Origin of the sequence: Lysinibacillus sp. RC46, from assembly GCF_041262385.1 — a bacterium.
Taxonomy (GTDB): domain Bacteria; phylum Bacillota; class Bacilli; order Bacillales_A; family Planococcaceae; genus Lysinibacillus.
In genome coordinates, this window is record NZ_JBGCCF010000035.1 from 1 (window position 1) to 52,997 (window position 52,997).

Genomic DNA, 52,997 nt, shown 5'->3' on the forward strand with positions numbered 1-52,997 from the left:
TTCCGTCACTTTGGCTCTTCTTTCCATCACTCTGTCGGGGCTATCCATGATTTTGGCTGTTCTATCCACGACTTTGGCGGGGCTATCCACGATTTCGGCTGTTCTATCCACGACTTTGACGATTCTTTCCGTCGCTTTGGCCCTTCTTTCCGTCACTCTGTCGGGGCTATCCATGATTTTGGCTGTTCTATCCACGACTTTGGCAGGGCTATCCATGATTTTGGCTGTTCTATCCACGACTTTGACGGTTCTTTCCGTCGCTCTGTCTTCTATCCGTCTCTTCAGGGTAGCTTTCCGTCGCTTTGACGTTTCTTTCCGTCACTTTGGCTCTTCTTTCCGTCACTTCGGCCTTTCTATCCGTCACTCTGTCTTGTATCCGTCTCTTCGAGGGTGCTTTCCGTCGCTTTGACGTTTCTTTCCGTCGCTTTGACGTTTCTTTCCGTCGCTTTGGCTCTTCTTTCCGTCGCTTTGGCTCTTCTTTCCGTCACTTCGGCCTTTCTATCCGTCGCTCTGTCTTGTATCCGTCACTTCGAGGGTGCTTTCCGTCGCTTTGACGTTTCTTTCCGTCACTTCGGCCTTTCTATCCGTCGCTCTGTCTTGTATCCGTCTCTTCGGGGGTGCTTTCCGTCGCTTTGACGTTTCTTTCCGTCGCTTTGGCTCTTCTTTCCGTCACTTCGGCCTTTCTATCCGTCACTCTGTCTTATATCCGTCACTTCGAGGGTGCTTTCCGTCGCTTTGACGTTTCTTTCCGTCGCTTTGGCTCTTCTTTCCGTCGCTTTGGCTCTTCTTTCCGTCTCTTCGACTCTTCTTTCCATCACTCTGTAGGGGCTATCCACGATTTTGACGTTTCTATCCACGATTTCGGCTGCTTTATCCACGACTTTGACGATTCTATCCGTCGCTTTGACCATTCTTTCGATCACTTCGCCGGTGCTTTCCGTCACTTTGGCCCTTCTATCCGTCACTTCGATGGTTCTTTCCGTCGCTCTGTCTTCTACCTGTCACTTTGGAGGGCGCTTTCCGTCGCTTTGATCACCTTGGCTCTTCTTTCCGTCGCCCCAATCTTCTATCCGTCGCTCCATCTTCTATCCATCACTTCGACCTTTCTATCCGTCTGAATCTAAAAAAGGGCTACCTCACAATTGAGGCAGCCCCATTTCTTATTGAATAACGCCTAGCTCACGACCGACTTTTTCATAGATTGCTAGAGCGTCGTCCAGCATTTCTTTTGTATGTGCCGCTGTAGGCATGTTACGAACACGTCCTGTGCCTTTTGGAACCGTTGGGAAAACGATTGATTTAGCGTAGACGCCCTCTTCAAATAGGCGACGTGAAAATTCCTGCGTAAGCTTTTCATCACCAATAATACATGGTGTAATTGGTGTTTCAGATGCACCGATATTAAAGCCTAGCTTAGCAAGACCCGCTTTTAAATAATCGCCATTTTTCCACAACTTATCGTGAAGCTCTGTTGAGTCAATCAGCATTTGTACTGCTGCTGTAATTGCTGCTACATCACCTGGTGGTAATGCTGTTGAGAATAAAAATGGACGAGAACGTACTTTTAGCCAGTCAATTAAATTTTTCTTACCTGCTACATATCCACCAACAACACCAATTGCTTTAGAAAGTGTACCAATTTGGAAGTCAATTTCTTTTTCTAAACCGAAATGCTTCACAGTACCCTTTCCTTTACCTGTTACGCCTGATCCGTGTGCATCATCGACGTATGTTATTAAATCAAACTCTTTCGCAATCTCAACGATTTCTGGTAATTTTGCAATATCACCGTCCATTGAGAATACACCATCAGTAATGACCATGACTTTATTGTATAAGCCTGATTCTTTTGCTTCCTTTGCCTTCGCACGTAAATCGTCCATATCTGAGTGATTAAAGGCAATGATTTTCGCACGTGATAAACGACAGCCATCAATAATCGATGCATGGTTTAATTGGTCTGAAAGAATCGCATCATTTTTATCCATAACAGCTGAAATAGCTGCCATATTACAGTTAAAACCTGATTGGTAAGAGATCGCTGCTTCTGTACCTTTAAATTCAGCAAGCTTTTCCTCTAATTTTACATGTAAATCAAGTGTGCCATTAATTGTACGAACTGCTCCAGCTCCTACACCGTATGTCTCAATTGTTTCTTTAGCAATACGCTTTAACTCTGCATTCGTTGCTAAGCCAAGATAGTTGTTTGATGATAGATTAATTAGATTTTTGCTACGTACCTGAATAATTGGTCCGTTTGCTCCCTCTACTGGATCAATTTCATTATATAAGCCTTGATCGTGTAAGGCTTTTAGGTTTTCATCTAAAAATGCATTCAATACTTTTGACAAGCGTATCATCCTTTCCTAGGAACACTATTCTAGTTCCTAGTGTAGCACAAGCATACTATTAGAAAAATTACTTTGTTAATCTTTCGAATAGTGGGGCAGTTTTTTCTCGCCAAAGGGATGATGATATACAATTATCTAATAATCGACGGACAGTATACTCCGCTTCTGCGTAACGCTTCGAATAACCCATTGCATCCTGCATCGCCTCTTTATACTTTGCCCGAATATCTTCAATTCGAACTTCTGCTTCCTGTGAAATTGCGCAATGTTTCCCTATATCGAAAATTTCATCCCCTAGTCTTCCGTCCTGTGGGTCAAAGATATGAGGCTCTGTACTATCAAAAATACAGAAATTCAATTCCGGGATAATAACCATGTCAACCGAGTTTGAATCCAAGCCACACCAAATAATTTGTGCATCGAGTCCTCTTGCATTTGCTTCGTCTGCTAAACCTTTCATTAAAGAAGATTTACCTGTACCTGGCTTCCCTTTGATCATCAATCTTTTAGATACATTTTTTGTTATGCTATCTACTGTATTTTCGGCGCCTCTCGGTGTTAATGTTCCGAGTAAGCGATGGGTGCGCATTCCTGTTTTGTTTAAGACGATTGATTGGAAAACATCTGTCTTTAAATTTTCAACCTGATCATTCAACGCCTGCCAGTTCATACAACTCTGAGTGACTACTTCCCAATCATCATGGATCTTTATAGCATTATTAAGCTTCGAAATACACTTCTCACACCATGACTCTCGTTCCGTCATTGCATCAGCGAGCTGTTCGCCGACCCTTTCAAGCTGAATTTCTTCTAAGCAATCATAAAATGACATCACCCGATGCTTTGTTCCAAGGAAAACCGGTTCAATCCCCCACCCCGATGACCATACAAATAGTCGATTACATCCTTGAACATACACTGCCTCAACAATATCCTCCAGCAAAGCATGCTTGAACCACTCCACTGCAAAGCCTTGCTTCACATAAAAATACCCAAGCTCTTTAAGAAGCTCTGATCCTTTAAACGTCGGTGCACCCTGCAAAATATAAACTAATTCAGCCTCATCCATCATTTCTTTATATAAATGTTTAATTCCTTGCCCAGTCAGTGCGTGTCCATAATAGTAGGTCACATTTCCGTTCAATTTCGATCCCCCTTTATCTTATGCCTTGCATTATATGAAGGAACCTTAAAAAAAATGAAGAGCTACTTTTATTTTTTACAAATAAAAGTAGCTTCTTATTTAATAGAATGGCTTCATGCCCTCTATATTACCAATACACTTCATCAATACCTTTCGACAATAAGGTAACGAATATTGCACAATATAGCCTGATGTTAAAGCAATCATCACAGTGCCAACGCCAACAGGACCTCCGAGTAACCAGCCAAGAATTGTTACAAGCACCTCGATACCCATTCGTGCTGTTTTAATCGTTCCTCCAAATTTTTCAACAAGAATCATCATTAATGTATCCCGAGGACCTGCCCCCATATTCGGAGCAATATACATACCACAGCCAAAACTTAAAACAAATAAACCTACCACAAAATAAGTTATCTGTATGCCATAAATATTTGTTGACGGCAATAGCCAATTAAAAACATCTATAAAAGATCCGATAAGTAGCATATTGAGCCATGTCCCGATTTTTGGCCATTCTCTTAAAACAATTGAAGTTGAAATAACAATTAAAAGCCCTGTTAAAATAGACCATGTACCAATTGATAAACCCAAATTCTGAAATAAACCCACATGCAACACATCCCAAGGGCTCGTTCCTACGATTTTCCCTTTAATGGACATTGTAATTCCAAGCGACATCACTATTAAGCCACCAATAAAAAACGTCCAACGCCACCCCGTAATTTTCCTCATTTCATATCCTTCTCTCTATGTATGATATTGCTCTAACAGCACCCTATTTTCTACAAAAATCCTACTCTTACTTCCTGACAACTTAAATAAAAAAACTACCCAGCATATCATTCTTGGGTAGTGATAATTGGTGCGAGCTTTGCCTTTGTTGCAGCGACTAAATCATCTAGTTGTACATGGATTTGCATGCCGATTTTCCCGGCACTTACAATAATACTTCCTTGCTCTTGAGCCGACGCGTCGATGACAGTTGGATAAAGCTTTTTCATCCCGATTGGAGAGCATCCGCCTCGTACATAGCCTGTATAGCTGAGCAACTCCTTGACAGGGAGCATGTCGATTTTCTTCTCGCCTACAACCTTTGCAGCAGCTTTTAAATCAAGCTCATCTGCTACAGGGATAACAAATACAAAAAGCTTTTGTGCACTTGCCTTTGCTACTAATGTTTTGAAAACGCGAGAAACTGGGTGACCAATTTTTTCAGCAACCGAAATTCCGTCAACTTGGCCGTCACCAGTCTCATATTCAATTACTTCGAACTGTATTTTTTGTTGCTCCAACAATCTTATAGCATTCGTTTTTGCATGCTTTGCCTTAGCCATGTTAAAAAACTCCCATCTGCAGCATTAGGCTATCATGGAGAACATAGAGTCACTTCCTGGTGGATAGCCATCTTTCGCCATTTGTATATGAGTAGCATATTTTTCAGAAGCGTATTTAAATGTTCGCGCCTTATATGCCTCTGCATAACTCTTACCGAAAATTGTATCTGCAAATGGATCCAATTTCAATTCCTTCGAAAAACGTTCTGGTACTTTAACTTCAATTACTTCACGTACAAAAGTAGGCTCATCTAGATCACTTTCATCTAGCTCTTGGCCATTTAATTGTGCTTGCATTTGTTGTATTTGAGCATTTGCACTTGCCGCTACACGAAAATCTTGTGGTGATGGCTGCGCGGGTGCTAGCGCTGTATTCCTCACCTGATCTAAAATTTGTAACGTCTCCTCATCTACATGCTCTAACTGTGAATTTTCAAGAGCTTCAGGCTTTTGCGTTTGCTCATGAGCGAGCACATTCTTTTTCGTTTGTTGCAAATCTTGAATGATTGCTTGCTGTTGAGGCGTGACTTCGTTTGCTTCCTCTTTTTGTTGCTCATAGAGTTCTTGATCTGTATGCCCTAAAAGTAAATTTTCTAGCTCAAGCAATAACGGATTTTTCTTTGGCTGAAAATACAGTGAGTTTTTTCGATATGCATCACCCGCTTGTTTTCGCTGTAAAATCTTTTTACGATTATACTGTGATGTAATTCTTTCTTGTTCTATTAAACTTGATAGTTTCATATAAATTCACCTCGGCTTTCTTATTTAATATGCAAGTTAAATAATAGATATGATAATCTCTTCTCTAATAGTTTCTGTACACTAATTATCGGAATTTTCTTTACCAAATTCAAGAACAAATTAATACTAAGCTCCTAAAGGAATAATCCATTTTCGATAAAACAAGCACAAAGACCTATCATCAAATTCGTTTTTTCGTTCATTTATTACTGTAATATATAATTTCAATAAAAATTATTACTGTTACCACTTTATAAATGGTGTTAATTCACCACTAAAAAAACAGCCCCTCAGCAAGGACTGTTTGTTTCTATCTATCTTTTTTAGGTTTAATAAGTATACTTTTATAGGCTAAGTAACCAAGCCATGCTCCGAGTGTATTTAAAATTAAATCATCAATATCTGCCGACCCAACTGTAAAAATAAACTGGATAGTTTCTACCGCTAGACTAGAGAAAAAGCCTGCCCAAATAACTGTCCGAGCTTTACGAAACTTTTTTGATAATAACGGAAGTAAAAAGCCCATTGGGGTAAATATTAATAAATTGCCTAGTAAATTAATAATAATGATATCCAAATTAAAATACTGAGAGTAATTTATATAGCGAAGAATTGTATCAAAGGGAATAAAATTTGTGGTTAAACGCCAGTCACTATAATCAAACAGCCCTAATTCATTTAGGGAATATTCGCCATTTAATAAAATAATGATTACATTCACAAGACGATCAATGACCAGTTTATAAAAAGCTATAACGGAATAAATACAAAAAAATATCCAACCTGTTACCTTGATTGGTAAATAATATGTATCTATCAATGAACGATAAGGTAATGGTAGCTTGGCACTACCCTGTATATTATTTTTTGTCATGCCTATACCACCTACTTCCCTATATCCTCTCATCATTTTAATATGCTCCACTTCCCCAAGCAAGTGGTAATAATAAGATGGGTAAAGCGTTTTAAAGCATACTAGCATATTAGGAGTACTTTTTCCCCCTATACTATACGTTTGTCCAGGTTCAATTAGAAAGACAAATAAACAAATTTTAACAAAATACCCCCTCAGATGAACAAAAAAAGCTGCCTCAATTTAACTGAGACAGCATTCTTTCAGACTTTATACTGGATTTACTCCGTGCTTACGTTCTGAGAATAATAAGTACTTCGACATATACAGCTCTAAACGTGATTCAAGTGCTTTTCTTAAATCATTTGGCTCAATAACATCGTCAATGATTAGCTCTGAAGCTAGACGATAAACATCGATTTCCTCTTGATATTCCTTGCGTTTCTCTGCAATAAAGCTCGCTTGCTCCTCTTTTGGAAGTTCAGCAATTTTATTTGCATATACTGCGTTGACCGCTGCCTCCGGGCCCATTACAGCAATTTGTGCGTTGGAAAGCGCAATACAGCAGTCTGGCTCAAAAGCCGGACCTGCCATTGCATACAGCCCTGCACCATATGCCTTACGAACAATGACCGTTAATTTAGGGACAGTCGCCTCACTCATGGCAAAAATCATTTTCGCACCATGGCGTATAATCCCAGCTTTTTCAACTTGCGTACCAATCATAAAGCCTGGTACATCTGCAAGGAAAAGAAGCGGAATATTGAAAGCATCACAAAGAGAAATGAACTTTGCTGCTTTATCAGCTGAATCATGGAACAAAACGCCACCCTTTACGCGCGGTTGATTGGCGATAATTCCAACGGATTGCCCATTAATGCGCCCTAATCCAGTAATTAATTCTGGAGCGAATAATTTTTTCACTTCACAAAACGAATCTTCATCAATAATACGTTCAATTAGTTTATACATATCAAAAGGAACGTTTTGATTTTTTGGTATTAGCTCTTCAATCGATTTATCAAATGAAGCTGGTGGCTTTGGAGCCTCTACCTTACCGCGCTCTGCATAATTATTCGGGAAGTAGCTCAAATATTTACGAGCATAGGCAATTGCTTCCTGCTCGCTTTTAGCAAGTACATCTCCGCAACCGGAAACAGAACAGTGCATTTTCGCTCCACCCATCGTTTCCAAATCTACCTTCTCACCAATAACCATTTCCGCCATACGCGGGGATCCTAAATACATCGATGCATTGCCCTCTACCATGACCACAATATCGCAGAATGCAGGGATATAGGCACCTCCTGCTGCAGAAGGTCCAAACAGTAAACATATTTGAGGGATTTTACCTGAAAGCTTTACCTGATTATAGAAAATGCGTCCTGCTCCTCTTCGACCAGGAAACATTTCTAATTGGTCAGTAATACGTGCACCTGCCGAATCGACTAGATACAGTAATGGGCAATTTAGCTTTTCGGCTGTTTCTTGAATACGAATCATTTTTTCTACTGTACGTTTACCCCAAGAGCCAGCTTTAATCGTCGAATCGTTTGCTAATACACAAACAGTACGGCCATGGATTTTACCGATTCCTGTTACAACGCCATCTGCCGGTAAGTCACCAGCTAAGCAGTTTGCGTACAAGCCATCCTCTGATTGCAGCCCATCATCTAATAATAATTCGAGTCGTTCACGTACAAATAGTTTTCCTTGCTGCGCATTTTTATCGTGATATTTTGGTAGACCACCTGCTAAAATTTGTTCCTTCATTGTTTTAGTCGTATTTTCTGTCGGTACATTGCTCATATTTAATTCCTCCTTTTGCCCATTCGGTTACGCCTTAACATAATTGCGATAGCACTTCGTATAACTTCTTCCTTACATTACAATAATCGGTTCATCACCCTAGCGTGGGGTTGATTTCCGTTACGGCTGGACGCTTTCCTGGGGGCGTCCGATGAGCCGCTTCACTCGCGGGGCTCGCTCCAGGGTCTCATCTGTGACGTTGATCCCCAAGGAGTCGCCAGCCTCCACTCCAATCAACTTATACATGTGGCATACTTTTAAAAAATATATCCACAACTTTTTGATGATGAGCATAGATTTTATTGTTTTTAAAATCCTACTTTAAAACCATTCAAAATCCTTCATCAGAGTCTTTACTTCCCTAAGTATTGCGGTGTTCGCTTTTCTTGGAAAGCGAGTAAGCCCTCTAATCGATCTTCAGTAGGAATCAGAGCATTATATGCAAGTGATTCGATTTTTAAACCCGTAGCTAAATCTACTTCAACCCCTTGATTCATGGCGATTTTCGCCTGAACTAAAGAAAGTGGAGCATTCTTTGCCATTTCGAGTGCAAGCTGCTGCGCCTTTTCAAGTACTTCATGCCCCTCATGAACATACTCCACAATACCGTAGCTTCTCGCTTCCTCTGCATTTAATCGACGTGCTGTATAAATTAATTCCTTCGCTTTTCCAATGCCAATTAGTCGTGGAAGTCGTTGCGTGCCTCCTGCCCCTGGGATGATGCCGAGAGATGTTTCCGTAAGGCCAATCTTTGCATGTGCAGCTGCAAGACGTAAATCACAGGCTAACGCTAGTTCGAGTCCGCCACCAAAAGCAACACCATTTAGTACGGCGATAACTGGTTGAGCGAGTGCTTCTACCTTTGCTACCGTCGCCCCGATTAATTGCACAATCTGCTTTACTTGTCGGTCTGGCATCCCTTTACGCTCTTTTAAATCTGCTCCTGCGCAAAAAGCTTTTTCCCCTGCTCCTGTTAGTAAGACAACTCGCACGGCCGGGTCACCGTTTATGTTGTCGAGAGTCGTGCTAAGTTCTTGGAGAAGTTGTACTGACATTGCATTCGCAGCTTCAGGTCTTGAAAGTGTAATAAGCCCAATGCAACCATCTAATAATTCAAAACGAACGAGTTGCGTCATAATTGACTTGCACTCCTTTCATTACGGGCAATCGCCATTTGTTTAGAGGCAACTGCTTTCCCTAGTTTCTGTTCAATAAATAGCGCAGCCTCTAGCACTTTATTCAGCTCTACACCCGTTTTAATACCCATTTCATCTAATAAATACAGTAAATCTTCCGTAGCTACATTACCTGATGCTCCTTTGGCATACGGACAGCCACCAAGTCCACCAAGCGCACTATCAAACTTCGTAATTCCCATTTTTAAAGATTGAACAATATTCGCTAGTGCTGTGCCACGTGTATCATGAAAATGCATCGCGAAATTTTCCGCAGGGTATCTTTTTAGCAATTCTTCTAAAAGACTTTCCACCTGTGTCGGTACACCAACACCAATCGTGTCACCCAGCGAAATTTCATCGACACCCATTTCTAATAATTTTTCTGTTACTCGTAAAACCTTTTCTGGTTGTATGTAGCCTTCATACGGGCACCCAATTACCGTTGAGATATAGCCTCGTACATTTTTATGCGCTGCCTTTGCCCCTACCACAACTTCCTGTAATATCGGAAATGTTTCATTAATCGATTTATTAATATTACTTTGATTATGGCTTTCACTTGCCGACATAAACACGCTCACTTCATCTACTTCAGCCTGCAATGCACGTTCTAATCCACGCATGTTCGGTACTAGTGCCGCATACGTGATATCTTTTTGGCGTTTAATGGCTTGAAGCACCTCCACTGCATCAGCCAGCTGTGGAATCCACTTCGGATGCACAAAAGAAGTTACCTCGATATAATTCAATCCAGTTTGACTAAGTAAATTCACTAACTGTACTTTATCGGCAGTTGCAAGATGCGTTTTCTCATTTTGCAAACCGTCACGAGGACCCACTTCCTTTAACGTGACATGCTTTGGTAGCTGCATAAAGAAACCTCCTTATTCGATTTCTAAAATATCATCATCAACGTTAATGAAATCCCCTTCGTTCGCAATGATTTTTGTGACCACGCCATCTTCTTCTGCTGCAATAGGAATCTCCATTTTCATCGACTCTAAAATTGCCACATCTTGTCCTGCTGTCACTTTCTCGCCCTCTGCTACAACGATTTTCCATACTGTTCCTGCCATGCTCGCTTTAACTGTTGCCATTGTAAATCCCTCCAAATGTATGAATGTACGTCTAGCGCATTCGCACTAATATTTAAGTGCGAATGCTTTAATTTATTTTGTCTCTGCTAATTGCGGTAGATAATATTCTTCTACAAATTTAGTTGTTGTATAGCCCTTTAAAAATTGTTCATGTGTGACTGTTTTCAGTAGCATTGGAATATTTGTTTGAATTCCTTCTACTTTATACGCTTTAAGCGCCTCGATAAGTCGTTCACACGCAATTGCTCGTGTTTCTCCCCACACTACTAATTTGCTAATCATCGGATCGTAAAAAGGTGTTACCGAAGTGCCAGCCTCTACGCCACATTCATGGCGAATACCTTCACCTGTTGGTAATTCAAAAGCCGTGATTGTGCCTGGAGAAGGGAAAAAGGTCGAAGGATTTTCGGCGTAGATGCGTACTTCAATCGCATGCCCTTTTCTTTGAATACTATCGCGCGTAAATGCTAATGGTTGTTTTGCCGCAATCTTTAATTGCTCCTCTACAAGATCCAGTTTCGTAATTTCCTCAGTCACCGGATGTTCCACTTGTAAGCGTGTATTCATCTCTAAAAAATAAAAGTTTTGCTCCGCATCTACTAAATACTCAATCGTTCCAGCATTCACATATCCAATATGCTGAACTGCCTTGACTGAAGCATCTAACATACTTTTTCTTGTTGCTTCAGAAATGAAAGGAGATGGTGCTTCCTCAACTACTTTTTGATTTCTACGTTGAATCGAGCACTCCCGTTCAAATAGTGGTACGACATTGCCATCATGATCCGCAATAATTTGTACCTCGACGTGATGAGGATTAGCAATAAATCGTTCCATATACATCGTGCCATCACCAAAGAATGACTGTGCACGCTTTTGATTTCCTTCAAAGGCTTTTGCCAATTCTTCTGCATTTTCTACGAGCTGCATTCCGATACCCCCGCCGCCAGCAGAAGCTTTTAACATAATCGGATAGCCTAGACGGGCAGCAATTTCAATAGCTTCTGTTACATCTTTCACCGGTGTCTCTACGCCTTCAACAATTGGTACACCTGCTGCCTTCATTGTTTTTCGGGCTTCTAATTTACTCCCCATCGAAGCAATCACGTCCGCGCTTGGCCCAATAAAAACTAAGCCCGCCTCTGTACAACGTTTAGCAAACTCAGCGTTTTCTGATAATAAGCCATAGCCTGGATGAACAGCTTCAGCACCGCTTTCCTTCGCTACTTCAAGAATACGATCAATATTTAAATAACTTTGTGCAACAGGTGGTTTTCCGATACAGAACGCCTCATCCGCTTCCTTAACATGTAAGCTTTCAGCGTCTGCCTCGGAATACACCGCAACTGTTAGGACATTTAGTCGTTTGCATGTTCTAATAACACGCCTTGCTATCTCCCCACGATTTGCAATTAAAACCTTTTTGAACATAACACCGGCCCCCTTCTTACTTCACTGCTGGAACAAAACTCTCTCGTAATCTATACTTTTGAACTTTTCCTGATGCAGTCATCGGATAGTCGTCGATAAAGAAAATATGTCGTGGTATTTTATGTCTAGAGATTTTATCCCGACAATAATCTCGAATTTCTTCCTCTGTTGCCTGCTCTTCTTCACGCAAAATGATCCAAGCTGCCGCTTCCTCTCCATAAACAGGATCAGGAACACCTGCAACCTGTACATCTGCAATTTTCGGGTGTGTGTAAAGGAATTCTTCAATTTCTCGAGGAGATATATTTTCACCGCCGCGAATAATCATATCTTTTAAACGCCCTGTTACACGTACATAGCCCGCCTCATCCATCGTTGCCAAATCCCCGGTATGCAGCCAACCAGCCCCATCAATTGCAAGAAGCGTTTCTTCTTGGTTTTTATAGTAGCCTTTCATGACGTGGTAGCCTCTCGTACATAGCTCCCCTTGCTCATTTTGCGCAGCTTCTTCGTCTGTACCAGGAACGACGATTTTAACTTCCAGATTCGGCAATGCACGGCCAACAGTTTCTACCTTTAACAATAGCGGGTCATCTGCTCTCGTTTGTGTAATAACAGGTGAGGATTCTGTTTGTCCGTAACAGATCGTAACATCCTTCATTCCCATTTTGTCGATCACGGCTTTCATCACCTCAATAGGACAATTAGAGCCTGCCATTACTCCAGTGCGTAACGTTGATAGATCGAAAGACGAAAAATTCGGTAAATTAAGTTCGCTAATGAACATCGTTGGTACACCATGTAACGCTGTACATTTCTCTTTTTCAACTGTTTGTAGCACTTCAGTAGGTGAAAATTCCTGCACTGGTACCATCGTCCCGCCACTAGTCGTAATCGCTAATGTGCCAATTACACAGCCAAAGCAATGGAAGAATGGAACAGGGATGCATAAGCGATCTTCGTATGTTAAACCCATACATTCTGCAATATTAATCGCATTATTAACTAAGTTATAATGCGTTAACATAACACCTTTTGGAAAACCTGTTGTTCCCGAAGTATATTGAACATTAATAACATCATCATAATGAAGCTCTTGCTGCCTTTGATCTAATTGCTCCTCCGTTATTTGCTTTGCAGCCGATAACACATCAGACCAGTTTAGCACTCCGGGGTATTTTGTCTCGCCAATTAAAATAACATTTTTCAATAAAGGCAGTCGCTTTGATTGCAAATTACCCGGTTCACAATGTTCAAGCTCTGGACATAACTCTTGCAGTGTATTCATAAAAGAATGGTCTCGATAATTTTCAATTAAAATAATCGTTTTTGCATCGGATTGCTTCAATAAATATTCCAACTCGCTTGAGCGATAATTCGTGTTGACAGTGACGATTGGAGCACCCATTTTACCTGTACCAAATTGCAGCTGTACCCATTCCGGGACATTGGTCGTCCATACTGCAATATGCTCGCCCTTCTCTATTCCAAGAGCCATTAACCCTCTAGCTACTAAACGACTTTGCCGATTGAGCTCCTCGTAGGTCATTCGTAAATTCCTGTCTGCATACACTAATGCTTCCCGCTGTGGATATTTTTCCGATTGTTCGTCTAGCAATTGACCAATAGTTTGATACACAAGTTCTGCCATGAAAATCCTCCTTTTATGCTATTTAAGAAATTAACAGCCAATTAAACGAGAAATAACGAGACGTTGAATTTCAGACGTTCCCTCACCGATTTCCATTAACTTAATGTCACGCAGATGACGCTCTACGTCGTATTCTTTCATATAACCTGAACCGCCATGAATTTGAATGGCTTGATTACAAGTCCGGAAGCCCATTTCAGAAGCAAATAATTTTGCCATTGCCGCTTCCTTACCGAACGGTTTCTTTTGATCTTTAAGCCATGCCGCCTTATGTACTAACGTACGTGCAAGCTCTATCTCCATTGCCATATCGGCCAATTTAAATTGTATTGCCTGTAGTTTTGAAATGGGTGCACCAAATTGTTCACGTTCTTTTGCGTATTTTAATGATTTCTCATAAGCTGCCTGTGCAATTCCTACAGATAATGCAGCAATGGAAATACGCCCTCCGTCTAAAGTATTTAAAAATTGGCTAAATCCGCGTTTTTCATCCCCTAAAAGATTAGCCCTTGGTACACGAACATTTTGCAAAATAATCTCACATGTATTGGAACCACGTACGCCCATTTTGTCGTAATTGCAGTTGATCGTTACGCCAGGAGTATTAGTTGGCACAATGATAGCTGAGATAATTTTTTTACCATCTTCACGTTTACCTGTCACTGCAGTCACAATAATTTGACGTGCATGGCCAGCATTTGTGATCCAGCATTTTTCACCATTAATGATGTAATCATCACCATCAATTACGGCTGTTGTACGTGTCCCACCAGCATCTGAACCTGCATTGGGCTCTGTTAGACCAAACGAACCTAATGTTTCTCCCTTCGCTAACGGAACAAGCCATTCCTGCTTTTGCTCCTCTGTACCGAAATTATAAATAGGCGAAGCACCTAGGCTAACTGCTGCTGCATAGCTTAATCCTGTGCCGCCACACGCACGACCGATTTCTTCAACAGCAAGTGCGTAAGAAACAGTATCTCCGCCTGAACCGCCATACTCTTCAGGAAACGGAATACCTAATAAGCCTAGCTCTGCCATCTTTTCAAAGCTCTCTATTCTCATCGTCGATGTCTCGTCAACCTCACGAGCATACGGTTTAATTTCATTTTCAGCAAAATCACGTACCATGTCTCGAATCATTGCTTGCTCTTTCGTTAGTTCAAAGTTCATCCCCAGTCCCCCTAATGTTTAATGTGCCATAGCGGATTTCGTTCAGATGTCAGTTGCAATAAATAAATACCGACTAGTCGGTTTGTTTTAAATATTAATAAAACCAGTCTCTTCCTTCGCTGCTGGCTTCTCCTTAACCATAAATTGAACTGCTTCTTCCATTGCTTGTTCAGTGACAATCGCACGCAATACCATATCCGTAAAGACTTCTGTAATTTCCTCCATTGTTAATGGACCTGATTGCTTAAACCATTTGTATGTCCAGTTAATCATCCCAACAATAGCCATCGTTACAATAGTACAAGGTAGTTCTGTACGAAAATCCTTTGTTTGCTGGCCTTCCTCTATGACTTTTTGTAAAATATCCCGATATTGATCTCGTTTTTTATGAATAATTTCACTATATTCCTCTGGCAATGAACGGCTTTCCTCATAAAAAACAGTAATATGTGCTTGATACACATCAAATACTTGGGTCAGTGTTTGTAGCATCGCACATAAACGTGTAATCGGTGTATCGTATTTGTCATATGCCTCCTGCGACTGTTTAATAACATACGAAATAAATACATCGTGAATTTCATACAACAATTCATCTTTCGATTTAAAATTATGATAAAATCCACCCTTTGATGCACCGATGTATTCAACAATGCGATCAACAGTTACATTGTGATAGCCATCTTGCTGAAATAGCACTACAGAAGCGTCAACAATGCGTTGTTTTAACGTTTTCTTTACCATAGGCATCTATCATCCTTCTTTATAACTCTTTACTCCATCACTCTTTATAATTAGAAAAAGTTTTGGGTCATCACCATAATGTGTGGTTGATTTCCGTTCCTGCTGGGCGCTTTGTAGCTGACGCTTTGCTTTCGCACAGAGCTTCCTGGAGGCGTCCGATGAGCCGCCCAGCCTCCACTCCAATCAACTTACGCACATGGTATATGTTTTAGCAAAATGCCATCCCATCTATCGGTGACGAAACCTAATTTTTCTTAATTATAAAAAAACTATGACACCATTAATATAGCATTCACAAAAATTGGTGTCTAGCACCATAGTAGATTTTATTTAAAATTACGAGAATTTATTTTACATAAAGCAGAATTTTTCAAATCACCACATATCAATTTCGCCTCGGTCTAATTGTAGCTGACGCTTCGCTTTCGCACAGAAAACATTTGTAGCTGTCGCTTCGCTTTCGGTACAAGAGAGATTTGTAACTGCCGTTTCACTTACGTTACATAAAACACTTGCTGAATGAAGATACGCAAACATACAATTACTGTATGATTTCCAACTTGTTTTCATTACTAAAATCCAAAAAAAATTCTCTAGCGCTGTATAAAAACACTAGAGAATCCCAAAAACATGATTATGAAGCTTTTGGTATTTTACGTAACCACGAGATGATGATTGCAATAATTAATGCAAAGCCTAAATACCCCATTGTTGAATAAACCTTCCCAACTAATGTCGTGAACCCTACTAAACTCGCGACAAAGCCTATTAAACCAATCACCACGATACCTATTTTAAAATATTTATGATCAGGTGCTATAAAACGTACTGCAAACGCATAAAGCATCCCTACAGCTGTATTGTACATCATGCCTAATAAAGCAATGGACATTAAGATACCCACTACAGGATGAATTTGTTTTGCTAGCTCTAATGTCGGCATTGCTGCCCCACCAACTACGTCCATTTTAACGAACATAGCGATATTAATTAGTATGATTAAGACACCGAGCATTAAACCCCCAAGAAGACCGCCTAAACCAGCAATCTTGCGCTCTTTTACTGTTCCCCCCATAACAATTAACATCGCAGTACCAGCAGCTATGTTATAAGATACATAGAGAAGTGCCCCCAATATCCAATTTGAAGCCGCAGATGTTTGCTCTTGCGCTAACACATTCTGTTCTGCGATGGTTAAGTCCATTGTGAAAATGGAGTAAATTAAAATAATAAAAACGATCCCCATTAAATATGGTGTCACTAAAGCTATTATATTAATAATATTTTTTACATTTAATAGCAATGTTAAAATCGTAATGATTACCATAAAAATACTGCCAATCATCGGATTTATATTAAACATTTGCTCGAATGTTGACCCCGATCCAGCAAACATAACAACCGCAACACCAAATAAGAAGAATGTAATGACAATATCTAATAGTACCCCTACATAACGTCCCCCAATTTGATAGATAACCTCTTTATGAGAGGTCGTTTGCGAATCTGCTCCTAATTGCGCTAGACTCATCCCTAAAAAGGCAAATGCGATTGTTGCGACAATTCCCCCAGCTATGCCGTAAAGACCGAAGCTCGTAAAGTATTGCATAATTTCTTGTCCTGATGCAAAGCCAGCACCAACGATTAATCCTACAAATGCGCCACCTATCTGCCAACTTTTTTTCATAGAACACCTGCTTTTTCTAATCAATTATTTTCATAGGCTTCCTAACGAAATATCATTCTTGTACTACTCAAGCCACGTTATTTATATGTTTTCTGCGCTGCTGTGAATAAATCGATTGTCTCCCTATTCACTTCATAGCCGATCCCCGCTTTTTGCGGAACTTCAATATAACCGTCCTTCACTATAACTTCTGGATCAATGATATCTTTTTCCCAATAACGGCTTGAGCCTGCAGTATCTCCAGGTAAAATAAAATTCGATAATGTAGTTAATGCCACATTATGTGCACGACCAATACCAGACTCCAGCATGCCGCCACACCAGACCGGGATGTTATTTGCTTCACAATAATCATGTATTTTCTTCGCTTCTGTTAAGCCACCAACACGTCCAATTTTTATATTAATAATTTTAGTACTGCCTAACTCAACAGCTTTACGTGCATCTTCTAATGAATGGATACTTTCGTCTAAGCAGATTGGCGTCTCGATTAACTTTTGTAATGCAGCGTGGTCAATGATGTCATCCGACGCCAATGGCTGCTCGATCATTGTTAAATTAAATGCATCTAGCTGTTTAAGTGTTTCAGCATCTGTGAGACGATAAGCTGAGTTCGCATCCGCCATAAACGCCACATCAGGGAACGTTTCACGTAATGTACGCATTACTGCCACATCCCAACCTGGCTTAATTTTGATTTTCATTCGTTTATAGCCTTCATTCACAAAGCCATCTACTACCGCTACTAAATCCTCGATTGATTGTTGAATACCGATACTGATCCCTACCTCAATATTGTCCTTCTTGCCACCAAGTGCCGCCGCGAGAGATTGATTCGTCTGTTGGGCATAAATATCCCAAATAGCACCTTCTATCGTTGATTTCGCCATATTATTTTTACGAATCGGTTTAAATAGCTCATTGACCTCATCTGGATGCTGAAGCTCTTTATTTAAAATAAGAGGAATTAAAAAATCTTCTAGCATATGCCAATTCGTTTGCAATGTTTCCTCGTTGTACCACGGTGAATGGAACGCTACAGATTCTCCCCAACCGATTGTCCCTGCCTCATCCTTGGCCTCTAAAACTAAAAAATCTTTATCATTAAATGTACCAAAGCTAGTTGTAAATGGTTCTTTTAATTTCATCTTTAAATGTCGAATTGTAATTTCTTTAATTTTCATATTAATTTGCTCCTTCCAGACTTAAAGTTTCTAATTTTACGAGGACATACTCGTTGTAATTTTCTTGCTGCTGCAATTGAACTGCAGCATAACCTTGTGCAAATAATCGCTGTAAAATATGTCGCGTTTTGAAACGCCATTCCAATGCTAATGTCGGGTCTTGCAGCTTCAATGCTTGAAAGTCCTTCGGCACAGGCAATGTATATAAATTTTCGTTATATTTTAAATCTTCAGTTATATCTAAGTATGGGAATCCTTGTTCATTTAGTACACAACTTGCCACTGGTACGGCATCAGTTGCATCTATTGAAACACTTTTACTTACGTAATCAGAGGTGATATACCAGCACACCTCAAAACGATCTGAAGGCAGTCCCTTATTTAAGCCATCCTGCATTTCTCCATAGCAATTTTCTATATACGTATAACAAATACCATATAATTTAGACAGATTGAGAAAACCATTTCGTGTTTCCAGCGGATCAAAGGTCCACACCATTAAATCATAGCCTCGTTCAATAGCAATAGCTTGCTGGGCATATTTTAGTTTTTCACCTATTCCTTGGGAGCGGTAATTTTCGTCTATCCCCAACATATGGGAGCATAAATAACTTTTGCCCTCTCGAAACCCCGAAAAACCGTAGCTAAAGCCAACTAATTGATCACCATCAAAGGCACCAACAACGATACCGCCATTTTTCACAGCCGTTAAAGTTTGATGAATGGGAATAGAAGGCATCCCCCAAACGTCATATTCCAATTGCTGAACTTGCTCCAGCTGTTCGATTGTCTTTATTTCCCTTATGTCAATCATCGCTATCACTTCTTTCTATTCTTTATCTCATATTCTATAAAGCTCTTAAAATAGCTCTCGTGATAATGTTCACTCCGGTAATAAGTCGCTCTCGATTAAAAGTCATTTTCGGATGATGTAATCCCGGTGTTACACCACAACCTAAGCCAAGCATTGTTGCTTTCAGGTTCGGACGTTCATACGTATAAAAATGAAAATCCTCTCCTCCAGGAGTGACGACTGGTGAAGCACATGCCCTTTCCCCAACTACGTCAACAATCGCTGAATTCATATGTTGTAATGCCTCATCATTCACTAACGCTGCAACAATATGCGCATCTACATTTAAAGAAATTTTCGCACCATACATCGCTTCTACCGATGCTTTTACACGTTCAATACCATCTGTGATAGCTTGCATTACTTCATTTGTTTGTGCTCGTGCATCGATGCTAAATGTTGCTTTCCCCGGAATAATATTCGTCGAGGTTCCTCCTGCATTAAATTGTGTCATTTTGACTGACGCAGAGACATTGGGGTCCGTCCAAATTTTTTGTAAGCCTTCGACAATCGCTGCCCCTACCTCAATAGCATTAATGCCGAGTTCAGGTCGTGCGCCATGTGCCTCTTCTCCAATAATGGTCCCAGTGAAAAGCTTTGCAGCACCATGGTACAATGCCGGGGCATATGTTCCGTCCCGCAATTCTTTTAACGGACGAACATGGACACCAAATAAGTATTCTAAATGATCGATAAGCCCCTTCTCAACGAATGCGCGAGCGCCCTGTGCTTTTTCTTCAGCAGGCTGAAAAAGAATACGTACTGCGCCAGGGAGTGATTGCTCCATATCCTTTAACACTAGTGCCGTCCCAATAGCCATCGTCATGTGGCCGTCATGACCACAGGAATGATTAGCCTTAAATTCACCATCTACTTCCTGCCATAAAGCATCAATATCCGTACGAAATCCGACTTTCGGTATCCCTTCCCCAATATCGACATACAGTCCCGTCATATCCTCAAACAACTGAGGCTCCATCTGTGCCTCCTTCAATAAATTGGCGATATATTGCGTTGTCTTCTTTTCCTGCCAGCTAATTTCCGGATGCTCATGTAGATGTGTAAAAATATCAGCCAATCTAGGCTGTAAGTTTTGTAAAACTTGATTCATTGTCTTCAACTCCATCGATTTGCTAAAAAGCTATTTTGGAAATCATCATATTTTACGCGTTGATTTTCATAATAGTCGTGATCTTGTGCAGTCATACCTGCAATCAGTGTATTTAAAAATGAAATCAGTGCTGGCATTGCGTCAATCGTAGACATTTCCTGTTGTTCATTCACAAAGGTAATCGTTGCATATTGCGTAATAGGTGCAATTTTAGAATCTGTAATACCAATAATCTCGCAATTTTTTTCTTGAATTTCAGCTGCAAATTGAATCGGCTCTTTAAAATAGCGATGGAACGATAAAATAATGACCACACTATCCTCATCGATTTCTTGTAAAGCTCTAATGATTTCACTAGTTTCAAAATCTAAAAGCATTACGTTAGGACGTAGCATATTTAACGTAAAATACAACCATTGTGCCGCTAAATGGGAAGAACCATTCCCAGCAATATAGATTTTTTTCTTCGTATGTAGCAGGTTAGAAGCACGATTAAAATCTTCCTCGTTAATGTTCTTAGCAACATTTAAAATACTCGATGCATCCTTTTCCATCGTTTTTTCATAAAAACGTGGTGTTTCAAAAAGTACCTGCTTTGATTGCAAATAATTGTGCAAGCTACTAGTATGGCCTTCATTGAATAGATGCATCGTAATCTCCCGCTGCAACTCAGCATAACCCGATAATCCTATAGCGTAGCAAAAACGGATAACCGTCGTTTCACTTACCCCCGCCTTTTCCCCCACATAAGCAGCTGAATGAACACCAACAGTCTGCAAATTTTTGAGGATAAAGATCGCTACCTTTTGCTGACTCTTCGAAAGCTCCTGATATTTATGTTGAATGACTTGTTGAATTGTTTGATTATCCATCAAAGAAGTACATCCTTTTTATTTTAGTTTTTGAAGTTTAAACTTCATTTTCATGTTACATACAGTAGCATAAATATTTTCATAATTCAATATATTTTCTGAAATTTCTGTTTATATGTGAAAATAGAAATTTTTCAATTTAATGGTGCAATATCATAACGCGGGGTTGATTTCCGTTCCGACTGGGCGCTTTGTTGCTGACGCTTCTCTTTCGCTGCAGGGTCTCGGGCCAACACGATGTTGGTCACGAAGGCGTTATCACAGGACGTGATGGTTTTAGCCTTCGTTCCTCTATTGCTGATCCCCAAGGAGTCGCCCAGTCTCCACTCCAATTAACTTATTCACATGGCATAAGAATGAATAAAATGTTATCCTCAACTGCCACTTTAGTTTCCATGTCCTTCATTTCATAATCCGAATCGCACGATGTCACAAAATGGCGCTCATATTTAGTGAAAACTAAAAAATGCACAAATGTTATTTTGATAACATTTGTGCAATAAAAAAATTTTATTTATCTAAATTAAATCCTTTTAATAGATCTGCAAAAGCATTATTTAACGGTTCTGCTTCTTTTTCTTGCTGTTTCATGTATTTCTGTACACTACGCTTATCTACTTTGCCACCGCCTTCTTTTTTACGACGGGCTTCAAATGCAGATAACTTTTCACGATAACCACATTTACATACGAAGATTTGGCCATCACCTTCACCACGTAGTTCTAGCTTTTTCTTACATTGTGGGCATCGTGCGTTTGTAACGCGTGATACGTTTTTACGATGTCCACAATCACGGTCTTGGCAGACAAGCATTTTACCTTTTTTACCGTTGACTTCAAGCATTGGCTTGCCGCAATCAGGACATGATTTTGTTGAGATATTGTCATGCTTATATTTTTTATCACTTGCTTTAATTTCAGCGACTATTTCTTGCGTGTGCTTTTTCATTTCATTGATGAACACATCTTTTTTCAACTTACCTTTTGAAATGAGCTCAAGCTTTTGCTCCCACTCGGCTGTTGTCGCAGGAGAACGTAATTCTTCAGGTACTAAGTCAAGTAATTGACGACCTTTGGATGTAATGTGAATTTCTTTGCCGCCACGTTTTTCGATTAAGAATGAATTAAAGAGCTTCTCAATAATATCTGCACGTGTTGCAACTGTCCCTAATCCACCTGTTGATTTCAAAGTATCTGCAAGCTTCTTGTCGTTCGTTTCCATATACTTCGTAGGATTTTCCATAGCTGATAGTAATGTCGCTTCTGTAAAACGTGCAGGTGGCTTTGTTTGACCAGATGTTTGGGCAATTAGCTTTGTTTTTAATACTTGTCCTTGTTCTAAACGAGGAAGCAGTTGCTCTTTGACATCATCCGTTGATTCTTCATCATCAAAACGATTTTGATATACTTCTTTCCAACCTACAACTGTAACGGTTTTCCCTTTAGCGATGAACTTCTCCTTACCGATTTGAGCTTGTACTGTTAATTGCTCATATTCTTGTGCTGGGAATAATACCGCTAAAAATCGTTTTACGACTAAATCATAAATTTTACGCTCTTTATCATTGAATGCAGATAAGTTCACATAGCCTTCAGTTGGAATGATGGCATGGTGATCGGACACTTTACTGTCATCTACAAATGATTTATTCGCTTTAACCGGTTTTGTTAAAATTTTATTCGTTAATGTACGATATTCGCCGATGCCACATGCTTTTAGACGCTCAGGTAATGTGCCTACAATATCAGATGATAAATAACGTGAATCTGTACGAGGGTATGTCAGCACTTTATGGGATTCATATAGCTTTTGCATAATATTTAATGTTTCTTTTGCCGAATAGCCAAATAATTTATTGGCATCTCGCTGTAATTCTGTTAAATCATAAAGACCTGGGGCAAATGATTTTTTAGGCTTGCGATCAATTGAGGCAATCTTTGCATCTTGATTGCCTAATGCTTTGACAATAACGTCGACTTTTTCTTTATTAAAGCTACGTGAATTACCATTTGCGTCTTGCCATGTAAGCTTTAACGAATCTGTTTGTGCTTCAATACCGTAGTACGTTTGTGCTTTAAAGTTTTTAATTTCATCTTCGCGTGCAGCAATCATCGCAACAGTTGGAGTTTGAACACGACCACAGTTCAGCTGTGCATTAAATCTTGTCGTTAATGCTCGTGTCGCGTTTAATCCGATATACCAATCCGCTTCGGAACGGGCAACAGCAGCAGCATATAAATTTTCGTAGTTTTTACCCGGTTTTAAATTAGCAAATCCTTCTTTGATTGCTTTATCTGTAACAGATGAAATCCATAAACGTTTAATTGGCTTTTTCACATTTGCTTTGTCAATAATCCATCGAGCAACTAATTCCCCTTCACGCCCAGCATCCGTAGCCACAATGATTTCGTTGACATCATTACGTGTTAATTGTGATTTGACTGCATTATATTGCTTGCCTGTTTGCTTCATCACTACTAGCTTCATTCGGTCTGGCAACATTGGAAGGTCTTCTAAATTCCATGTTTTATATTTATTATCGTAGGCTTCTGGATCAGCTAATGTCACTAAATGACCTAATGCCCAAGTAACTATATATTTGTCACCTTCTAAAAATCCGTTCCCTTTTTTATTACATTTCAAAACATTTGCTATATCACGTGCAACTGAAGGTTTTTCAGCAATAACTACACTTTTAACCATATATTTTCGTACTCCTTTACTAACTATGTACTGTCTAATATACCATAAGTTCGGGGTAGAAATTGATTAGAGCTATCTTCTTAGTCTTCATAATAGTCATTGTAGGAGAACCAAGTTAAAATGATCAGGTTCCCCACAGAGCCGATTAGACGGTTAATTTAAGGCTGTTTTTTAAAAGATTGTTGCTGTTAAAACATAAAAACAGAGTAAATCTACAAAATGTGTAGAATCAACTCTGTTTTTTTGTTTGAAATTTCGTAAATTGAATATTTAACTAAAGTACCTGTTTATCAATATTAGGATTATCAACCATCACATATAACGTAGCCCAATCGGAAACTTCTTCCCTTGTCATTTCACTTTTAAGAACTAATTTTTACAGTTGGTTGCTCCATTCTACACCACCCAGCTATCCTAAACTCAAGCCCCCGTTAGTTCAGTAAGGATTTAACAATTAGTGTTACGAATTATTTTAATGTGTTAGTTTCTCTATCTATTAGATGTTTACCTAAATCTGCATTTGCTCTTTCATAGCCAGCCGTGACTTTCCAACCAAATATATTATTCTGGATTTTCACGTTTGATGTCGTATTAATAACATCTGAACCATTTGTTCTTAATAACAAATAATAAGTATTAGAAACATCTGTTTCAACAACATCTATTAGCTGTGTAGAATCATTATCAAACACCGTTGTTATATATTTTTCAATTGCTTCATCACGAGTTGAAAAGTGAGTGGAATATTGATAAATACCAAAGGAAATAATAATTATGACCACGATTGAAAATAAGTAAATCAATAATTTTTTATACTTATTTTTCATGCTACCTCTCCTCTTTTACTTTTCTAGAAACTAATCCGACACCCTACAGAAAGTACCTACTTATTAAACTCGTTAGTTCAATAGGAATTTAATTGTTTGAACTAAACTCTATTAAATTAGATATATTGTATTCTTTTTCTATTTGTTCATTTTTATTGTTAGTCCATGACACGGTGATTTTTTCATTATTAAACGCTTTTCTAATATCATCATCATTCAAACCTTTTGTATAAAAAACAAATTCGTGGTGGTATGTTGCAAAATTTTCATTTTCATTATCCTGACTATACCATTCACCATTCCAATATCGTGTGATGTCATCTATTCCATTCAACACTTGCGGCAGATTCTCAAATTTATACATTTCGATTTTTCTTTCTTTCACTGAATCTGTATGTTCCATAGTGAAATTAAACTCAAAAATTTTAAAGTCTTCCTGCTTTGGTTCAATTAAATCTTTAGTAGCACCAATTTTTCTGTATTCTTCATCACTTACTGGAGAAACCTTGGCTTCAATTTCTATCAGTGGTGCTTTATCATTACATGCTGTTAGTAATACTAAACAAACTAACACAACGAAAATCAAACTTAATTTTTTCATAATCACACTCCAATATATTCAATATTTGGATATCCAAATTATAACATTAACTCTTCAACTAAACTGCCCCGTTAATTGAATAAAATTGCCTAATTTAAAGAGCAAATTCACGTTAATTGTGAATTTGCTCTTTTTCTATGCTTCAAAAAAATGTTTACGATGAACTGCATACTCAAACTCTCAAAACATATGTTGAGTTAACAGAATGTTCACAAAATCGAAAGGGGATGAATGAATGGATGCTCGAACTTTCAGACCTCGGAATGTGATTTGTATGACAATTGTTGTTTTTGTATCGATGTTAATTGGTTACGGTATCTATATAAATTTTATTGATGTTCCTTTTCCATGACGGCCTTACTTCTTTAATTGACTTATCAAGAATTTTCGGTTGTCTAGTATGCGCTGATCTTTTGGCTTAAATTTACGCGCTGCTTCATTATGCTGATATGCATTTTCATAAAGACGCAAGCAATTGTATAACAAGCTTAGCTGTAAATGTGGAAGCCATGTGGAATAAGCATGCTTGTGTGTAGCCATTGTCTGTTCTATAGGTTGCTGTAATGCTTGTGAATACCAGTAAATAGCCTCTTTATTTTTCGATTGCTTCATAAAAAAGTGACCGATTCGACAGCATGTTTCTGGTCTTGGTCGATCATATAATAATGATTGTAAAATAGCTTGTGTTGCTTGTTTTGAATCGTGTAGCTGTTGGTAGCAATCCGCTAAATTTAAGCAAGCTTGAATTTGATCATCAGCAGGTCCTTTTGCGGAATCTAAGAAAATATTATAGTGATTGATTGCTTCTAAAAATCGCTGATGAATTTTGAGCTCATTTGCGTAATGAAAAGTTTCTCTAGCTGAAAATGGGTGCCCTTCTTTCTTTAAACGCTCATAAATATTAATATTGCGATGAATATCACTTTTTCTTGGCAAATGTGTAATTGCTATATCACTATGATAGAGCTGGCCTGTTACGTCTAAATATTCATGGACGGCACCCTGCCACTGAAAATTACGTGCACGTTTTACGAGACGAAATCTTTTTTCACTGGATTCTACACAGCCATCTGCATCGAGCGTTACATAATAATCCATGGAAACAGCATCGACATTTGGATGATAAAGTGACTGTTTAAGTTGTAGGAACTTTTGCTGATGTTCTGTTGTGATCACGTCATCTGCATCGAGCCATAAAATAAAATCTTTCGTAGCTTGTTGAAAGGAAAAGTTTCGAGCTTTGGCAAAATCATCGCACCAGGTAAAGTCGAAAATTCGAGAGGTATAGTTTCGGACGATATTTTTTGTACGATCAGTTGAGCCCGTATCAATAATATTGATTTCATCCACTAAATGTTGAACGGAGTCTAGGCATCTTTCAATAGTACATTCTTCATTTTTAACAATCATACATAAACTAATCGTAAACATCGGTCCCCTCCTTTTTTTGTAATAATATATGCAAACTTAAAAATTTAACGAGGCTATTTACCATTTTATCTCCTAACTTTTTGAATTTATCACCCAACTTTTCCGTTTTATCGACATACGCCTCAAAAAGCACAAAAAAACGAACGCTGCACACGTTCGTTTTTTGTCTTATAAATATTGTTCACGCCACCGTAGTTGTTCTTTTTCTGTAAGCTGTTGTTCTAGGTGCGAATCCCATTGATTTAACAGTGCATTCCATATACGAACGAACAAAATATTTTGTTCTTTATCGTGAAGGACAAATTCAAGGCATGGGATATCATTGATTTGTTTAGCGTCTGTTTCAACAATTTTTGAAATTATTTTTTGAGAGGCTCCGGCTCCAGCTTCAGCTTTTTCCCCATCCTCTTGCTGTAGCGCTTCTATTAACATTGCTTCTTCGAAATGCTCCTGCTTCTCAGCCTCTTCATCCACATAGCGATATAGTTCTGGTAGATCATCGTATTCTTCCATATTGTCCTCGTCGACAGCAAGAAATGCAAGATGGCATGGGCTATAGTAAAGATTAGCCATTTCTACATCTAGCTCCTCTTCGAAGATGCCACGTTCCAGTTGCTGCTGTCCTTTAGAGGTTAATCTATAGAAGTTTTCCATTTGCTCAATAAGACTTACTCGAGACATTAACGATACTAAATCCTCAATAAATAACGGATCGACTAGTAATAGCTCACTTAATTCTTGTGCGTTTGCAAAATCCGCTTCCTGTATGCTCATTAACAGCATTGTCATCAAGACATCCATCGTAGAACGACGAACTGGCTCATAGGTCACTTCTACTGTTCGAATCGGGATGCTCCATTCATCGGTTTTGACGATTTTAATATTGCGATTTTGCTGAATTTCTCGCATTAAGCGCTGCTGTAATTTTGACAATCTACATCACCTGTCCTTCATGATTACGCAAGCCGTTATAGGATTTCACGGTCTTTAACAGATTGCTGTACATCTCTCGTGTATCTGGATGCTTCGCACGTTTGGCAAACATCTCAGCACTTCCGACAAGTAATAATAGTTCCCGTGCACGAGATAAGGCAACGTTTAAGCGGCGATAATCTCTTGCAAAACCAACGTCTCCCCCTTTAGGCGTATTACGTACCATACTAACTAGTATGACGTCCATCTCCATACCTTGGAACTTATCGACTGTCCCAGTTCTAAATTGAAGATGCGGTAGCTGTAATTCCTGTTGCAGAAGGCGATTGATTTTCTTTACTTGCTCCCCATAGAAGCTAATTACTCCAACACTTTTTTGTGCATCCTGAGGTATACGTCCAGCTGCTTTAGCTTCAATAACAGACTTATTCAAATCTATTAAAATACGACGAATTGTTTGTAATTCACCCTCATTGTAACGACTCGTTCCGCCCTTTACCTGCTCCTCTAAATAAGGTTTTTCAGTTGGAATATCAACCCATAACAAATGATCATCTCGGTTTACAAATTGTCCTTCTAGGCAATGGTCTCGTGCTGCATCCGAATCTGGTAAACCACATTGCAAACCATTTTCCTCTTTCGCGTAAAACGGTGTAATACTGTGCATAATTTTTTCATGCATTCGATACTGCAATGCCAGCATTTGCTTATGTGTTTGCGGTAAGTTATTAAATAAGCGTTCAAACAGTGATTCACGCAGTAAATTTTTCAACTCCTGTGCGCCGTCAAAGTTTGGATTTCCATCGAGCATTGCTTTTAATGTTTCCTCCAACGTATCGTCTCCAAGTAGTGGAGGTAGCTGATGATGGTCGCCTACTAAAATAACTTTCTTCCCCTTAAGCATTGGCAATAATAGCTCTGGTGGTGTTGCCTTGGATACTTCATCAATAATGACAACATCAAATGTCGGGTAGTTCTCCATAAACTCCTTACTTGCCGAAGCAACACATGTTGTACCGATAACATTCGCATGACGCACATATAATTTACGAATTTCATCTAAATCATATTCAGTAGCATTTTGCAGCTTGTCACGCCATTGCTCTTGTAATTTTTTTCGAAGAGGTAGTTGCTGTTCCTTGCGCTGTAATTCCACTATTGCTGTTTTCGAAGATGCAATTGCTTCCACCACTTCCTCGGAAGTGCGCTCTGGTGTTGATTGTAGAAGCTTTGTGCAAGCTGTGAGCTGCTTCTCCTTCTTCAGTCCAGCTATATTAATTTCTTTTATATTTTCTTCTAATTGTGTTAGCTGTTGTTCAATCTCTTGTAAGCTAGTCTGCGCTGTTTGAAGTGCCGCTTTCTTTGGTAGGAGCTGTGTATGAGCATGCTCTACTGCCTCAAGCTGTTGACGTGCTGTTTGAAGAGAAGATTTCGATTGTGACACAAGCATTTTTAAATGTTCTACAGACTCTTCTGGCTCGGCATCAATTTGGAATGCCTCAGCTAGCTGCTGAAGTCGTTCTGTATGTTGTAAAAATGGCTGCAATTGTCGCTGTAAGCTTTGAACGTCAAAGCTAGTAATCGCGCATTCTTGATGTACTAAGCCACCAATACCTTTACGCAAGGACTCAAACTCCCGATCTTTATGATCTTGTTGTTGTTTAAGAGCTACACCTTTTTGCCAGACAAAATCACGACGCATATATAAACCGAGCAAGAAACTCTCAATTTGCTCGGCAGGCGGTGTTTGTTCATCTTGAAAGGCTGTATTAAGCTGCGCAAAAACACCTGTTAAATTTTGCAACGAAAACGATTGAACTTGCTGCACTCTACTTTTAGCAAGGGCACGTTCTTTTTCTTCACCAGATACTAACGATTCCAGCTTTGCGATCGCTTTTTGCAAACGTGAATTGATGGTTGCCCATGCCTCTAAATCTTTGGCATCCTCTAAATGCTGCAAGCGATTAATTTGCTGTGACAGCACATAGGATGGGCGAATGTGATAGTGCTGTAAAAATCGTTCAATTCGCTCATAGGACGTTAAATTACTAATATATTGTTCGGCTTCCTTCATTAATCGAAGACGATTATTTTCCTCTTCATATTTCGATTGGATATCTTTGAACTGCAGTGCTAAATGCTGCTTTTGCTCTTGCAGCTCCTTATATTGAGCAGCTGCTTCCAATTGCTCCATTTTTTGAGTAGTTTCTTCTATAGTAAGCTTTAGCTGCTCTATAGATGGGCTTTCAGCAAGGGTTTGCTCGAGCGACTTTACAGCAGGCTCGATTTGCGCCAGCTGTTTTTCGTAATGCTCTTTATGTGCCTCATTCTCCTGCTGTTCAGCTTTTGCTGCCTTTAATTCTTTCTTTAACGCTTGTATTTCCTGCTGTAAAATGGGCTCGTCAATTGTGGCCTGTTCTTTTGCAGCTATTTCCTTTGTTAACTCCTCAAGCCACGCCTCAAGCTTTTCTAGCTCTTCTTCAGCCTTGGTAATACTTGATTTTAGTTCTTGTTCACGTTCTGTAAAGGCTGTAATTTCCTCTTCGATCGCTGCAAGAGTTTGCTCACGCCAATGAAGCGCAACATTTTCCTCAATAAATTTCTTACCCTCTTCTTCAATACTTTCCGTTCTACCGTAACGTAAAATTCGAATTTCTTGATTGGAAAGAAGTCGTCCTAATGCATTATCCACGGCTAGATTTGATTGAGAAGCCACGAGTGTTTTTAAGCCTGCCTTAACATTTTGCTGACAAATTTCAGAAATAACAGTTGTCTTCCCTGTACCAGGAGGTCCTTGAATGACATACAAATCTTCAACAGACAATGCTCCTAAAACAGCCCGTCTTTGATATTCGTTTAAATTATTGTGAAAAACAATATCCTCTCGAAGCTTTGATGCTCGGACAGTTGGACGTTTTTCAAATAGTATTGTCTCTAAATTAGGGTTAACTGCCTCGCCTTTTTCTAGCTTTGTAAAACCATTGCGCAATCGTCTAATTTGACTCAATGTCGCAAAATTACTAAAGCTTGCTTGCTTTGAACGAAGGTTAAGTTGATCTTTACGTGCTAAATCCTGCACAAAGGGCTTTAAGTCAATTTCTATTGTCTGCTTCCCTGCATGAGCCTTTAATACTTGTCCAATTTCACCGCGTACCCCTTGAATGCTCACACTTAACCCTTCAAGCTTCTTCCATTCCTTCGATTTTATATATGGGCAGACAATTGTCAGCCTAGTAAAATCTTCATTAAAATAGCTTTGCTTAAACTCTGTATGAATATCATCAATGGTCGCATCCCGTTCTTGAATTTTTAAATAGCCTTCCCAGCTCGAGATACGCTTTTTCACATATTCCGTGCGTTCCTCGGCTATCGGTAGCCCTCTTATTTTCGTATGAAGATCAAGCGGTATCCCTGCTCCATTATTAGGTCTTGTAACAAATTCTAATGCTGCTGGTAAGCGCCGGTTTGTATTGATTGGGCCCCGCATATGTACAAAACGAATATTTGTAGCTAGCAATCCTTCAACCTTTAGCACACAATCCATAATGGCTGTTTTCTCAGCAATGACGTCGGTTAGCCTTTCATTTTGCTCCGCATTAAAATAAATCGATAAAAATGTTTCACCAACTGTTTTTGCTTTGCGCTTTTCGATATAGACGGTGAATGTTTTTTGTAAGGCAAAAAAGGCATGCTCATTTGCTGAGCATTCCTCTACCGCTTCCTTCGCCTTATTAGTCAATATTAGACTACAGCGTTGTTTTTCTAGTATAGCGATGTCCTGCATGAGCAGCCCTCCCTTCCGTTTCACTAAAAATCTATTTTATCACATCGTAAAAGGATACTTGAAAAGAAAAATCCCCTGCACAGTGATTTCTTTCCACTGCACAAGGGATGAATTTTATTTTAATGTTGATCAATCGGTTCTTTCGGCAATGTTTTGCTCATTTCACAATACTGTACAAAAACACGAGCCAATTCACGTAAACGTCTATGAACATCTTCGTCGACAATCTTATTATCTGCATCAAAGTGAGATGTGTGTGTGTATACATAGTTCGGCGTTACAAGTGCACGGAAGTAATCTAAAATTGGTTTCAACTGATTTTCTACTACTAAATGGTGCTGATACGTACCACCATTTGCCACAATCGATACAGGCTTATAGCGCATTGTTTTCGGATGCAAGAAGTCAAATGCATTTTTTAAAACGCCTGGAATCGATGCTTGAAAAATCGGTGTAGCGATAATATACGCGTCCGCTTCTTCGAACTTTTGAATCATTTCCTTCATGTCATCATTTAACGGTGAACCGTCTACAATTTGATGCTTATATTGACTAAAATGCATAATTTCTAACTCGAAACTTGCATCTAATTCTTTAATATATTGCTCCACTTGTTCTAAAATAGCACCAGTTTTACGACCAAACATTGTGCCATCAACGAGTAAAATTTTCATTTTCACTTTGCCTCCACATTCATTTCTACAATAATATTGTAACAAATGAAAAGAGGCACGGAAAGAATTGTGGTGGTTGAAACCGTAAATTCAGTCTTTAGGCGGAATGGAGTCTACGCAGGAAATATGATTTTGAAAAAGACTTTGGCATGTTGATTGTTTGTTATTAAAATAATATTTTCACAAATGAATTTGTTACTACTACTTAGAAGACGCTGATTATTACTACGGGCTACTCGCTTCCCTGCGTATTAAGTTGATTGGAGTGGAGACTGGGCGACTCCTTGGGAATTAGCGATAGAGGAACGAAGGCTAAAACCATCACATCCTGTGATAACGCCTTCGTGACCAACATCCTGTTGGCCCGAGACCCTGCAGCGAAGCGAAGCGGCTCATCGGACGTCCCCTGGAAGCTTTGCTCTGTGCGAAAGCGTAGCGACAGCAACAAAGCGCCCAATCGAAACGGAAATCAACTCCACGTTACGGTGATGAACCTTTATTTATCCTGACGACGTTGGAATTTTACTTCTTTATCAACAACGGTTTCCTCTATTTTATATTTATCTCGATTAATCACGACTTCACGATTTACTTTATCGCCTTCATCGTTAGAACTCGATAATTTGCGATTATCCCAATTAAATAAATTCTCCCTTGAAACATCCTCACCCTGCGTTTCAGGGAAATCTAGCTTAGCCAATTCCTGAGATGGATAAATTGTAACCGGCTGTTTATTGCCATACAGCGCAATAACGATCATCGCCTTCGCAACCTGGGAAGCTTCTATAGCTCTTGAACGCTTTAATGGCCCAACTAATAACGGCTTTACTAGCTTTAAAGCTTTCTCTCCCGCCTTTTCACCTAAGCGAAATTCCTCTCTATCGCCAACCAATAAAGATGGGCGAATAATTGAAAGTCTCTGTAAACCTAGCTCTATAAGGTCATGTTCAAGCTTTCCTTTTACTCGATTATAGTAAAATGATGAACTTTCATTTGCCCCCATTGCTGTAATGACTAGCATATGTGGGATTCCTCGATTTTTTGCTAATGAGGCAATCGTTAGCGGATATTCAAAATCAACTTTCTCAAATTCCTCACGTGATCCTGCCTTTTTAATCGTTGTTCCTAAACAACAATAAAGCTCATGTGCAAATTCGATATCTTTTTCCTCTAAAGTATCAAAATTACGAATTTTCACTTCTAGCTTCGGATGCGTAAATGCTAGCGCTCTTCGTGCAATAACCGTAACTGAAACATATTCATCGTTTTCACATAATTGTTCTACAAGAGAGGTACCTGTTAATCCAGTAGCCCCTACAACAATCGCTGCGCGCATTCCCATTAGTTGTACCCCCTTCTATGCTCATTAAGTCCCTCTGCCGGAACAATAGTTTTGCTGAAAAACTGCAACAATCCTATGTATCTTTTTGCAAACTCTACTTTATTTATCGGTCAAAGAAAGAGCTCTTACTCTTTTAATTTTATGTTTTTATCAATTATGCCTCGGTAAAAATGATTTATAATCCTAATTTTTTACACATACTTGCCCATCATCCACCATAGTTTAAATAGACGGATGAAAGGATGGGATACATTTGCAAAACGAAATTCAAACAACGGAACTAAAAAAGACGATTGTTTTCATTATTGAAAGCTGTATCGATAAAGGGCTGTATCCTTTTGAACGGGTTGCCACGCTGGCCAAGCTACTTACAAATGAAAAAGTTTTCATATTTGTAAAGACCCCTTCAAATGATGGGATTCAAATTTTAATGAATGAAAATCTCTCGCCAATCTTATTTGAACATTTCGATGAGCTACCAAAGCAAATGAAAGGTATTCAGCCTGATTTAATTGTAAGGGATGGTCGTAACTCTGAAAGCTGGCAAGTACAAAATTTACGACCATTCTGCAAAACAATCATTCATTTTGATGATTTGGGTGAAGGTGGCCAAGCCTGTGACTGTGTATTGCTAGCACTCTATCAAGAAGTTAAAGATTATTTACCATCTCATTATATTGGTGGTAGTTTCAACTTCGCATTACCACAAGCTTTTCAGAATTTTGATGATCGACCAGACAGTAAAATACCTGAAAACCCACCTCATATTGTTGTTGCTTTTGAGGACGGGGACGAGCATAACTTAACCTACCGTACTCTTCGACACTTAACGCAGCTACAAATTCCACTACAAATTACAGTGATGATTGATGATAGCTATCGACACGCAACAGATGATTTGCAAATGATGGTGCTTAGTCGTCGTAATACTGCCATTCTTCGTGATAAAAACGCACTCCTTAAACTATTACCAAAAGCAGATGTTATTATTTGTAACGCTAACTATACACCTTATAAAATCGCCTCTTATGGTGTACCTTGTATTACTCTTGCACAAACTGAGGCTGAGCTATTACATGCCTTCCCTCGCGAACAGAACGGCTTTATTCACCTTGGACTTGGTCGCAAAATGAAGCAATCACAAATCCAAAACGCTGTCATGGAATTTTTATTACATGAGGCCCGAAGCGAACGAGCTGTTAAAAAACAACGACAGCTCAATCTAGCAAGTAACAATGAAGCACTACAGTCCTTGCTTTTAGATTTCGCTTACGATCGACATAATATCGCTTCTACTTAGTGATTCTTTGCAGGTGGATATGATACAATATAGTAGAAATTTCACTTTCACTTTAAGAAGTGAATTCAAGCATCATAAGTACCCGATTGATAGTAACTAATAAGCGGTGGGGGATATAAAAACCTCCATCGCTTTTACACGCATTCGTTATACAACTAAACACATAAAGGAGCAATCATCATGCCATCAAAAAGTGATATTGAATATCAAATTAAAGAACTTAAAATGGATTATATGAATTTACAAGGCGACATCGAAAAGCTTGAATCTACAGGTCATAATGATCAAGTAGCAAAAGCAGAGCAACGCCTTGCAAATATGGAAGCCACGCTAGCGGAATTAAATAAACAATTAGCAGAACTATAAAAATGATATTAGCGGTTATAAAAAAAGCTTAGCCGCTATCTCGGAGGAACATATATGGCAATATTAACAGTTGAAAATTTAGGTCATTCATTCGGTGACCGCACACTTTTTAAAGATGTCTCTTTTCGTCTAGTTGAAGGTGATCATATTGGTCTTGTAGGTGCAAACGGTGTTGGTAAGTCAACATTAATGGGCATCATTACGGGCCAAGCAATCCACGATACTGGTAAAGTTGAATGGCTTCCAGGAACGCATTATGGCTATTTAGATCAGCACACTGTATTGACAGCTGGTCGAACTATGCGTGATGCATTACGCGACGCCTTTCTCCCTTTATATAAGAAAGAAGAAGAGCTCAATGAAATTACAGGAAAAATGGCTGAAGCAACACCTGAAGAATTAGAAGTTTTACTAGAGCAAATGGCTGAGGCGCAAGATGCTCTGGATGCAGGTGATTTCTATTCTCTTGATATGAAAATTGAAGAGGTTGCACGAGGTCTTGGTCTTGATGCAATCGGCTTAGAACGTGATGTTGCTGCCCTTTCCGGTGGTCAACGTACAAAGGTTTTACTAGCCAAGCTATTACTTGAAAAACCAAAAGTATTATTACTAGATGAGCCGACAAACTATCTTGATGAAGAGCATATTACATGGTTGAAAAACTATTTAAAGAACTATCCACACGCTTTCTTATTAATTTCGCATGATACAGAGTTTATGAATGAAACGGTGGATGTTATCTTCCAACTAGAATTTTCAAAACTAACTCGCTATACAGCGACATATGAAAAGTTTTTAGAGCTTGCTGAAATCAATAAACGCCAGCATATCGATGCCTATGAAAAACAACAGGAATTCATTAAAAAACAAGAAGATTTTATTGCGAAAAATAAAGCTCGCTACTCAACTACTGGTCGTGCAAAATCTCGCTCCAAGCAGCTTGACCGCTTAGAGCGTATCGACCGTCCTGAAACAGCTGTAAAGCCTGAATTCGGCTTTAAAGAGGCACGTTCTTCTGGTCGTTATGTAGTAGAGGCTGAAAACTTAGTCATTGGATACGACAAGGAAAAGCCATTACTTCCTCCACTTACATTCGCTATTGAACGTGGAGAAAAAATTGCTCTAGTCGGTATGAATGGTGTCGGTAAATCAACATTATTAAAAACGATGTTAGGCAAAATAAATCCGCTTGATGGAAAAGTGATTCGTGGTGACTATCTTTACCCATCTTACTTCGAACAAGAAGTAAAAGCTGAAAAAATTACACCTATTGATGATGTGTGGAATGCCTTCCCTTCTATGGAGCAAGCACAAGTACGTGCAGCATTAGCACGCGCAGGACTAAAAACGGATCATATTACTCGCCCACTTAATTCTTTATCTGGTGGTGAGCAAGCAAAGGTACGTTTATGTAAGCTCATGATGGATGAAGCAAACTGGCTTTTATTTGACGAACCGACAAACCACTTGGATGTCGATGCAAAGGATGAGCTAAAGCGTGCCATGAAAGAATTTAAAGGCACAATCGTATTAGTAAGCCATGAACCTGATTTCTATGAAGGTTTAGCGACAAAGGTTTGGGATGTCCAAGACTGGTTTACTTCAGGACAACAAAACTAAAAATATTATCAATATGGGCAGTTACCGGCGTGATTCATGGATCACTCGGGACTGCCCTCTTTTTTGTTTTGTGCCTCGATTGTGGGTAGTATCAATTTGACGGTGGCTTTGAGCTACATGAGTGGTTTTTTGGTCTACCTGAGCAGTTCCTTGGTCTACCTGAGCAGTTTTCTGGCTTACCTGAGCAGTTTCTTGGCCGACCCGATCAGTTTCTTCGTCTACCCGATCAGTTTCTTCGTCTACCCGATCAGTTTTTTGGCCTACCTGAGCAGTTCCCCTACTATCCAAGCTATTGAAAACAGCCCTCTTCCCGGCCCCAAAATAAAAAATTTATTTATCTATGCATAAAAGCCAGCATAAAATCATATTAATAATCAGTGGATTAACAATATATCTATCTCCTTTAAATCAGACTATTTCTCTCTATATTAGAACAGCTCTCTTTATACTATGAACTTCTATTATTAATATTGAGTAAACTTACATCATTGTAAGCTGAATTTGCGAAACTTTTCGCTCTTTTACGCGTATATTTTAGTGTAGTAGAAAAAATTCATTTCTGTTTAAAATTTTTCAAATAACTATTGATTTATATATAGCTTACTAGTAAGATATATGTATAACCTAATTAACTTACTAATAAGATATATATTAAATATAATCCTAAAAAAGAAAGCGGGGAATGAAGAATGACAGTTACAATTTATTCACAAGCGAGCTGTTCTTCATCCAGAAAAGCATTAAAATGGTTAAAAGATCACAAAATCGAATATAAAGAAAAACGTATTACTTCACATCCACTAACACTTGCTGAATTTAAAGAAATTTTAAGCATGACAGAAGATGGAACAGACGAAATCATTGCAACTAACTCAAATGATTTTAAAAATTTAAATGTTGATATTGATCAGCTCTCTATTCAAGAGTTGTTTGCCATCATCCAAGCTCACCCAAGAATGTTACGAAGCCCAATCTTAATTGATGAAAAACGTATTCAAGTTGGGTACAATGAGATGGACATTCGCCGTTTTATTCCACGCAGAGTACGTGCTTATGAGTTAAACGCGATGACAAGATTGGCACAAGAAAGTTAAAACAGTTTTGGAGTTGACCTTATATGGATCAAGAAAAAGAAAGAGCCATTACCTCGTTGTTTGAAGTAGTATCTTCCATTGAGCGTAAGTGGGCAAACGAGTGGAATAATCATAATGTACTCGGCTTTTCAAAATCCCATATTTTAATTTTAGACTACTTATCGCAGGAGGGACCAAAGCGCCCTTCTGCCATTGCTGATCGGTTAAAAGTGACGACAGGTGGTGTCACTGTTTTAACAAGTAAGCTCATTAATGCTGGCTTTATTGAAAAAACACAGCATGCAACAGATCGCCGAGCATCCCAATTGAAAATTACAGTTGATGGCGAAAATATTTTAGAAGATTCCCGTCAGCAAGTTAGCGCAATTATACAAAATATGTTTGGTATGCTGTCAGCTGATGAGGTACAAACATTACGAGATATTTTTGCAAAATTACTCAACGTTGAACCTCATCGACATGAATAAACGCTTCATTTTCACACCGTAAAAAGTTAGACATGAATCTAACTTTTTGCGGTGTTTTTCTTTTTGGGCGAGTTTACGGTAACTTCCCCACCCCAATCGCTTCTATCAGCGATTTCCGATGCTTTATCAGCGATACTTGCTCTTTTATCAGCGATGTTCACCGGTGTTGACGGAAATAACTGCAGAGTGATGGATAGAACAGGCAAAGTGACTTGACTAAAGTCACTTTGTCTAGCGGTGGGATTTCGAGGTTTAGCAGAGTTCCTTGCTTGTTAGCGGCGCAACTCTTTGCTTTAGCGGCGTTCTTTGCTTGGTTTGCGGCGCAACTCTTTGCTTTAGCGGCGCTCCTCCTTTGGTTAGCGGCGCAATTCACAGTTTTAGCGGCGAATCCCAGTATAAGCTGGGAAATTTAGCAAAACTAAAGTCAGGGTTGAAAAACTTTGTATAGAATTTTACACAATATTAAGGGTTTGACTCGGTTTACCGGCGATTCTTGCTCTTCTATCAGCGATGTTCGGGTTTTATCAGCGTTTCTGCCCTTTTACCAACGATGTTCGATGCTTTATCAGCGATCCTAGCTTTTTTATCAGCGATGTTCGGGGTTTTATCAGCGATTCTTACTCTTCTATCAGCGATGTTCGAAGTTTTATCAGCGTTTCTTGCTTTTTACCAGCGATGTTCGGGGTTTTATCAGCGATTCTTGCTTTTTTACCAGCGATGTTCGGGGTTTTATCAGCGTTTCTTGCTCTTCTACCAGCGATGTTCGAGATTTATCAGCGATTCTTACTCTTCTACCAGCGATGTTCGGGGTTTTATCAGCAATTCCACCCCTTTTATCAGCAATGTTCATCCTCATCCTCCCTTGCTATAAAAATCCACACAAAAAAGATGCATCGCAAAATAATTTTGCGATGCATCTTTTCTTGGATTGGCCGAGCGAATACTTCCGACTAAGTAATTATGCTAGTGCGACCAATGCATTTAATTATGCTGGCAGCACAGACTCTACTATGGATGCATCGGCCATTAGCATTTCTTTTAAACGAGCTTTTGCTCGGAATAAGCGCGATTTCACAGTACCAATTGAAACTTTCATAATTGATGAGATTTCTGCAAGTGAAAATTGGTCTATGTAGAAATACCATAATGTTTTACGATAGATTGTATCTAATTGACCCATTTTATCCTGTACTAATTTAGTAACAATATCTTTTTCAATTTTTTCTTCTGTTGAAATGTCATTGTTGGGAACCAAATCTAATATCGGTACGTCTAATGTTTCAGGTTGGTTCATCATGTATTTACTACGTCGTGTCTTTTTACGATAGCGATCTCTAAATGTATTCATTGTAATTGTTGTTAGCCAAGCTTTAATATGCTCCACCTCGGCAACGCTATCTTCATAGCGCACAACTTTTACCCATACTTCTTGCATTAAATCTTCAGCTTCTACATTATTGCGAGTAAGTTTTAAACATAAGTGGTATATGTAACGATTGTATTCTTCATATACGCCTTCTAATTTTTCATTCATTGTGTATTCCTCCGCTTCTTGTTCTTGCTTCTATACACATTCTCGCAAAATAATGTATTACACTCTATCGTATTGGCTTTCAATTACATTACAATCGTGTAAGCTTAATTGCTTTCACTTGTAATATTCGTAAATAATGTTTTATTACTATATTTATTATTCGGAGAAAAGCTTTATAACACGCCCCTACTCCTTCTTTTTTATTGTATATTCAATAGTATTCCCTTAAATTTTTTAACGCAAAATAATTCGGATTTTTCATACATTTTAAACACTTAATACAACAGTCCCATTCGAAAAGCAGAAGCGACAACTTGAGTACGGTTTTTTGCTTTTAGCTTTGTCATTAAACTACTGACATAATCTCTTACTGTGTGCTCGCTTAAAAACAGGAAGCTACCTATTTTTTTATTGTCATACCCTTCTGCTAATAAACCCAAAATCATTGCTTCCCGTTCAGTTAAGTGAAGCTCTGAGGATTTCTCCGCTTTTTCACCTTTTCTTAATAAAAATAACCCTAAGCGTTGCCCAACTTGTTCAAGTAACTGTAATTCATCTTTAGTGCAATCAAATTCTTCACCTAGCTGATCAAATGTCAGCCACCCAAACAATTGATCTTCATGAATAATCGGTATAAAAATCACAGAGGACAAATCAAATAATTTTATATGCGCTTCTTTTACATAATTTTTAGGGTTTCTTAAATAAATAGGTTTCTTGGAACCAAAAACTAAATGTTGTGCAGTGAGCTGCCCCTTCATGCTCTGTACTTTTGAAAGCTCCGCCCCAATGACCCCGTAGAATTGATTTGACCATGGGGCATATGCATAAAAGACGCATCTTTTATATCGAAAATACTCTTCACATTTTTTTAATATATAGGCTAAATCTTGATATCCCGAGCAACGAATTAATAGCTTATTAAATTGATCTAGGAATAGAAGGTTTTTCAGTTCCAAACTTTCATGTGATTTGGAATTTGTCTTATACTCTTCCTCATACTTGTTATAACTTTGAACAAGATAAGTAAACATCGATAGTAAAAACATTAATATTACGTTCATTCGGCTATGTTTCTGTTGAATCATAAAGGTAATCAAGGACTTCTCAAAAATTAATTGAAACAGGTTAAAGCTTCTCATATCTATAATGGATAATTGTGATTGAAGCCACGTATCTAAATAATCACCATATGCTTCATTTATATCTTCAATATCGATATGAGTTAACAGAAGAATAAACGAATCCAACAGCATCGTAGTCCTTTTTCGTTCCGACTCAGAAATAGAAGGCTCTAGATTAAGATAGATATTTATATTTTCTTCTAGCTGTTTGCTATAGATTTTAATAAACAAGACGAATTCTTGGAATGTAACTTCTTCATTTGAATGGGTCATATAAATCCTGCTCCTTCACAATTAATTACCCTATAAATGGACGATATAAACTCAATATTATACAGCATCTTATAGGATAGTATTTCAGAATCAAACGAGTATGATGTAAATATACCAACAGCAAAATAAAAGGCGGGATAAAAAATGAAATTAAAAGATAAAGTAGCAATCGTAACAGGTGGCGCAAGTGGCATTGGCGAAGCGACTGTTCGCCTATTTGTTGAAGAAGGAGCAAAAGTAGTTATTGCAGATTTTTCTGATCGTGGACAAAGCGTTTCAGAAGAATTAAATAGTAATGGATATGATACTCTTTTCGTCAAAACAGACGTAACAAAAGAAGAGGATATCAAAAACATGATTAATGAAACGGTTAATAAATACGGTAAGCTAAATATTATGTATGCAAACGCTGGCGTAGCTGATGATGCTCCAGCACATGAATTATCCTACGAAAAATGGAAAAGAACGATTGATATTAATTTATCGGGTGTATTTCTTTCTGATAAATATGCAATTGAACAATTTCTTAAACAAGGTACAGGCGGTGTTATCGTTAACGCTGGTTCCATTCATAGTTTTGTTTCCTTACCAGCTCCAACAGCCTACTCCTCTGCAAAAGGTGGCGTAAAACTGTTAACACAAAACTTATGTACTACTTATGCAAAAGAAGGCATACGTGTTAATGCCGTATGTCCGGGATACATCGAAACTCCCCTACTCTCTGAAGTAGATGCTCAACAGAAAGAATATTTAGCTTCACTTCATCCACAAGGCAGACTAGGAAAACCAGAGGAAATAGCAAAAGCCGTGCTATTTTTAGCAAGCGATGATGCAAGCTTTGTCAATGGTACTACCCTACTTGTTGATGGCGGCTATACAGCTCAATAATCTATTACATGGTCTGAATTCGGTACATTTTACCGGGCTCAGATCATTTTTTTCTCTCAAATTCAAAAAAATGTTATATGATAAATGAAATACTATAAAAGGAGCTGGTTATATTATGATCTTTTCACCATTATTTGAACACGATGTACCTGAAGTTATTCTCCCTTAACGGAGAATCTTCATATCTCCGTTAAGGACAGGTATTGTCTAGAGATAACGGAGGGGAAAAAATGAAAAATACCTTATTAGGTTCCTTATATTTATCACTTGCTGCTAGCATTTGGGGCGGCATGTATGTAGTAGTAAAGGTAGTTGTCGATACCGTACCACCTTTAGAATTAGTATGGCTACGCTATATGATTGCAATAATTGCTTTGATCATCATTGGCATTATTACAAAACAATCGTGGCGAATTGATAAACGAGACTGGCTGTTAATCTTTATGATTGGGCTAATTGGAAATACGATTTCTATCGTTGCCCAAGAGATGGGTACTATGCTGTCTACTGCTCAAATGGGCGCCATCATTACAGCAACGACACCGGCATTTATGGTTGTTTTTGCGAGATTCATTTTAAAAGAAAAAATCACTTTAAAAAAAGCTGTTTCTATTATTCTAGCGACATTTGGGGTCTATATGATCGTAGGAAGTGCACATATCGATTCCTCACATCAATTAGGTGGGGTTGCTTTACTAATCGCTGCCCTAACCTGGTCACTGATGTCCGTCCTTATTAAACGGGTACCGGAGCAGTATTCACAAATCGTTGTCACTAGCTACGGAACACTTGTCGCTATCATTGTTTTAACACCTTTAGCCATTCCACGATTAAAAAATTTAGACTTCCATGCTATGGTAGAACCATCAATCTGGGGCGGCCTACTCTACTTAGGCGTTATCTCTACAGCGTGTGGTTTCTTACTGTGGAATCGTGGATTACAGATGCTGAACGCCGCAAGTGGTGGTTTATTTTTCTTCTTTCAACCAATCGTCGGCACCTTCCTAGGATGGCTATTACTAGGCGAACAAATCGGCCTATCCTTTTGGGCTGGAACTGCATTAATCTTTAGCGGTGTACTATTAGTTATTCGAGAATAAACATTAAAAGCTGAATGATCTCTCTCATTCAGCTTCTCTTATGTTGCAGAAGACCACTCTACTTTAGTTCATAGAATAGTTTATTTCACATAACGCCGTAAGTGTTTTGCTGTATATGAGTTTTCTATATCCAATAAGTCGATAGGATAACCTTCAAAAAGAACATTTCCTCCTAAGTTTCCACCCTCTACCCCCATATCGACGATCCATTGTGCTTGGCTCATAATTGATAAATTATGTTCCAATACAATTAATGTTTTCTTTTTACTTAAAAGTTTTTTAAACAACACTAATAAATTATCAATGTCAGCTTCGTGCAACCCTGTACTTGGCTCGTCCAGCACAATAAGGTCATTACTTGGATCACCCAATATTTTTGCAATTTTTACCCTTTGAAGCTCCCCACCTGAAAAGGTGTCTAAACTTTGACCCAAGTGTATATAACCTAAATTCGCCATAATTAAATTGGACATAATCCTTTGAATACCTTGATCACTAAAAAATTCTTTGGCCTCTAAGGGCGTCAACTGGAGTACATCGTGAATACTCAATCCCTGCCACTTAACTGAGAGTGCTTCGTCGTTATATCTTTTCCCATGGCATTTCTCACAAACCTGATCAACGTCTCCCATATAGGCCAAGTCGAGTGTTACATGACCTTTCCCCTTACAAACAGGACAAGCACCCTTTCCATTGAAGCTAAATAAAGATGCACTTTTATGGGATGCACCAGCAAACAGCTCTCTTATTTTATCGAATACATTTAGATAAGTTAGCAAATTGGATCGATTGCTCCCATGTATAGGGCTTTGATCCAGTACTCTAGTTTTAGGATACTTTTTAGTAAATAAATAACGTATCAATGTACTTTTCCCAGAGCCCGCAACACCTGTCACAACAGTTAAAGCCTGTTTAGGTATTTTGACAGTTGCATCCCGAACATTATAAAGACTGACATGATTAAGTGTATAAAATGATGGAAAAGCAATTTTGTCTGTGGTGACTGTATGTTTTTTTGATAAAGCTTTTCCAGTGAGAGTATCAGAAATTAGGAGATCAGGATAGTTTCCTTCAAACGTTATCCTTCCTCCATTTGCCCCCGCATACTCGCCAATGTTGATGATATAATCAGCAGTTTTAATGATATCTGGATCATGATCAACTAAAACAACTGTGTTTCCTTTTTTCTTCAACCCATAGAAAATTCGATTGATGCCAACAATATTCTCTGGATGAAGTCCAATGCTTGGCTCATCAAAAATGTACAAAACATCTGATAATGAACTAGTCAAATGCTTCGTCATCTTTATTCTTTGAGACTCTCCGCCCGAAAGTGTTGTTATATTTCGGTTAAGGGTGAGATAATTTAGCCCTACTAACTGTAAGCTTTCAAGTTTTCCAATTAAATCTTCAATAATAAGTGATACAGTTGGATTATCGATAGATTGTACAAATGACAATAAATCATCAATAGACATATCCACACAATCTGCTATAGATTTACCTTTTATTTTAGCTGAATGTACTGTTTTATTTACTCTAGTACCCAAGCAATCTGGACAAGTACGAATTTCAAGGATTCTATCTAAATCAGATTGATATTTGGAATCTTCTTTTTCTACGAAACTTTTTTGAATCCTAGGAAGCACTCCGACATATGTAGAAGTCTTTGGCCAACGCTCAGTGGGGTTCTTCGGAGCACTTCCTTCATTGTAAAGTAGAATATTTAACTCTTCTTCTGTATATTGAGAGATATTTTTATCATTATCAAAATTCCCTGTCTCCGTATAGCGTGTTAGCCGCCAACCGCCAGGCTGAAATGTAGGAAAATTAATGGCGCCCTCATTAAGTGATTTGTCAAAATCAATCAATTTATTAACGTTAATCTGTTGCGTCTCTCCAATACCTTTGCAAACCGGACACATCCCATCCGGATTATTGAACGAATATGCCATTGAATAACCAATAAACGGAGTAGCCATTCTAGAAAACAGCAAACGCAGACTTGTATAGATGTCTGTGAATGTACCAACAGTCGAGCGAGCATTTCCTCTGACTTTTTTTTGATCAATGACTATTGAAACTGGCAAATTTTCTATCTTATCAACGACAGGCTTATCAAAATGCGGTAGTAATTGTTGAATATAACTAGAATAGGTCTCGTTTAATAGTCTTTGGGATTCAGCAGCTATAGTATCGAAAACCAAAGACGATTTTCCTGATCCAGATACACCAGTTACAACAGTGATTTTATGCTTTGGAATATCAAGAGAAATATTTTTTAGGTTGTTTGTCTTTGCCCCCTTTATTGAAATAAACTCATTCATGATCCTTCTGCCTTTCATCTTTAAGAGCCTTGGAAAACTTCATTGATAGCTCCGAAAACAACACCAACTCTTCCTCTGAAAATACTCTACCTGCAATTTCGTAAAGTTTGTCATGACCAGCTTCTATGTTTGTTATTAGCGCTTTTCCATCGGCAGTCAACATAGTGAATAACTCTCTTCCATCTTGGACATTTGGTTTTTGCTCCAGATAGCCTAAATGTTTTAGGTCTCTCAAAGATTTAGACAATTTCGTTCTACTTACCCCAAGAATAGTACTTATTTCTGAAGGTAATAATCTTTCTTCCTCTGATAACAGATGCAAAATATCATATTGTATCCAACTTATATCTTGCAAATTCACTTTATTTCTCTCTGCAACCAATTCACACTGCAAATTAACTAGAGTATTTTTTATATTTTCCACCTATTTCACCTCAAACATAGTTTCTATTTAGAAATTATATTTTTTTAGCAATCAATAATCAAGAATATACACTCCACATAATATTCGAACAGTTTCAATGTTAAGGTGATAGCCGAGAAATATCCAAGATACTATGAGGTTGATTTCTGTTACGACTGGGTGCTTTTCTTGGAGGTTAAGTGGGCATACGTTTAAATGTCCTCCTCAACTTTAAATAATGAATCAAGATGGACTCTGCCCCGCTTCATAGAGCATAATAAAAACCACTCAAATACGAGTGGTTGAATAAAACTTATTAAAGTTTGATAAAGATGTGCATTCCTCAATTAGTTTGAGATAAAAGATTCCGAACTTAGGTGCTCACAATATTCCCTTATTAATTTCCATTCATCATTTTGTTCTTTCCTAAATCTCTTAACAAATAATTTCACTACATCTATAAATTTCCCATCCATTTCAAAGGTTACCCAAAACGTTGCAATCACTTCATTTTCAGATGCAGGTGTAATGTGCAATTCTTTAAAGTGCCATTTTGGATCATGACCTTCATAATGTTTATATGCCTCTACCCAACCGTTACAAGTTTCTTCGTATCCCCAATCTGAAATATCAGTACCAGGTCCAACCCACCGTACTACTATATCCGGTGAAATCAACGCATTCATTTCCTTTGCATTGCAACCATTCCATACATTTTGAAAATGATTAAAAAAACTTTGAAAATCTTCGATTAAAGTTGTCGTAGAAGACATTTGAAAACCCCCTCATAAAATATAGTTCACTAAATACATTAACATAAACTAAAGATTTGGAATTTTTTATAAAAACATTCCTGTTTGTAAATTAAATAATATACTTAGATTCTCTTTTTGGCACCTTGCTATCGATAAGGCTCTTTGCATTCTCCCTATATACAAAAATGCTCCTTCACTAAAGTTTTAGTATAAATTTCTTTTAAATAGCCCACATTAAATAGTAGTGAACCACATCTAATAGTAGTATAATCAATTTAGGCTATCCATAAAAAATAAAAAGGATGGTTTTCTAAATTGAATAACAAATCATATACGTCCAAAATTTTTATTCAAACAGAGACATTTTTGACACAGTGGGCAAAAAATTCATTAACTGATGAAGAATTAAGAGAGCTTGAATTTGAAATCGGTAATAACGGTGAATATCACGATTTCGTAGAAGGCACCGGAGGAGTGAAAAAGTTCCGTTTTTCTCCAAGTAGTCAAAATCGCAGTAAAAGTCACGCTTATCGCGTTTATTATTTACCTATGGATCATAGCCACTTTATTTTTTTAATGACAGTTTACGATAAGAAAGTAAAAATAAACCTAACAAAAGCTGAAAGAAATGCAATAAAAACAGTTGTGCAAAGATTAAAAGCAAGCGTAAGGAGTAAAACCCATTAATTCTTTCATGACCTCTAAATATTAAATTTTATAAATATTTCTACCACACTAATGCCCAGATTTTTTGAAGCAGAACCCGTATTAAAAAATGTGGAGAGGAAATTTAATCAATATCCATTTTCTTTAGGGGGTAAGCACTTATGACTAACCAATTTTTTGATGACATGATGAAAAGTATTCAACAAGCGCAAGATTTTATAGAGGGTAAGCCAGGTAGAACAAGATCCCGTGAGATTATTGTAAGAGAGTTACCACAATATAATTCTCAAGCTATTAAAGAATTACGTACTCAATTACAATTAACGCAAAAATTATTTGCTGGTTTAATGGGCGTATCAGTTCGAACAGTGGAATCTTGGGAAAATGGTCAAAATCAACCTAATGGTTCAGCAGTACGCTTGATGGAATTTCTTAAAAATCATCCTCAATTAAAAGAAGAGATCATTAGTGGCGATGATGAAATGTACTTATAATGATAGTCACAACCTCTGAAGTTGATCCAAGAAGTCCTTTTTTACATGACTTTCTGGATCAACTTTTTCCTTTTATCTAAATAAATAATATCCCCATATAAAACTGCACCTTAGATTTCTTATCAACAGTTTGACTAACACCTGTGGAATGTATAACCAACTTGAGGTTTAAATCAAATTCATTGAACTACTCCCACCCTAATGCAGTCTCACAATCAACTTCCGCCAATATTTTATATGACGATAAAAAAATTTAGTTACATTGATATTGACCCTCCCCTTACAGGAAGCATTATATTTAAAACAGGAGGTGATTGTTATGCTTACAATCGGTGAGTTTTCAAAGATCTCACATCTCACATTGAAGACTCTTCGCTACTATGATGAAATTGGACTTTTAAAACCTGCATTCATAGACGCTAAAAACAACTATCGCTATTATAATATTTCTCAATTAGAAACAGCTTTATTGATTGCACGCTTAAAAAGCTATTTATTTTCGTTAGAAGAAATCAAGGTTATTTTAGCTAATTGGGAGGATGCCGAACTTCTTCACTCTAAAATGAAAGCCAAGCAGGAAAATCTGACACAACAGATTACATTTTATTCTTCGTTGTCAAAAAAATTAAAGCTTGATATTCAGCTATTAGAAGAAGAGGAAAATATCATGGGTTATTTAGATCAGATTGAGATTAAACTTGTGGATCACTTAACCTATCATATAATATCTCAACGAAAACAAATAAATACCGCTGATTTTCTAAGACACTTTAATGAGTTGTTTAGTAAAATTTTGTTTGAGAATTTATCACCTATTGCTAAACCACTCGCTATTTTCCATAGTTCAGAATATGAACCTGAAAATTATGATGTAGAAATTGCCATTCCTCTTGCATTGCCCACAAATAAAACAAAAGTATTTAATCCTGGTCTTTGCGCAATGGCTACGCTTATTGGCTCTTACTATGAATTACCTTCTATTCATACAAAGCTGCATGTTTGGATTGCTGAAAATAACTATAAACTGAACGGTGCTCCGTTTGAAATTTATCAAACGGACCCCTATAGCACACCGGAGGAGAGTAATATCATTGAGGTATATTTTCCTATAAAATAAATGAAGGAGCGTCTCACAATGTATGGTATTAACAAGTCAACGATAAAAGAAAAATTCTTGATTTTAGTTGCTGAGATTATCTATTTAATCATTGCCTATTATTTACTTTTCATTACATATGACAAATCAGGCATTTCACTAGGGCTTTTTATTGCATTAATTATTACAGCTATACGATTAACAGCTATGATGTTTATATGGTTGCCTAGGGGGATTGCATGGCAAGAAGCCATCATGAATAGTCTAGCTTTCGGGATTTATTATTTAGGTTTCCCCATTTTAATGATTACTAGTAATCAGGATCCAAACTTAATAGTACTTATTGTAGGCTGGATATTATTTTTAGGTGGCAGTATGTTAAACACGGTTTCAGAATTACTTAGAAAACCTTTTAAAGACAATCCTGAAAACAAAGGTAAACTATATACAGGCGGTTTATTTAAATATGCGATTCATATTAATTATCTCGGAGATTGCCTTTGGGTACTAGGCTTAGCGCTAATCTCTAACAATATTTATAGTTTGCTTATCCCTCTATTTTTATTCTTAGTATTTATTTTTGGCTATATTCCAAAATCTGATGATTACTTACAAAACAAGTACGGAGAACAATTTACATTATATAAACAGACAACTAAAAAACTAATTCCTTTTATTTGGTAAATAGTAACGAAATTTGAAAACGGAGTATTCAAGATCACCTATTGTAGGGTGATCTTGAACTCGTTAACCAATTACCATTTCAACCAGTTATCTAAAGTAGCATTTCCTAACTCAATGTTGTAATCAGCAAACGCTTGTTGTTTCGGTGTTAATTTCTTTTCCACAAAAGAAAAAGCCTTACTGTGCTAGAAGTAAGACCTTTCTACTGCGGTAAAATATTTAATTGTCGATAGCTAATTTTAGATACCTTGGAAGAGCTACGCCACCATATCGTAAGGTAGAATTGTGCTTTATAGTGCATCCGTGCACTTGTTGATTATGTTATTTATTAATCTCGTTTACTAAACTATTGATAAGGTCAATAAGTGATTGCTTGGTGCTCTCGTCTTTCACTGTGGCATTATCATTAAATTTAGTTCCGACAGCCGGAACTAGCAACGATCCATTTTCAACAATAATCGTATCAATCATGCCTAGAGTAAGTAGTAAAGATTCATGCGCTTTGTCTCCTCCAGTAACTGATGGAGAAGCTGTTATAACAGCTACGGGTTTTTTATAAAGTTCGGCAGACGAAACAAGCCACTCTAAAGAATTTTTCAAAACTCCTGGAACACTTTTTGCATATTCTGGCGTACAGATTATAAGTGCATGTGCTTCAGCTAACGTTTTTCTAAAATTCTCTACAACAGCTGGTGGTTCCGTTCCATCTATATCTGGGTTGAAATGCGGAAGATCTTTTATTCCGTTATAAATAGAATAATCAATACCTTCAGGAATAAAAGTTGCTAAAGCCTTTAATATATTCGTATTGGAAGAGCCTTCTCGAATGCTACCTGAAATAGCTATTATTTTTTTATGTTTCTCCATTCTATCACCTCTTGCATAGAATACTTGCACAAATACATAAAAATCAAAAATTTTGAACTATCTTATTGAATAGTAACTTAATCCCGCATTCATCTCACCTATAGAGGTGAGAGACTTCCATACCTGACACTTTGCTTTCGCTTCGTATGTTTAAGATATTGTATCCCCTTGTATTGGCTCATTACCATCTTTAAAAAGAATACGAATGGACTTTCCATATACAATATCCGGGGAATCCATTACCTGAAAATGAATATGAGGTTCTGATGAATTACCAGAGTTTCCGCATTTCCCAATAAGTTGCCCTTCTGTTACGATGTTGATTTTACTAAAATTGCGTTCTTTTTAAAATGTGCAACCATACTAAATTCATTATTAGCATGTTCAATCACGACATAGTTTCCTGCTGCATTACGTTCATCCATTTCAACGCTTCGATTTCTTTTTAACAGTTATATTAATTTGTAGGATATAGCCATGTCTTTGGGGTTTGTGGGCTAGATTGGATATAAAATAAAAAACGCCAACTTGATAGCTGGCGTTAACATTTTGTGGCTGAATCCTATGTGATTGATCCAATAGTTCAGGGAGAGACTCATAAATCATTTTATTTTCCTAGCTTTTCATCTTTGATTGGCAAGTCGTTTAGTAAAATATCTTGAAGGGCGTTTTTCAGCTGCACATACTGCTGCTCTGAAATGTTGGTTTGCTTCATTACTTGACGTGACACTTCAGGTAGCTTTTGGCGTACTTCAATTCCTGCTTTTGTTAAATAGATTTGCATTTGTCGCTCGTCGTCTTTGGAACGCTCACGACGGACGTAGCCTGTTACCTCTAACTTTTTTAATACTGGTGTTAATGTACCAGAGTCTAAAAATAAACGTTGCCCCAATTCCTTCACTGTAATTTGCTCATCGTCCTCTATCGCTAGTATGGCAATATAACCTGTATAAGTTAAATCGTATGGCTTTAATAACATCGTATATTGTCGAATGATTTCCTTTGAAGTCGCATACAAAAGAAAGCATAGTTGATTATCTAAATGATTCGGCATGGGAATCCCCTCTTAAAGTACTTTTGATACTAATATTAAAAATAAAGTTTCTACTTGTCAAACACAATTAAATTGTATACAATCTATTACGCACAATTAAATTGTGCACAATCTAATTTAATTGTGCCACATAAAAGGAGGTTAATCTTATGAAAGAATTATATACAACAACAATGATTAATAACGGTGGCCGTAATGGTAAATCGTATGCAGAGGATCAATCGTTATCATTAAATATTGCACCACCTGGCTCGAAATTAGCGGATGTTACAAACCCAGAACAACTATTTGCAGCAGGTTATAGCGCTTGCTTTAATAGCGCGTTAGATTTAATTAAACGTCAAAAGAAAATTCAAGGGGCATCAACAATTAAAGCAACGGTTAAACTAATGGAGCAAGCTGCATTTGACTACGTGCTTGCTGTTGACATTGAAGGACATATTGAAGGCTTATCGATTGAAGAGGCACAGCAATTATTAGAAATTACACATACCGTTTGTCCATATTCAAAAGCGACAATGGGCAATATCAATGTAACAATTAAAGCGGTTTAATTTATATTTAGTAAAAGAGGGAAATAAAATGACAACAACTAAACCAGTAAAACAAATTATGCACGAGCGTAAATCAGTTCGTAAATACAATGCTAACACAACGATTTCTCGTGAAACGATTATGCAACTGTTAGAAGATGCAACTTCATCCCCATCTTCAAGCAATATGCAGCCATGGCGCTTTATCGTCATCGATGATAAAGAAATCCAAAAGAACATTAATATTTTTTCATTTAATCAAGAACAAATCGAAACAGCATCTGCCATTATCGCTGTCATTGGAGATACAGAAATGTATCTAAATGCAGAGGAAATTTATGCAAAAAATGTTGAGCTAGGCTATATGCCTGAAGAAATTGCAAGTAAGCTTGCCCAGGATTCCCTAGCAATGTATGGTGCGATTCCAAAAGAAGCGCTTCTAAATATTGTTCACTTTGACGCAGGCTTAATTTCAATGCAAATTATGCTATTAGCGAAGGAAATGGGCTATGATACAGTCGCAATGGGAGGCTTCGACAAATCAAAATTTGCTGAATACATGGAGTTACCACCGAACGAAGTACCTATTTTATTACTAGCGATTGGCGAGGCAGCTGGACCAGCTTATGGTTCTTCACGTCTTCCAATTGAGCGCCTTGTACGCTTCAATAAATAATTTATCGGTTGTACGATCGATTTTGGCAATGTCCTTGAATGCATTTGGAGGACATTGCTTTTTTATAAATGACGGATTGTAATATTAAGTGCAACACCTAGAAGTCAATATAAAGGAAGCCCATAACGACCTCGTGTAGAATGTAGTTACCACACAAACATTCAA

Annotated in this window: 54 protein-coding genes; 17 read left to right on the forward strand and 37 right to left on the reverse strand. The window is 38.0% G+C overall.

Annotated features, from left to right (window positions below; all coding sequences use genetic code 11):
• The 3 genes from ABH966_RS22760 to ABH966_RS22770 all read left to right on the forward strand — a co-directional run.
• Window positions 1–306, forward strand: a 306-nt coding sequence (locus ABH966_RS22760; protein WP_370082444.1) for a hypothetical protein, incomplete at its 5' end; no start/stop codon positions are given.
• Window positions 303–554, forward strand: coding sequence for a hypothetical protein (locus ABH966_RS22765; protein WP_370082446.1), 252 nt, complete (start codon window positions 303–305; stop codon window positions 552–554). The genes ABH966_RS22760 and ABH966_RS22765, both read left to right, overlap by 4 nt.
• A 78-nt stretch (window positions 555–632) precedes the next feature.
• The gene (locus ABH966_RS22770; RefSeq protein WP_370082448.1) at window positions 633–1,118 is read left to right on the forward strand and encodes a hypothetical protein; all 486 of its coding nucleotides are present in this window, start codon (window positions 633–635) and stop codon (window positions 1,116–1,118) included.
• Window positions 1,119–1,160: 42 nt separating this feature from the next.
• Here the strand turns inward: ABH966_RS22770 and ABH966_RS22775 are convergent, their stop codons facing one another.
• From ABH966_RS22775 to ABH966_RS22910, 28 genes are all read right to left on the reverse strand, one after another.
• On the reverse strand, window positions 1,161–2,360 hold the full coding sequence (locus tag ABH966_RS22775; RefSeq protein ID WP_370082449.1) for a glycine C-acetyltransferase: 1,200 nt from the start codon (window positions 2,358–2,360) through the stop codon (window positions 1,161–1,163).
• Between the two features lie 58 nt (window positions 2,361–2,418).
• Window positions 2,419–3,495 carry a nucleotide kinase gene (locus ABH966_RS22780; protein WP_370082451.1) on the reverse strand — a complete coding sequence of 359 codons (1,077 nt, stop codon included), beginning with the start codon at window positions 3,493–3,495 and terminating at the stop codon, window positions 2,419–2,421.
• A gap of 99 nt (window positions 3,496–3,594) precedes the next feature.
• Window positions 3,595–4,230 (reverse strand): YczE/YyaS/YitT family protein, encoded by a 636-nt coding sequence (locus ABH966_RS22785; protein WP_370082453.1) that lies wholly within the window; start codon window positions 4,228–4,230, stop codon window positions 3,595–3,597.
• A gap of 107 nt (window positions 4,231–4,337) precedes the next feature.
• Window positions 4,338–4,832, reverse strand: coding sequence for a Cys-tRNA(Pro) deacylase (gene ybaK / locus ABH966_RS22790; RefSeq protein WP_370082455.1), 495 nt, complete (start codon window positions 4,830–4,832; stop codon window positions 4,338–4,340).
• A 24-nt stretch (window positions 4,833–4,856) separates the two neighbouring features.
• The gene (locus ABH966_RS22795; RefSeq protein ID WP_370082458.1) at window positions 4,857–5,573 is read right to left on the reverse strand and encodes a hypothetical protein; all 717 of its coding nucleotides are present in this window, start codon (window positions 5,571–5,573) and stop codon (window positions 4,857–4,859) included.
• A 310-nt stretch (window positions 5,574–5,883) separates the two neighbouring features.
• Window positions 5,884–6,447 (reverse strand): VanZ family protein, encoded by a 564-nt coding sequence (locus tag ABH966_RS22800; RefSeq protein ID WP_370082460.1) that lies wholly within the window; start codon window positions 6,445–6,447, stop codon window positions 5,884–5,886.
• 249 nt (window positions 6,448–6,696) lie between these two features.
• Entirely contained in the window at window positions 6,697–8,235 is a 1,539-nt protein-coding gene (locus ABH966_RS22805) for an acyl-CoA carboxylase subunit beta (protein ID WP_370082462.1), read from the reverse strand.
• Between the two features lie 353 nt (window positions 8,236–8,588).
• Window positions 8,589–9,371 (reverse strand): enoyl-CoA hydratase, encoded by a 783-nt coding sequence (locus ABH966_RS22810; protein WP_370082464.1) that lies wholly within the window; start codon window positions 9,369–9,371, stop codon window positions 8,589–8,591.
• On the reverse strand, window positions 9,368–10,285 hold the full coding sequence (locus ABH966_RS22815) for a hydroxymethylglutaryl-CoA lyase (protein ID WP_370082466.1): 918 nt from the start codon (window positions 10,283–10,285) through the stop codon (window positions 9,368–9,370). Before ABH966_RS22815 ends, ABH966_RS22810 begins: the two co-directional genes overlap by 4 nt.
• A 12-nt stretch (window positions 10,286–10,297) precedes the next feature.
• On the reverse strand, window positions 10,298–10,510 hold the full coding sequence (locus ABH966_RS22820) for an acetyl-CoA carboxylase biotin carboxyl carrier protein subunit (RefSeq protein ID WP_031418413.1): 213 nt from the start codon (window positions 10,508–10,510) through the stop codon (window positions 10,298–10,300).
• Between the two features lie 72 nt (window positions 10,511–10,582).
• Window positions 10,583–11,941, reverse strand: a complete 1,359-nt coding sequence (locus ABH966_RS22825) for an acetyl-CoA carboxylase biotin carboxylase subunit (protein WP_370082468.1) — start codon at window positions 11,939–11,941, stop codon at window positions 10,583–10,585.
• Between the two features lie 16 nt (window positions 11,942–11,957).
• Window positions 11,958–13,592, reverse strand: coding sequence for an AMP-binding protein (locus tag ABH966_RS22830; RefSeq protein WP_370082470.1), 1,635 nt, complete (start codon window positions 13,590–13,592; stop codon window positions 11,958–11,960).
• Window positions 13,593–13,622: 30 nt separating this feature from the next.
• On the reverse strand, window positions 13,623–14,765 hold the full coding sequence (locus ABH966_RS22835) for an acyl-CoA dehydrogenase (RefSeq protein WP_370082471.1): 1,143 nt from the start codon (window positions 14,763–14,765) through the stop codon (window positions 13,623–13,625).
• Window positions 14,766–14,852: 87 nt separating this feature from the next.
• A complete protein-coding gene (locus ABH966_RS22840) occupies window positions 14,853–15,509 on the reverse strand; it encodes a TetR/AcrR family transcriptional regulator (RefSeq protein WP_370082530.1) in 657 nt (218 codons plus the stop codon).
• Between the two features lie 375 nt (window positions 15,510–15,884).
• Entirely contained in the window at window positions 15,885–16,079 is a 195-nt protein-coding gene (locus ABH966_RS22845; RefSeq protein ID WP_370082473.1) for a hypothetical protein, read from the reverse strand.
• Between the two features lie 64 nt (window positions 16,080–16,143).
• Complete coding sequence (locus tag ABH966_RS22850) at window positions 16,144–17,196, reverse strand: YkvI family membrane protein (RefSeq protein WP_370082475.1); 1,053 nt, start codon at window positions 17,194–17,196, stop codon at window positions 16,144–16,146.
• Between the two features lie 77 nt (window positions 17,197–17,273).
• Window positions 17,274–18,380 (reverse strand): o-succinylbenzoate synthase, encoded by a 1,107-nt coding sequence (gene menC, locus ABH966_RS22855; RefSeq protein WP_370082477.1) that lies wholly within the window; start codon window positions 18,378–18,380, stop codon window positions 17,274–17,276.
• Between the two features lies 1 nt (window position 18,381).
• Complete coding sequence (locus ABH966_RS22860) at window positions 18,382–19,194, reverse strand: GNAT family N-acetyltransferase (protein ID WP_370082479.1); 813 nt, start codon at window positions 19,192–19,194, stop codon at window positions 18,382–18,384.
• A 34-nt stretch (window positions 19,195–19,228) separates the two neighbouring features.
• Complete coding sequence (locus tag ABH966_RS22865; RefSeq protein ID WP_370082481.1) at window positions 19,229–20,344, reverse strand: M20 peptidase aminoacylase family protein; 1,116 nt, start codon at window positions 20,342–20,344, stop codon at window positions 19,229–19,231.
• A gap of 5 nt (window positions 20,345–20,349) precedes the next feature.
• On the reverse strand, window positions 20,350–21,216 hold the full coding sequence (locus ABH966_RS22870) for a MurR/RpiR family transcriptional regulator (RefSeq protein WP_370082532.1): 867 nt from the start codon (window positions 21,214–21,216) through the stop codon (window positions 20,350–20,352).
• 510 nt (window positions 21,217–21,726) lie between these two features.
• Window positions 21,727–23,919, reverse strand: coding sequence for a DNA topoisomerase III (locus ABH966_RS22875; RefSeq protein WP_370082483.1), 2,193 nt, complete (start codon window positions 23,917–23,919; stop codon window positions 21,727–21,729).
• A gap of 467 nt (window positions 23,920–24,386) precedes the next feature.
• On the reverse strand, window positions 24,387–24,746 hold the full coding sequence (locus ABH966_RS22880) for a hypothetical protein (RefSeq protein WP_370082484.1): 360 nt from the start codon (window positions 24,744–24,746) through the stop codon (window positions 24,387–24,389).
• An 88-nt stretch (window positions 24,747–24,834) separates the two neighbouring features.
• Entirely contained in the window at window positions 24,835–25,347 is a 513-nt protein-coding gene (locus ABH966_RS22885) for a hypothetical protein (protein ID WP_370082486.1), read from the reverse strand.
• 357 nt (window positions 25,348–25,704) lie between these two features.
• A complete protein-coding gene (locus tag ABH966_RS22890) occupies window positions 25,705–26,778 on the reverse strand; it encodes a glycosyltransferase (protein WP_370082488.1) in 1,074 nt (357 codons plus the stop codon).
• A 168-nt stretch (window positions 26,779–26,946) separates the two neighbouring features.
• Entirely contained in the window at window positions 26,947–27,711 is a 765-nt protein-coding gene (locus ABH966_RS22895; protein WP_370082490.1) for a hypothetical protein, read from the reverse strand.
• A 1-nt stretch (window position 27,712) separates the two neighbouring features.
• A complete protein-coding gene (locus tag ABH966_RS22900) occupies window positions 27,713–31,495 on the reverse strand; it encodes a DEAD/DEAH box helicase (protein ID WP_370082492.1) in 3,783 nt (1,260 codons plus the stop codon).
• Window positions 31,496–31,614: 119 nt separating this feature from the next.
• Window positions 31,615–32,169, reverse strand: a complete 555-nt coding sequence (locus ABH966_RS22905; protein WP_370082494.1) for an NADPH-dependent FMN reductase — start codon at window positions 32,167–32,169, stop codon at window positions 31,615–31,617.
• 496 nt (window positions 32,170–32,665) lie between these two features.
• Window positions 32,666–33,511, reverse strand: coding sequence for an oxidoreductase (locus ABH966_RS22910; RefSeq protein ID WP_370082496.1), 846 nt, complete (start codon window positions 33,509–33,511; stop codon window positions 32,666–32,668).
• 253 nt (window positions 33,512–33,764) lie between these two features.
• Between ABH966_RS22910 and ABH966_RS22915 the strand changes: the two genes are divergently transcribed.
• From ABH966_RS22915 to ABH966_RS22940, 6 genes are all read left to right on the forward strand, one after another.
• Complete coding sequence (locus ABH966_RS22915; RefSeq protein WP_370082498.1) at window positions 33,765–34,811, forward strand: PseG/SpsG family protein; 1,047 nt, start codon at window positions 33,765–33,767, stop codon at window positions 34,809–34,811.
• Between the two features lie 180 nt (window positions 34,812–34,991).
• On the forward strand, window positions 34,992–35,177 hold the full coding sequence (locus ABH966_RS22920; RefSeq protein WP_285397488.1) for an SE1832 family protein: 186 nt from the start codon (window positions 34,992–34,994) through the stop codon (window positions 35,175–35,177).
• A gap of 54 nt (window positions 35,178–35,231) precedes the next feature.
• Window positions 35,232–36,797, forward strand: coding sequence for an ABC-F family ATP-binding cassette domain-containing protein (locus ABH966_RS22925; protein WP_370082500.1), 1,566 nt, complete (start codon window positions 35,232–35,234; stop codon window positions 36,795–36,797).
• 96 nt (window positions 36,798–36,893) lie between these two features.
• Window positions 36,894–37,145, forward strand: a complete 252-nt coding sequence (locus ABH966_RS22930; protein ID WP_370082502.1) for a hypothetical protein — start codon at window positions 36,894–36,896, stop codon at window positions 37,143–37,145.
• 341 nt (window positions 37,146–37,486) lie between these two features.
• On the forward strand, window positions 37,487–37,891 hold the full coding sequence (spx, locus tag ABH966_RS22935; protein ID WP_053484570.1) for a transcriptional regulator Spx: 405 nt from the start codon (window positions 37,487–37,489) through the stop codon (window positions 37,889–37,891).
• Between the two features lie 23 nt (window positions 37,892–37,914).
• Window positions 37,915–38,358, forward strand: coding sequence for a MarR family winged helix-turn-helix transcriptional regulator (locus tag ABH966_RS22940; protein WP_370082504.1), 444 nt, complete (start codon window positions 37,915–37,917; stop codon window positions 38,356–38,358).
• A 649-nt stretch (window positions 38,359–39,007) separates the two neighbouring features.
• Here the strand turns inward: ABH966_RS22940 and ABH966_RS22945 are convergent.
• The 3 genes from ABH966_RS22945 to ABH966_RS22955 form a co-directional block, all read right to left on the reverse strand.
• Entirely contained in the window at window positions 39,008–39,208 is a 201-nt protein-coding gene (locus ABH966_RS22945) for a hypothetical protein (RefSeq protein ID WP_370082506.1), read from the reverse strand.
• Window positions 39,209–39,343: 135 nt separating this feature from the next.
• Entirely contained in the window at window positions 39,344–39,892 is a 549-nt protein-coding gene (locus ABH966_RS22950; protein WP_132360114.1) for an RNA polymerase sigma factor, read from the reverse strand.
• Between the two features lie 275 nt (window positions 39,893–40,167).
• Window positions 40,168–41,289: a LuxR C-terminal-related transcriptional regulator gene (locus ABH966_RS22955; protein WP_370082509.1), complete on the reverse strand. Its 1,122-nt coding sequence runs from the start codon at window positions 41,287–41,289 to the stop codon at window positions 40,168–40,170.
• 144 nt (window positions 41,290–41,433) lie between these two features.
• Between ABH966_RS22955 and ABH966_RS22960 the strand changes: the two genes are divergently transcribed.
• Together ABH966_RS22960 and ABH966_RS22965 are read left to right on the forward strand one after the other, a co-directional pair.
• Window positions 41,434–42,177 (forward strand): SDR family NAD(P)-dependent oxidoreductase, encoded by a 744-nt coding sequence (locus ABH966_RS22960; protein WP_370082511.1) that lies wholly within the window; start codon window positions 41,434–41,436, stop codon window positions 42,175–42,177.
• 230 nt (window positions 42,178–42,407) lie between these two features.
• Window positions 42,408–43,277 (forward strand): DMT family transporter, encoded by an 870-nt coding sequence (locus tag ABH966_RS22965; RefSeq protein ID WP_370082513.1) that lies wholly within the window; start codon window positions 42,408–42,410, stop codon window positions 43,275–43,277.
• A gap of 80 nt (window positions 43,278–43,357) precedes the next feature.
• Here the strand turns inward: ABH966_RS22965 and ABH966_RS22970 are convergent, their stop codons facing one another.
• From ABH966_RS22970 to ABH966_RS22980, 3 genes are all read right to left on the reverse strand, one after another.
• Window positions 43,358–45,604, reverse strand: coding sequence for an ATP-binding cassette domain-containing protein (locus tag ABH966_RS22970; protein WP_370082515.1), 2,247 nt, complete (start codon window positions 45,602–45,604; stop codon window positions 43,358–43,360).
• Window positions 45,597–46,028 carry a MarR family winged helix-turn-helix transcriptional regulator gene (locus ABH966_RS22975; RefSeq protein ID WP_370082516.1) on the reverse strand — a complete coding sequence of 144 codons (432 nt, stop codon included), beginning with the start codon at window positions 46,026–46,028 and terminating at the stop codon, window positions 45,597–45,599. Before ABH966_RS22975 ends, ABH966_RS22970 begins: the two co-directional genes overlap by 8 nt.
• Window positions 46,029–46,354: 326 nt before the next feature.
• Entirely contained in the window at window positions 46,355–46,780 is a 426-nt protein-coding gene (locus ABH966_RS22980; RefSeq protein ID WP_370082517.1) for a Cif family virulence factor, read from the reverse strand.
• 297 nt (window positions 46,781–47,077) lie between these two features.
• Between ABH966_RS22980 and ABH966_RS22985 the strand changes: the two genes are divergently transcribed.
• From ABH966_RS22985 to ABH966_RS23000, 4 genes are all read left to right on the forward strand, one after another.
• Entirely contained in the window at window positions 47,078–47,449 is a 372-nt protein-coding gene (locus ABH966_RS22985) for a hypothetical protein (protein WP_370082518.1), read from the forward strand.
• A 140-nt stretch (window positions 47,450–47,589) separates the two neighbouring features.
• Window positions 47,590–47,922: a helix-turn-helix domain-containing protein gene (locus tag ABH966_RS22990; protein WP_370082519.1), complete on the forward strand. Its 333-nt coding sequence runs from the start codon at window positions 47,590–47,592 to the stop codon at window positions 47,920–47,922.
• 319 nt (window positions 47,923–48,241) lie between these two features.
• Window positions 48,242–49,039 carry a MerR family transcriptional regulator gene (locus ABH966_RS22995; RefSeq protein WP_370082520.1) on the forward strand — a complete coding sequence of 266 codons (798 nt, stop codon included), beginning with the start codon at window positions 48,242–48,244 and terminating at the stop codon, window positions 49,037–49,039.
• A gap of 18 nt (window positions 49,040–49,057) precedes the next feature.
• Window positions 49,058–49,702, forward strand: coding sequence for a methyltransferase family protein (locus ABH966_RS23000; RefSeq protein ID WP_370082522.1), 645 nt, complete (start codon window positions 49,058–49,060; stop codon window positions 49,700–49,702).
• A gap of 321 nt (window positions 49,703–50,023) precedes the next feature.
• On the opposite strand, the gene ABH966_RS23005 is transcribed toward ABH966_RS23000, so the two are convergent.
• The 3 genes from ABH966_RS23005 to ABH966_RS23015 all read right to left on the reverse strand — a co-directional run bounded on the left by ABH966_RS23005 (window position 50,024) and on the right by ABH966_RS23015 (window position 51,623).
• A complete protein-coding gene (locus ABH966_RS23005) occupies window positions 50,024–50,569 on the reverse strand; it encodes an NADPH-dependent FMN reductase (RefSeq protein WP_370082524.1) in 546 nt (181 codons plus the stop codon).
• A gap of 150 nt (window positions 50,570–50,719) precedes the next feature.
• Window positions 50,720–50,893: a peptidoglycan DD-metalloendopeptidase family protein gene (locus ABH966_RS23010; RefSeq protein ID WP_370082534.1), complete on the reverse strand. Its 174-nt coding sequence runs from the start codon at window positions 50,891–50,893 to the stop codon at window positions 50,720–50,722.
• A gap of 283 nt (window positions 50,894–51,176) precedes the next feature.
• Window positions 51,177–51,623, reverse strand: a complete 447-nt coding sequence (locus ABH966_RS23015) for a MarR family winged helix-turn-helix transcriptional regulator (protein ID WP_370082526.1) — start codon at window positions 51,621–51,623, stop codon at window positions 51,177–51,179.
• Between the two features lie 149 nt (window positions 51,624–51,772).
• Between ABH966_RS23015 and ABH966_RS23020 the strand changes: the two genes are divergently transcribed.
• Complete coding sequence (locus tag ABH966_RS23020) at window positions 51,773–52,177, forward strand: Ohr family peroxiredoxin (RefSeq protein WP_049667871.1); 405 nt, start codon at window positions 51,773–51,775, stop codon at window positions 52,175–52,177.
• Between the two features lie 28 nt (window positions 52,178–52,205).
• Window positions 52,206–52,832, forward strand: a complete 627-nt coding sequence (locus ABH966_RS23025; protein WP_370082528.1) for a nitroreductase family protein — start codon at window positions 52,206–52,208, stop codon at window positions 52,830–52,832.
• Window positions 52,833–52,997 lie beyond the last annotated feature (165 nt).

Bases quoted from the DNA above. Each gene is read 5' to 3' on its own strand.
- ABH966_RS22775 (WP_370082449.1), bottom strand. From the start codon at position 2,360: ATGATACGCTTGTCAAAAGTATTGAATGCATTTTTAGATGAAAACCTA.
- ABH966_RS22785 (WP_370082453.1), bottom strand. From the start codon at position 4,230: ATGAGGAAAATTACGGGGTGGCGTTGGACGTTTTTTATTGGTGGCTTA.
- ybaK (WP_370082455.1), bottom strand. From the start codon at position 4,832: ATGGCTAAGGCAAAGCATGCAAAAACGAATGCTATAAGATTGTTGGAG.
- ABH966_RS22795 (WP_370082458.1), bottom strand. From the start codon at position 5,573: ATGAAACTATCAAGTTTAATAGAACAAGAAAGAATTACATCACAGTAT.
- ABH966_RS22800 (WP_370082460.1), bottom strand. From the start codon at position 6,447: ATGACAAAAAATAATATACAGGGTAGTGCCAAGCTACCATTACCTTAT.
- ABH966_RS22805 (WP_370082462.1), bottom strand. From the start codon at position 8,235: ATGAGCAATGTACCGACAGAAAATACGACTAAAACAATGAAGGAACAA.
- ABH966_RS22810 (WP_370082464.1), bottom strand. From the start codon at position 9,371: ATGACGCAACTCGTTCGTTTTGAATTATTAGATGGTTGCATTGGGCTT.
- ABH966_RS22815 (WP_370082466.1), bottom strand. From the start codon at position 10,285: ATGCAGCTACCAAAGCATGTCACGTTAAAGGAAGTGGGTCCTCGTGAC.
- ABH966_RS22820 (WP_031418413.1), bottom strand. From the start codon at position 10,510: ATGGCAACAGTTAAAGCGAGCATGGCAGGAACAGTATGGAAAATCGTT.
- ABH966_RS22825 (WP_370082468.1), bottom strand. From the start codon at position 11,941: ATGTTCAAAAAGGTTTTAATTGCAAATCGTGGGGAGATAGCAAGGCGT.
- ABH966_RS22830 (WP_370082470.1), bottom strand. From the start codon at position 13,592: ATGGCAGAACTTGTGTATCAAACTATTGGTCAATTGCTAGACGAACAA.
- ABH966_RS22835 (WP_370082471.1), bottom strand. From the start codon at position 14,765: ATGAACTTTGAACTAACGAAAGAGCAAGCAATGATTCGAGACATGGTA.
- ABH966_RS22840 (WP_370082530.1), bottom strand. From the start codon at position 15,509: ATGGTAAAGAAAACGTTAAAACAACGCATTGTTGACGCTTCTGTAGTG.
- ABH966_RS22845 (WP_370082473.1), bottom strand. From the start codon at position 16,079: ATGAAAACAAGTTGGAAATCATACAGTAATTGTATGTTTGCGTATCTT.
- ABH966_RS22850 (WP_370082475.1), bottom strand. From the start codon at position 17,196: ATGAAAAAAAGTTGGCAGATAGGTGGCGCATTTGTAGGATTAATCGTT.
- menC (WP_370082477.1), bottom strand. From the start codon at position 18,380: ATGAAAATTAAAGAAATTACAATTCGACATTTAAAGATGAAATTAAAA.
- ABH966_RS22860 (WP_370082479.1), bottom strand. From the start codon at position 19,194: ATGATTGACATAAGGGAAATAAAGACAATCGAACAGCTGGAGCAAGTT.
- ABH966_RS22865 (WP_370082481.1), bottom strand. From the start codon at position 20,344: ATGAATCAAGTTTTACAAAACTTACAGCCTAGATTGGCTGATATTTTT.
- ABH966_RS22870 (WP_370082532.1), bottom strand. From the start codon at position 21,216: ATGGATAATCAAACAATTCAACAAGTCATTCAACATAAATATCAGGAG.
- ABH966_RS22875 (WP_370082483.1), bottom strand. From the start codon at position 23,919: ATGGTTAAAAGTGTAGTTATTGCTGAAAAACCTTCAGTTGCACGTGAT.
- ABH966_RS22880 (WP_370082484.1), bottom strand. From the start codon at position 24,746: ATGAAAAATAAGTATAAAAAATTATTGATTTACTTATTTTCAATCGTG.
- ABH966_RS22885 (WP_370082486.1), bottom strand. From the start codon at position 25,347: ATGAAAAAATTAAGTTTGATTTTCGTTGTGTTAGTTTGTTTAGTATTA.
- ABH966_RS22890 (WP_370082488.1), bottom strand. From the start codon at position 26,778: ATGTTTACGATTAGTTTATGTATGATTGTTAAAAATGAAGAATGTACT.
- ABH966_RS22900 (WP_370082492.1), bottom strand. From the start codon at position 31,495: ATGCAGGACATCGCTATACTAGAAAAACAACGCTGTAGTCTAATATTG.
- ABH966_RS22905 (WP_370082494.1), bottom strand. From the start codon at position 32,169: ATGAAAATTTTACTCGTTGATGGCACAATGTTTGGTCGTAAAACTGGT.
- ABH966_RS22910 (WP_370082496.1), bottom strand. From the start codon at position 33,511: ATGGGAATGCGCGCAGCGATTGTTGTAGGGGCTACTGGATTAACAGGT.
- ABH966_RS22920 (WP_285397488.1), top strand. From the start codon at position 34,992: ATGCCATCAAAAAGTGATATTGAATATCAAATTAAAGAACTTAAAATG.
- ABH966_RS22925 (WP_370082500.1), top strand. From the start codon at position 35,232: ATGGCAATATTAACAGTTGAAAATTTAGGTCATTCATTCGGTGACCGC.
- spx (WP_053484570.1), top strand. From the start codon at position 37,487: ATGACAGTTACAATTTATTCACAAGCGAGCTGTTCTTCATCCAGAAAA.
- ABH966_RS22940 (WP_370082504.1), top strand. From the start codon at position 37,915: ATGGATCAAGAAAAAGAAAGAGCCATTACCTCGTTGTTTGAAGTAGTA.
- ABH966_RS22945 (WP_370082506.1), bottom strand. From the start codon at position 39,208: ATGAACATTGCTGATAAAAGGGGTGGAATTGCTGATAAAACCCCGAAC.
- ABH966_RS22950 (WP_132360114.1), bottom strand. From the start codon at position 39,892: ATGAATGAAAAATTAGAAGGCGTATATGAAGAATACAATCGTTACATA.
- ABH966_RS22955 (WP_370082509.1), bottom strand. From the start codon at position 41,289: ATGACCCATTCAAATGAAGAAGTTACATTCCAAGAATTCGTCTTGTTT.
- ABH966_RS22960 (WP_370082511.1), top strand. From the start codon at position 41,434: ATGAAATTAAAAGATAAAGTAGCAATCGTAACAGGTGGCGCAAGTGGC.
- ABH966_RS22965 (WP_370082513.1), top strand. From the start codon at position 42,408: ATGAAAAATACCTTATTAGGTTCCTTATATTTATCACTTGCTGCTAGC.
- ABH966_RS22970 (WP_370082515.1), bottom strand. From the start codon at position 45,604: ATGAATGAGTTTATTTCAATAAAGGGGGCAAAGACAAACAACCTAAAA.
- ABH966_RS22980 (WP_370082517.1), bottom strand. From the start codon at position 46,780: ATGTCTTCTACGACAACTTTAATCGAAGATTTTCAAAGTTTTTTTAAT.
- ABH966_RS22990 (WP_370082519.1), top strand. From the start codon at position 47,590: ATGACTAACCAATTTTTTGATGACATGATGAAAAGTATTCAACAAGCG.
- ABH966_RS22995 (WP_370082520.1), top strand. From the start codon at position 48,242: ATGCTTACAATCGGTGAGTTTTCAAAGATCTCACATCTCACATTGAAG.
- ABH966_RS23000 (WP_370082522.1), top strand. From the start codon at position 49,058: ATGTATGGTATTAACAAGTCAACGATAAAAGAAAAATTCTTGATTTTA.
- ABH966_RS23005 (WP_370082524.1), bottom strand. From the start codon at position 50,569: ATGGAGAAACATAAAAAAATAATAGCTATTTCAGGTAGCATTCGAGAA.
- ABH966_RS23015 (WP_370082526.1), bottom strand. From the start codon at position 51,623: ATGCCGAATCATTTAGATAATCAACTATGCTTTCTTTTGTATGCGACT.
- ABH966_RS23020 (WP_049667871.1), top strand. From the start codon at position 51,773: ATGAAAGAATTATATACAACAACAATGATTAATAACGGTGGCCGTAAT.
- ABH966_RS23025 (WP_370082528.1), top strand. From the start codon at position 52,206: ATGACAACAACTAAACCAGTAAAACAAATTATGCACGAGCGTAAATCA.